This window comes from Nonomuraea zeae (assembly GCF_005889725.1).
GTDB lineage: Bacteria > Actinomycetota > Actinomycetes > Streptosporangiales > Streptosporangiaceae > Nonomuraea > Nonomuraea zeae.
The window spans coordinates 1-51,399 of sequence record NZ_VCKX01000055.1; the positions used below are offsets into that span (position 1 = coordinate 1).

The following is a 51,399-nucleotide window of genomic DNA, read 5'->3' on the forward strand; positions in this document are numbered from 1 at the left end:
CCACCCGCACCTCCGCCACCCCGCCCGGCTCCTCTATGAGGGTGGCGCGGGCGAGCTGGGGGTCGAGCGTGACGATGTCGCCGTCGCGCAGCACGGTCGCGGCGCGGGCCCGCGGATCGAGCGGCCGCCCGTTACGCCACAGCATCCCCGCGAGATCCCTCCGAAGCCCGCCACCAGACCCGCCACCAGACCCGCCGACGGACCTGCCGTGACGGCCGCCGGGACCGCCGCCATTGCCCTCGCGGGGCCCGGCTCCGGGCCGGGGGCTGAAAGTGCCGTTGCGGCCGGTGGGGTCGTCAGCGGGGCCCTGCCCCATGCCGGTGCGTTCGGGCCTGCGCGGACGGGGCACGCGGGGCGCGGGCGGCTCGTCGAAGGGCACGTCGGCGGCCGACAGACCGTAGGGCGCACGTGCCCTGGGCAGCCGGACGACCTTGGCCAACGGCCCGCGATCGCTGAGCGCCTCGCCCACCGCCGCCACTGTGGCGCCGTCGTCACCGTCGATCACGACGTCACGGCTGCCCTGCCCGCCGAGCACGGTGAGCATGATCCGCATGGTGCAGTCTCCTAGCTCGACCTCGGGCCGCCCAAGGTAGCGCCCGAAGCGAGGCTAGGCCCGTGGGATGACGGCAATGGCATGGCAAGCCGCCGCTGTGGACGACGGAGGGTTGGGGCTCCGGCTGCCTGTGGACAACCCGGCGCACGCCCCGGACCAGGCTGGAGGGATTTGGTGGCATAAATGACCACAAGATCGTAATTAGAGTGACTCATGTGAATAAAGTGGCGACTAGCCGGAAAAGGCGGGTTCCGTCAACTTGGTAGAAACAATAAGCATCGATTATTTCCAGTTGACATCCTGCCACCTGCGAAACGAGCATGGGTCCTCGCATTCCGCCACCGCCGCCCCGATCAACCGCACATAATGGCGGGAATTCCCCAATTCACAATGGGAGCCCCCCACCCATGAGGACCAGTGAAAAGCCTGCCGCCAACGCGGCGGCGGGGTTGTCCGGCCCGGCCTCGCGCAAACTCCCCGTGCCACCCCGAGAGCGCAAGCCGGCCCTCGCCGCGCTCGCGGTCCTGCTCATACTCGGCGGCGCCCTGGCCACGACCCTGCTCGTGCTGCGCAGCGGCGACCGCGTCTCCGCCATCCGCATCACCCAGCAGGTCGGCGCGGGTCAGAAGTTCACCGAGGACGTGCTGGAAGAGGTCAAGATCGCCGGCGCCGGCATCGAATACGTGAGCTGGTCCCAGCGCGGGCGGGTGCTCAGCAGCTTCGCGGCCGTCACCATCCTCCCCGGCACGCTCCTGACGAGTGAGATGGGCGTGGCGGCCAGCAAAGAACTGGGTCCGGGAAAGGCCACCGTCGGACTCTCGCTCAAGGCGGGCCAAATGCCCGCAGGCGTGGAAAAGGGGGACCGCGTACAGGTGATATTCGTACCGACCCGGTCGAGCCAGGGGCAAAGCCGCGTGCTCGCGGAGAGTGCGCTCGTGTTCGCCGTGGGCAGCGGCTCCAGAACGGGAAATTCCGGCCAGATCACGGTGATCGTGGATTCGTCGGCCTCGCCGGAAATAGTGGCCTTCGCCTCCAGCGGAGAAATCGCGGTGGCCGAGCTTCCGGGGGCACGCTGACGTGGCGCTGATCGTACTGGCCGCCGACAAGGGCGCGCCGGGCGTGACCACCGCGGCGACGGCCCTGGCCGCGGTCTGGCCGCGGCCCGTGCTGCTGGCCGAATGCGACCCGGCGGGCGGCGACCTGGCCTACCGGCTGCCCGCCCCCGGCGGGGGCGTGCTCAACCCGGGCAAGGGCCTGCTCACCCTCGGCGCCACGGCCCGGCGCGGCCTGGAGCCCGCGCAGATCCACCAGCACACGCAGAAGATCATCGGCGGGCTCGACGTGCTGGCCGGGCTCACCCACGGCGAGCAGGCCGCCGGGCTCACGTGGATGTGGGGCCCGCTGGGCAGGGCGCTGGCCGCGATCCCGAACGCGGACGTGATCGCCGACTGCGGCCGGCTCGGCGCGCACCCGCAGCTCGGTGACCTGATCGCGGAGGCCGAGCAGGTCGTGCTGCTCACCAGGGCGACCCTCGACCACGTCGCCCACCTTCGCGAACGCCTCCAGATCACCAAGGCGCACGGCGTCGTCGTGATCGCCGACCCGCGCAACTACCGCGCCTCGATCGACGATGTACGCAGGATCGTCGGCCCGAGCGTCCAGTTCGTGCACGGGCTCGCGTGCGACATCAAGGGCGCCGAGCTCCTGCGCGGCCAGTGGGGCGGACGCCTGGACCGCTCGCTCCTCATCCGTACGGCGCGAGACCTGGCGGCGAGGCTGGTGAGTCACCGATGATCGACCACTCGCTCGTCAAGCGCTTCCGCCAGGACGTCGGCGACCGCCTGGCCCACCAGCGCCGCCTCGACCAGGCCAACGGCCTGCCCGCGATGACGGGGGAGGACGAGCGCCAGTTCGCCAGGGCGCTGATCTCCCAGGTGCTGGAGGACCACGCCCGCAGCGAGATCGGCCTCGGCCGTACCCCGCCCACGGTCGAGGAGGAGGAGGCGCTCGCGGCCGGGATCCACGCCGCGCTGTTCGGCGTGGGCCGCCTCCAGCCGCTGCTCGACGACACCGAGGTCGAGAACATCGACATCAACGGCTGCGACAAGGTCTTCGTGAGCTACGCCGACGGCCAGGAGGTCATGCAGGACCCGGTCGCCGATTCCGACGACGAGCTGATCGAGCTGATCCAGATCCTGGCGGCGTACTCGGGGCTGTCGAGCCGGCCGTTCGACACCGCGAACCCCCAGCTCGACCTGCGCCTGCCCGACGGGTCCCGGCTGAGCGCCGTCATGGACGTCACGGTCAGGCCGGCCGTCTCGATCCGCCGTGCCCGCCTCGGCAAGGTCTTCATGTCCGATCTAGTGGGCAACGGCACGATAAGTCCGGACATTGGGCGGTTCTTGAGCGCGGCCGTCGCCGCCCGCAAGAATCTCATGATCGCCGGATCCACCAACGCCGGCAAGACCACCCTGCTCAGGGCCCTGGCCAACGAGATCGCGCCCAGCGAGCGCCTCATCACCGTCGAACGCGCCTTGGAGCTCGGCCTCGACCAGTTCCCCGAGCTCCACCCCAACGTGGTCGCCTTCGAGCAGCGCCTGCCCAACTCCGAGGGCCAGGGCGAGATCTCCATGGCCGAGCTGGTCAGACGCTCGCTCAGGATGAACCCCAGCCGCGTCATCGTCGGCGAGGTGCTCGGCGACGAGATCGTCACCATGCTCAACGCGATGACCCAGGGCAACGACGGCTCCCTGTCGACCATCCACGCCAACTCCAGCATGGAGGTCTTCAACCGCATCTCCACCTACGCCCTGCAGGCCAACGAGCGCCTGCCCATCGACGCCACCCACATGCTCATCGCGGGCGCCATCGACTTCGTCGTCTTCATCGAGAAGCGCAACGACTATCACGTCGGCGGCACCCTGCGCCGCTACGTCTCCAGCATCCGCGAGGTCAACGGCTGCGACGGCCGCGTCCTGTCGAGCGAGGTGTTCACGCCGGGTCCCGACGGCACGGCCGTCCCGCACGCGCCGGTCTCCTGCCTCGAAGAGCTCGCCGCCCACGGCTACAACCCGGGAGGCTGGTGACGGATGCCGCTCACCTTCGACCCGCTGGCGATGCTGGCGGGAGCCCTGGCCGGCGGCGGCCTGTTCCTGTTCTGCATGGCCCTGTACGGCCTGCGCCCCCGCCCGTCCAAGCCCAAGCGCAACCTGGTCAAGATGCTGACCACGCGCACCGCGATAGCCGCGGTGACCGCCACCATGGTGCTGATCGTGACCGGCTGGCCGGTCATGGCGGTGGGGACGGTGCTGCTCGTGTTCGCCTGGCGCGGGCTGTCGGGCGGCGCGGGCGAGGAACGCGCGGCGATGCACCGGCTCGAAGGGCTCGCGGCCTGGACGGAGTCGCTGCGCGACACGATCGCCGGCGCGGCCGGCCTCGAACAGGCCATCCCGTCCTCCATCAGGGCCGCCGCCCCCATGCTCAGACCCCACCTCCGCGCCATGATCGACCGGCTGCACACCAGGATGGCGCTGCCCGAGGCGCTCGCGCTGTTCGCCGACGAGCTCGACGACCCCTCGGCCGACCTGGTCATCGCCGCGCTGATACTCAACTCCAGGCTGCGCGGCCCCGGGCTGCGCGACGTGCTGGGCGCGCTGGCCGTCTCCGCCCGCGAGGAGCTCGACATGCGCCGCCGCGTCGAGGCGGAACGCCGCGCCACCAGGCGCAGCGTCCAGATCGTCGTGGGCACCGCGCTGGCCTTCGCCGCGATCCTCGTCGTGTTCAACCCCGACTACGTCAAGGAATACGGCTCCGTGCTCGGCCAGGCCGTCCTGGTGGTCGTGGCCGGGCTGTTCGGCGCGGGGTTCGCCTGGATGCGGCGGCTGGCCAGGTTCGACAAGCCGACGCGGCTGCTCATGGGAGGAGGCGGCGATGGTTGAGGGCGCGCTGGCCGGCGCCGTTCTGGGGCTCGGTCTGCTCGTACTGCTGAAGGCGCTCTTCCCGGCCCGCCCGGGGCTGGTGGCGCGGCTGCTCGCGCTCGACTCCGTGCGCGAGGACGCGGGCGCGCCCCGCATCCAGCTCCTGCTGCCGGAAGAGGAGGTCAGCGCGTTCCGCCGCAGTCTCGGCGTCCGCCTGGCCCGCGTGTACGGCGCCCGCGGCTGGGAGGTCAGATCCGTCAAAGCGGACCTGGCGCTCGTCGGCCGCTCGTTCGAGGCGTTCCTCGCGACCAAGGTGCTGCTGGCCGCCAGCGGCCTGCTCGCCTTCCCGCTGCTGCTGGGCTGGCTGGTGCTCATGGAGTGGGGCACCTCGCTCGCCATCCCGTTCTGGGCCGCGGTGCTCTCGGCGCTGCTGTTCTTCTTCCTGCCCGATCTGCAGGTGAAGAAGGAGGCCGCGGCCAGGCGGCGCGACTTCAGGCATGTCGTGGGCGCGTTCCTCGACCTCGTCTCCATGAACCTGGCCGGCGGACGCGGCGTGCCCGAGGCCCTGATGATGGCCGTCTCTGTGAGCGGCGAGCAGCCCAACTGGGCGATGGGCCGCATCCGCGACGCGCTGCGCGGCGCCAGGATCGTCGGCATCACCCCATGGCAGGCGCTCGGCCAGCTCGGCGAGGAGATCAACGTCGATGAGCTGCGCGACCTGTCCGCCGCGCTCGGCCTGGTGGCCGACGACGGCGCCAAAGTACGCGCCTCGCTGACGGCCAGAGCCGCCACGTTGCGCCGCCGCGAGCTGGCGGAGATCGAGGGGCGGGCGGGCGAGCGGTCACAGTCGATGCTCGTGGCCCAGCTCCTCCTCTGTGCCGGATTCGTGATCTTTCTCAGTTTCCCCGCCGCTATGAAGATGTTGGGTGCCTGATGAACCATCCCTGGATCATTTACCTCACCGCCTACCTGAGCGTGCGCGTCCACCGCGCCCGTACCGCGCCCACCAGGGGCGCCTCCGCCGTCGAATGGGTGATCATCACCGCCATCATCGCCGGCGTCGCGCTCGGCCTGGCCACCCTGATCAAGACGCTGGTCGAGCAGAAACAGGAAGAGATCACCGGAGGCTTCAACGGCGGCGGCGATGCCGGCACCGAGCCCTGATCGGCCCCGTCGGGTGCGCGGCCGGCCGAAAGAGGGCGAGCGCGGCGTGACGGTGATCGAGCTGGCCCTGCTCATGCCGGTCATCCTCGCCGTCTCGCTGCTCATCGTGCAGGTGGCGCTCTGGTTCCACGGCCGCCAGGTCGCGGAGGCGGCGGCGCAGGAGGGCGCGCGCGTGGCCAGGGCGGCCGCGTTCGACTCGGGTGGCTGGGAGGGCGAGGCCACCGCGAAGGCCACCGAGATCGTCCGCGCCATCGGCCCGCGGCTGCTCGCCGACGCGACCGCCACGACGTCCGAGAAGGAGCCGGACGAGCGCTTCGTCACCGTGACCGGCAGCGCCGTACAGGTCATCCCCCTGCTGCCGGCGCTCACGTTCACGGTCAGCGCCACCGCGGGCGGGCCCGTCGAGTGCTTCCGCCCCGACAACGGAGGGGAGGACTGCGAATGAGCGAGGCCGAGCGGGGCTCGATGGCCGTGGAGACGGTGCTGCTGGCCCCGGTCTTCCTGCTGTTCCTGATGTTCCTCGCCGGTGCGGGAGTGATCGTCGAGTCGCAGGGGCGGGTCAACGGGGCGGCCCGGGACGCCGCCCGCGCCGCGTCGGTGCAACGCTCGCTCGACGACGCCGAGGCCGCGGCCGAGACCATCGCCACGGGCGCGCTGGAGGGCCACTGCCAGTCCCCGTCGGTCTCCCTGGACCAGTCCGACTACGAGCAGGGCGGCCAGATCCACGCCGAGGTCACCTGCGAGCTGGACCTGGGCTTCCTCGGGTTCGGCGGCACGAAGCGGATGACCGGCACGGCGGTCGTGCCGATCGAGCAGTTCAGGAGAATCGAATGAGGGCCGGCGAGCGGGGGTCCATGTCGGTGTTCACCGTGCTGTTCTCCGTGGTCGTGTTCCTGCTGGCCGGGCTGCTGGTGGACGGGGGCTCGGCGATCAACGCCCGGCTGCGCGCCGCGGACGTGGCCGAGCAGGCCGCGCGGGCGGGTGCCGACCAGATCGACGTCGACCACCTCCGCGCGACGGGGCAGACCCGGCTGCTCGGCGACGATCAGGTGTGCGCCAGGGCCGACGAGATCGTCCAGGCGCAGGGCGGCGATGACGTGAGCAGGGGAGAGTGCGCCGTCGGCCAGGGCCAGGCGCAGGTGACGGTGACCGTCACGGTGCGGTGGGAGGCGTTCTTCCTGAGCGCGATCGGGTTCCCTGGCTCCGAGATGACCGGCGAGGCGAGCGCCGCGCCCGAAGCGAGATAGACCGAATCCCACCACTCGATGGATGCGGGACGCACGAGACACCACGCTGGATCGGAGAAGGGAGAGGCGATGCCGACGCGAGAGCCCGCGCGCCCGCACGGACGTCACGTGCCCGCGCGCACACCGGCCCGGCGCACGACCGGTGACGTGCTGGCCGGGCTGGCGTCGCTGGTCGTCCTGGTGGGGCTCATCGGCGGCGTGCCGTACGCGCTGCTGACGTTCGTCGGGCCGCCGCTCTCCTCCGAGCTGCTCAGGCTCGATCTGATCACCAGCAACGTCGGGCCGAGCACGATGCTGGCCCTGCTGGTGCTGCTCGTGTGGCTGGCCTGGTTCCAGCTGTTCGTGTGCGTGCTCGTCGAGGTGTACGCCGGGGTCCGCCGGGTCGGCATGCCCGCCCGCGTACCGCTCTCCGGGGGCACCCAGGCGCTGGCCAACAAGCTGGTCTCGGCGGTGTTGCTGCTGTTCACGGCGGGGGCGATGGTCGCGCCGATCGCCAAGCTGACGCCCACGCCCGCGGCGCCGCCCGTGACGGCGGTCGCGTACTCGGCGCCGATCGTCGAGCAGACGCTCGAAACGCACAAGACCAAGAAGGTGTACGTGGTGCAGCCCCCGCACGGGCGCCATCACGAGAGCCTGTGGGAGATCGCCGAGAAGTGCCTGGGAGACGGCCGCCGATATCCCGAAATTTACCGGCTTAATCAGGCGAAGGAGCAGCCGGACGGCACCCGCCTGCGCATGGCCGACCTGATCAGACCCGGCTGGGTGCTCGACATGCCGGACGACGCGCGCAACGTCCACATCGTCCCCTCCGGCCAGCCGCGCGAGCAGACCTTGCGCGAGCATCCCGGCAGGGCGCACGTTCCGCACGACTCCGCGGGCAAGGAGCACACGGCCCCCAAGAAGGCCGAGACCCAGAAGAAGGGCGAGGCGAAGCACCGCCTGCCCGAGCAGCCGCAGGAGGAGAAGCGGGCCGACCAGGAGCCCATCATCCAGGAAGCCCAGCGGGCCGACCTGTTCGACTACCTCGCGCCGGCCTCGCTGGCCGCGGCCGGGCTGCTGCTCGTGCTGGCCAGGCGGCGCCGCGAGCAGCTCTGGCGCCGGGTGTTCGGCCGCCGGATCGTCCGCCCGCGCGACGACGCCGCCCAGGCCGAGGTCGCGCTCAGGCTCGGCGGTGACGCCCCCGGCGCCCGCATCCTGGACCTCGGGCTCAGAGTGCTCGGCGCCGAGCTGGCCGCCCAGAACCGGACGCCGCCCACCGTGTACGGCGCGCACCTGTCGGCCCGCTCGCTCGACCTGTGGATCCATCCGCCGGACGACGACCCGCCCGATCCGTGGACGGCCCAGGACGGCGGCCAGGTCTGGCGGCTGCCCGCGCACGAGGGCCGCCTGCTGCCCGAGCGGCGGATCACGGAGGGGGGCGGCGATCCCCCTACCGGCCCGCGCCACGCGCAGCCGGGCGGAGCACCGTACCCGGGGCTGGTCTCCATCGGCACGGACGCGAGCGGACGGGTGCTGATCGACCTGGAGGCCGCACAGGGCCTCATCAACGTACGCGGCCCGCAGACCACCGCCGCCCTGGCCGCCATCGCCGTCGAGCTGGCCACCAACCGCTGGTCCGACCGCATGCGCATCACGCTCGTCGGGTTCGGCGAGGAGCTGACCGTGATCGCGCCCGACCGGATCAGGGCGGTGGGCAGCCTGGCCGAGGTGCTGCCCGAGCTGGAGGCGACGGCGGCCCCGCGCAGGGAGGTGCTGACCGGTCGCGTCACCGGCAGCCCGCGCTCGGCCCACTACCTGCTCTCGGCGGTGGCGCCCACGCACGAGGAGGCGCGCCGCCTGGCGCTGCTGGCCCGCAAGGACACCGCCGGATATGTCGTGACAGGCGAGATCCCGCACGCCACCTGGACCCTGGAGATCAGCGAAGACGGCCGGGCCAGGATCGCCGAGCTGGGCTTCGAGGTGGAGGCCCAGCTCCTGCCCAGACGCCACTACCGGGCGCTCATCGACCTCTTCCGCACCGCCGGGCGGCTCGACGGCGAGGCCATCCCGGAGGCAGAGCCGCTGGAGGGCCTCCACCCGCCCGCCGTCGAGATCAGGATGCTCGGCCCCATCGAGGTCGCCGGCCTTCGCCCGCTGGAGGAGGGCCGGATGGCGCTGGCCACCGAGCTGCTGGTGTATCTGGCCACGCATCCGGGCGGCGTGCATCCCGTGGTGCTCGGCGGGGTGCTGTGGCCGCGCGGCGTGCAGGACATGGTCAGGGACGCCACGATCGCCAGGGTCGCCGAATGGCTGGGGCCCGAGCACCTGCGCACGGACGAGGCGGGCCGGCTGCGGCTGGGGCCCGACGTGCGTACGGACTGGGCGCTGTTCCGCGAGCTCGTACGCCGCTCGCAGGGCGACCCGACGGCCAGGGCCGTGCTGCTGGAGAAGGCGCTCGGCCTGGTCAGGGGCCCGCTGCTGACCGGCCGCCCGCCGGGACGGTACGCCTGGCTGGCGGCCGACGACCTGGAGTACGACGTGGCCGCCGCGGTGGCCGACGTGGCGCACCAGCTCGGCGAGATCAGGCTCGCGCACGGCCAGCCGGACGCCGCCGTGGCCGCCGTACGCGCGGCGCTGCTGCTGGCGGCCGACGACGAGGGCCTCTGGCGCGACCTGCTGCGGGCCACGCACGCGACCGGGGACGACGTGCGCCTGCGCGCCGTTGTGGAGGGCCTGACCCGCAGGGCGGCCACGCATCCGTACGGCGGGGGGCTGGCGCCCGAGACCGAGGCGCTGATCGAGGAGTTGCTGCCTACCTGGCGCATCCACGTGGTGAGGGAGTCGACGGCATGAGACGAGTGGCGACAGCGCTGGGGCTGCTCCTGGTCGTGGCGGGCTGCGGCCAGGCCGAGCGGCCGTACGAGCCGAAGGGCGCGTCCACGCCGGTGCGGAGCTCGGCGGACGACCCGGCGTCGAGCCCATCGAAGAGCGCGGACCAGGCCGAACCCGTCGAGGACGAGGACCTGCCGTCCGGTCCTCAGACGATCCGGGTCGGCGAGAACCTGCGCCTGCGCATCGAGTGGCCGGCGAACCCGGACCCGTTGCTGAAGGTCATGGTCGACCAGTACGTCGGCACCCGCAAGGCGATCGCCGAGGGGGCGACCGTCTACAACCGCAACATGGAGATCGAGGCGGAGAACCAGTCGAACGGCTGGATCCGCGGGTTCGTCGAGCAAGGCCAGTCGTGGCGCGGGGTCGGACGGCTCTACAACCTGCGGGTCTTCGCCCGCAGGAGCAAGGGCGCGCAGATCAACGCGTGCATCGACGAGACGGGGATCAGGGTGATCTCCACCTCCACCGGGAAGGCCGTGGCGCGCCAACCCACCTGGCTCCGCACCCCCTACTCCAAGGCCGTGGTCGCGCATCGCGGTGAAGACGGGGTGTGGCGCATCAGAACCTACTTGGAATCCTCCGAACGGTGTAGCTGATGAAACCCCTTTTGGCACTGGCGGCGACGGGGCTCCTCCTGCTCGCCCCCACCCCTACGCGTGATCCCGGCGGTAGCGCCGGCGTGGAGAAGGAGGGCGCGACCGTCAAGGCGTTCGTGAACGGCCCGCACAGCGTCCGCGCCTTCGGCAGCGGCACCAAGGGGGGCAAGGGCGACGGTTTCCGCATGAAACGCCCCTGCTGGTACGAGCCGTTCCTGAACGCCGACGACATGTACGCGTTCCAGACCGATCCCCGCAACCAGTCGCACACCGCCGTGGCCCAGGACACGCACTTCGAGGACTTCCTGAAGCAGTTCGAGAAGCAAAGAGGGAAGAAGGGGCTCTGGTGGCTGCCGTCGTACAACAAGGGCGATCCGGCCGGGGCCGCCTGCTGGGGAGAGCTGCAGCAGTTCCTGTTCGTCCCGCCGAACACCTCGCCGCCACTGGGCATCACGCTCGAACAGCTCGCCGAGTTCGCCCGGGCCGCGATGACCGTCCCGACGCACACGATCAAGCTGAACCCCGACGCCAAGAGTTTCGTGAACCTGCCGACCTACGTCTGGCTGGAGGGCATCGGCGAGACGACCCGTTCGGTCACCGCTGAGGTTCCCGGCTTCATGAGCGTGACCGTGGTCGCCACGCTCCAGGGCGTCAAGATCGACCCCGGCACCACGAAGGAGCGGGCGGAGACGCGCGAGGAGGGCTGCGGGGCCGGCGGCAAGCCGTACGTCAAGGGCAGCGACTTCACGTGCGGGGTGCGTTACCTGCGCTCGTCCATCGACCAGCCGCGCGAGACGTACCCGCTCACCGTGTCGGCCGTCTGGCCGGTCGCAGTGCAGGACAACGTCGTGCCGGTCCAGCTCGCGCCGGTCGAGCTGGAGGCCACGAGGAACGTCCCGGTCGGCGAGATCCAGAGCAACGTCAAGCCTTAGGCGATCACCGCGGCGAGCGGGGCCAGCTCCGGCTGCTCCGCCGCCTCGGCCAGCACCTCCTTCAGCACGGCGTCGTGCACCGGGCTCGCCTGCTCCAGCAGCTCGCGCCCGGCGGGCGTGACCTCGGAGTAGATGCCCCGCCGGTCGTCCTCGCACAGGTAGCGTCTGAGCAGCCCGCGGTTCTCCAGCCTGGTCACCAGGCGCGTCGTGGCGCTCTGGCTCAGCACGACCGCGCGGGCGAGCTGCTGCATCCGCATGTGCCAGCCGTCCTGCCTGGCCAGCGCGTCGAGCACGGTGTATTCGCTCACGCTGAGCTCGTGCTCCTTCTGCAGCGCCTTCTCCAGCCGCTCCTCGATCTTGGCGTGCAGCGCCGCGAGGGTGCGCCAGCCCTGGGCGCGCGCTTCGACGGCGTCATCGGCTATGGGCATTTGGCGGCCTCCTCGACTTGCTTGTATGGTCAGTTAGTCGGCGTGTGCAAATAATGCGCACGCTCACTAACGTCGTCTGAGGAGTATTCTATGCCTCTCGCCCTGTTCGCCCTCGCGATCAGCGCCTTCGGCATCGGGACCACGGAGTTCATCATCAACGGGCTGCTGCCCGAGCTGGCCGCGGACTTCAGCGTGACGATCCCGGCCGCGGGGCTGCTCGTGTCCGGATACGCCCTGGGCGTCGCCGTCGGCGGGCCGCCGCTGACCATGTTCGGCGGGCGGTTGTCGCGCAAGACCATGCTGCTGTCGCTGATGGTGCTGTTCATCGTGGGGAACCTGCTGTCGGCCCTGGCGCCCTCGTACGGGGTGCTGATGGTCGGCCGGGTCCTGGCGGCCTTCGCGCACGGCGCGTACTTCGGGGTCGGCTCGGTGGTGGCCGCCGACCTGGTCGCGCCGCAGAAGCGGGCCAGCGCCATCGCGTTGATGTTCACCGGCCTGACGCTCGCGAACGTCCTGGGCGTCCCGCTCGGGACCTGGATCGGTCAGGCGTTCGGCTGGCGGGCCACGTTCTGGGTGGTGGTGGTCATCGGCGTGGCGGGCCTGGCCGGCGTGCTGGCCCTCGTACCGCGGCAGCCTCGCCCTGAGAGTGGCGGCATCCTGCGGGAGCTGGCGACGTTCCGCAAGGCCGGGGTCTGGCTGGCGCTGGCGATGACCGTCTTCGGCTTCGCCCCGGTCTTCGCCGTCATCACGTTCATCGCGCCCATCATGACCGGCGTGGGCGGCTTCTCGCCGGGGGCGGTGCCGGTGGTCATGGCCCTGTTCGGGGTGGGTCTCGTGGTGGGCAACCTGATCGGCGGCCGGCTCGCGGACCGTGCGGTCATGCCCAGCATCTACGGCTCGGTCGCGCTGCTCACGCTGCTGGCCGTGGTGGTGGCGCTGGTGGCGGGGAATCAGGTGGCGTTCGTGGTGGCCATCACGCTGTTCGGCGTGGCCGCCTTCGCCACCGTGCCGCCCCTGCAGACCCGCGTCCTGGACGCCGCGGCCGGCGCGCCGACGCTCGCCTCGGCGGCCAACATCGGCGCCTTCAACCTGGGGAACGCGATCGGCTCGTTCGCCGCGGGCCTCACCATCGACGCCGGGCTCGGCTACACGGCCCCCGCCTGGACCGCCGCCGTCCTGGGCCTGGCGGGCCTGGCGGTGGCCGGAGCGGCAGGCGCCCAGGCCCGCCGCCTGGTCCCGGCCTGAGCCCGGCGGCGGGGACGGCTGCCGGTACGGGTGCCGTCCCCGCCGCTCAATCGAACAACTCGTCTACGCTCTCGGCGGTGGCAGCCTTGTCGATCCAGGACATTAGGATCGACTGGTCGGTGCATCCCAGGATGCGTTCCTGTGCTTCGTGGGGGACCGCGACGCCACGCGTGTTCAGGAATCGGATGATGGCCAGGGCTTCCCCTTTGGCCTCCCCTTTGGCCTCCCCTTTGGCCTCCCCGTGGGCGATCCAGCCGCGGACCCACGGGTGCTTGATCTCATCGAGAACGGCCATCGAGACCTCCCTGAACTTGGTGACGACGGACTCCGGCAGCAATGCGAGTACCAGGTCAGAATAGCTTCGCTGCTCCTCCGACAGGTGCGCCTGCGAATCGTGCAGCACCTGGAGAACCTTCAGGCCCTGCTCTCCGGAGCCGTGCACGGCGGCGGAGAGGGCGGTGAGCTCGGGGTCGGCGATCGCCCGGGCGATGTCGGTGATCAAGGGCACTTGATCCGGGCCCAGGACGATCGGATGCAGCGTCCAGCCGGGGTGCCCCATTGCGACGGGCTCGGCGCATTTGCGGGCCTCCGACGCGCTAGGGCAGAAGACGAGCAGGAGACAGGGGCACTTCACGCGTGCCCGGAGTGTTGCCAGATAGACCGGCCAGGACCAGTGCTTGATTTCCTTGTATTCCCGTTGTACCTCCAGTATGACGGCCGAAACCGGCTTCTCGTTGACCATGAGGACCACCGAGTCCGCGCGATACTCCGTGACGTTGCGATCGTTCAGCGCGATCTGGTGTGGAACCTCGGGCGTTTTCGCCCGGGAGGAAACGACAGCGGGGGAGGGCCGCCAGGCCCGAGCGGTGCCCTGGCGGCTGGACTGTGCGAGTGGCTCAGTCCGGCCGTTTCTGGTTCTCGATGTACTCCTTGATGATCTCCAGGGGGGCGCCGCCACAGGACGCGGCGAAATAGGAGGGGGACCAGAAATGGCCGCCCCACAGATACCTGCGGATGTGAACCGGGAACTCCTTGCGCAGCAGCCGGGCCGAGACGCCCTTGAGAGAGTTGACCAGCGTCGAGAGCGCAACCTTGGGCGGATAGTGCACCAGCAGGTGAACATGGTCGTGCTCGCCGTTGAACTCCACCAGCGTGGCGCCGAAGCTGTCGCACACCTCGATCATGATCTCTTCGCAGCGGCTCAGGATCTCGTCGGTGAACACCTTGCGCCGGTACTTGGGCGTAAAGACCAAATGGGCATGCAGGCTGTAGACCACGCTGCGGCCTCGCCGAATATCGGGGTTGGGTTCCCATCGCGGTGACATTGACCAAATGATAGTGTGTTCGAGGTGAAGCTGGTGGTGCAGGTGAAACTCCTGCCGACGCCCGAGCAGGCGGCGGCGCTGGAGGCGACCCTGTACGCCGTCAACATCGCCGCCCGGCAGGTCTCCCGGCTGGCGTTCGAGCAGCGGACCTTCCGCAACTACGACCTGCGCAAGCACACCTACGAGCAGATCAAGGCCGCCCATGGGCTCGCCGCCCAGGCCGCCCAGCACGTGATCAAGAAAGTCGCCGACGCCTACACCGCCCTGCACGCCAACCTCCGCAACGGGAACCTGGGCAAGCAAGGGTCCCCGCGACGACTGCGTGCCGAGTCCAAACCCATCACCTTCCACCCTCTGGCCGCGCAGTCCTACGATGATCGCTGCCTGTCCCGGCAGATCGACGCCCAGACCGTGTCGATCTGGACCGTGCGCGGCCGGGTGAAGAATCTGGCGTTCACCGCCTCGGCCGACCAGCTGAAGACCCTGGCGGCCCACCGCAAGGGCGAATCCGATCTCATGCACCGCGATGGCATGTGGTTCCTCATCGCCACCTGCGACCTGCCAGAGGTCCCGCTCAACCACCCCGGCGGGTTCGTCGGGGTGGACCTGGGCATCGCCAACATCGCCACCACCAGCAGCACCGGCACCGGCACCGGCACCGGGACGCGACACAGCGGCAAAGGATTGAACGCGGTCCGTCACCGCCACCGGGAACTACGCCGCCGCTTGCAGGCCAAGAAGACCAAGTCCGCCAAACGGCTACTGAAGAGGCGTCGCCGGGCCGAGACGCGGTTCGCCGCCAACACCAACCATGTCATCGCCAAGCAGATCGTGACCGAGGCAGAACGCACCGGACAAGGGATCGCCCTGGAAGACCTCCAGGGCATCCGCGAGCGGGTACGGCTTCGCAAGCCCCAGCGGGTCACGCTGCATTCGTGGAGCTTCCACCAGTTGGGGAGCTTCATCGCCTACAAGGCCCGCCGGGCCGGGGTCGCCGTGATCTATGTTGATCCGTCCTACACCTCTCAGCAGTGCTCACACTGCGGGCATGTGGACAAGCGCAACCGGCCCGACCAGGAAACCTTCGCCTGTACGTCGTGCGGCTTCGCTGAGCACGCCGACGTCAACGCGGCCCGCAACATCGCCTCACGCGGTGTCACGGGCTGGGCAGTGAGTCACGCTGCCTGACGCGGACCGGACCGTCGAGGCCATCGACGGCGAGGAGCTGCAAGCTCGGTCGTTTACGTTTACGGCCGAGAAGCTGACATCGCAACTCTCCAGGCGAGCGAGCTTCCTTGAAGGCCGGGACCGTGACGCCCGTCTCGGCCAGCAGCGTTGCGACCAGAGACGGGCGGTGTTGAACCAGCTCAAGGAGGAGCTCGTGCTCCAGCGTGGGCATGTCGAAACATTACCGAACGCTGTCGAGTCATTACGTTCAGTTTTATTTTTGTCCGGCTTCGTGGTGGAGGAGCCACTCCTTGATGGGTACGCCGTAGTAGTACCCGCCATATCCCCCGCCGCTGGGCAGCACCCGGTGGCAGGGGACGAACGGCGCGATGAGGTTCTGGGCGCAGGCCGACCCCGCCGCGCGGGCGGCCGTCTTCGGCAGCCCCGCGCGTACGGCCAGCTCCGCGTACGAGACGGTCGTCCCCGCCTCGACCTCGCGCAGCGCCTGGTGCAGCCGCTTGCGCGTGGCCGTGCCGGGCTGGGCGACCGGGACGGCGTCCAGCGCGAACAGGTCCCCGGCCAGATACGCGCGGACGGCCTCCGCCGGCGCCCCGAGGTCGGACACCACGTCCAGGCCCTCCGACTGCAGGGCGGGCGTCAGGCGGACGAACATCTCCTTGGGCTCGGCGGTGAATCCGGCCGCGACGAGCACGCCCTCGCGGGTCAGCAGGGCCAGGGGCCCGACGGGAGTCGGTACGAGCTGGGCAGTGATCATGAGGCACTCCAGAGGTGCAGCGCGGCGTACGCCCGCCACGGGCGCCACCGCTCGATGTGGTCGTCGGGGATGCCCAGGGCGGCCATGCGCTTCTTGAGCACGAGGTCGCCCGTGGGCCAGGCATCGGGGTCGCGCAGCGCGCGCAGCGCGATGTAGCTGGCGGTCCACGGGCCGATGCCGGGAACTTCGAGCAGCCCGGCCACCGCCTCCGCGGGATCCTGGCCGCCGTCCAGGTCGATGTGGCCCTCCGCCAGGCGGGCGGCCAGGTCCTTGAGCGTGGCGATCCTGCGGTTCGTCAGGCCCAGGCCCGTGAGGTCGGTCTCCAGCAGATGGCCGGGGGTGGGGAAGAGACTCTCGGGTGCGGCGGCCCTGGCGACGATCCGGCCCAGTAGCGTACGGGCGCCCGCCACCGAGATCTGCTGCCCGACGACGGCGCGCACGGCCAGCTCGAAGCCGTCGAACGCGCCCGGCACCCGCAGCCCGGGCCGCGCCGCGACCAGGGGGCCGAGCGAGGTCTGGCCGAGGATCTCCGAGATCGCGTCCGGGTCGGCGTCGAGGTCGAGCAGGCGGCGGCAGCGGGCCACGACGCGGGCGAGCTGCCGCGTGTCGTCCACGGCCACGTCCAGGGCGATGTGGTCGCGTTGCGGGGTGAGGGTGATCGTCCCGCCTGGCACGCCTCTGGCGTACGACGTCCGGTCCGCCACCTCCAGTCCCGGGATCGCCCGGGAGGTGAGGAAGGCGAAAACCCCTTCGACGTCGTACGGCTCCCGCCGGTGCAGCCGCAGCCGCAGCGAAGCGGGCCCCGCCGCCACCTCCACGGCCTGCTGCGTGGCGGCCGGACGGCCCGCCGTGGCGCGCAGTTCGCTGGGCGTGAAGCCGTACGTCTCGCGCATCGTCGCGTTGAACTGCCGCACGCTCCCGAACCCGGCCGCGAACGCGACCTCCGTGACCGGCAGCCTGGTCTCCGTCAGCAGCTGCTTGGCCAGCAGCAACCTCTTGGTACGCGCCACCGCCAGCGGCCCGACGCCCAGCTCCGCCACGAACAGCCGGTGCAGGTGGCGCTCGGTGATGTGCAGCCGGGTGGCCAGCCCGGCGACGCCCTGCTCGTCGGCCGCGCCGTCGTCGATCAGCCGCAGTGCCCGGCCGATGAGGTCGCCGCGCAGGTCCCACCCGGGATCGCCGGGGGACAGCTCGGGACGGCAGCGCTTGCACGGGCGGAACCCGGCGGCCTCCGCCGACGCGGCGTGCCGGTAGAAGCGCACGTTCCGCGACGAGGGCGTGCGAGCCGGGCAGATCGGGCGGCAGTAGATACGGGTGGTCGTCACCGCCGTGTAGAAGCGCCCGTCGAACCGGGAGTCTCTGGCGGAGACGGCCCGGTAGCAGGAGTCGAAGTCGAGCTCGAGTGGCGACATGACTCCGAGATTATGCGCTCGCCCGGGGTACTGACTGGCGGAAATCGGACCCCAACGTCATCCAGCAGGTCAGCAGGTCAGAGGTGGTAACTGGCGTAAATCGGACATGGAACGCCGGCGGTGGGGGGTACGCGGGCCGGTCTGTCGTGCGGGGCAGCCGTATGCGGGCCGGTCTGTCGTGCGGGGCGGCAGGTCCTGCCGCCCCGACGGCGCCGGCCCGGGGTCCGGGCGCTACTTCGACGAGACCCCGACCCCCAGGTCGAACTCCCGGTAGACGCGCGCCCAGAAGCCGTCGCGCAGCCACACCCGGGCCTCCGGGTAGGGCCGCAGCGAGTGCCCGAGCTCCTTCTCCGCCTCGATGAGCAGCTCGGTGTCGATCACGGTCGGCAGTATCGGGCCGGGAAGCAGGTCCCTGATGTTGTCGCGGCCGCGAGTGAGTATCCACTTCTGCGCCACGTGCTCGCCGACGTCCTCCACGCGCGGGCGGCTCGGCCCGAGCTTGGCCACCTGGCCCGGCTTGGCGTGCGGCTTGACCGGCGCGCGCCCGGCGAACACCTGGGCGGGCGAGGGAGCGGCGGCGGGTGGAGTGACCGGAACGGGCTGGGGAGCACGGCTGAAAAAGGGCCTCAGGAAATCAGCAGAGATCACTTCCACGGTGTCGGACTCCCAGACCAGGCGTTCGGCCTGGTTGGTGCCGTAAGGAGGCTCGACGCCCCAAAGGTGGATGCGCACGCCGTACGCCTGCGCCGCCTCGACCGCCGGAACCATGTCCTCATCGCCCGCCAGCAGGATCGTGTCGGTCACCGCGTGGTGCCTGGCCAGCGCCTCCAGATCGCTCCTGATCTGCGCGTCCACGCCCTTCTGCTGGCCACGGGCGTTCAGGTTGCCAAGCCGCACCTTGACCCAGGGAAGCTGGGCGATGACCCGCTGGTCGACGGTCGGCACGCGGTCGCGGGCCGCGTCATACCAATAGATCCTCAGGAGTTCGCCAGAAATACGTTCCTCTGCATGTTTCTGTAGACTCTGGATGAGCTCATCGGCGGCCACCCGATATTCCTTGCGCTCCTTCGCGCCGAGCAGCACTTCACCTGCCGCAGCGTACAGATAACCGACATCCACTAGGACGGCGTACTTGGCTGCCACAGGATGCGGCATGAGGTCTGGGATGGCCATGTCGTCCTCCAGGCCGCGGTGTTAGTTGATCGGCTGACTATATACGCCTACTTTCTCTAGATAGTCCCAACTCCCGGGGAACTTGACACCCGATTCCCGGGATCTATCTAGGGTAGAGCGCTCATCCGCCATGCCGACTTCCCTGGGACGACAGGGTTACGCATACCTCTAGCCGGGTTTCGCCACGTTTGTCTTCTCGGTACGCGACGAGTCTCCGGTTCGGTGGGCGAGCTCCCCAGTGCGGCGAGTACGGCAACGATAGCGGCGATCTCCTCGGGCGTGGCGTCGCCGCGCACAATTCGCAGGTGAGCCGTCATAGCGGGATGTTCCCATGTTTCTTCGGCGGCAGCGTCGCCCGCTTGTTGCGCAGGGCCCGCAGTGCCTTGACGACTTGACTCCGAGTTTCGGCTGGCCGAATCACCGCGTCCACGTAGCCGCGCTCCGCCGCGATATACGGATTGGCCAGCGTGTCCTCGTACTCGGTGACGAGCCTGGCCCGCTCGGCCTCGGGATCGTCCGAGGCGGCCAGCTCGCGCCGGTAGAGGATGTTGACCGCGCCCTGCGCGCCCATGACCGCGATCTGCGCGGTGGGCCAGGCCAGGTTCACGTCCGCGCCGAGGTGCTTGGATCCCATGACGTCGTACGCGCCGCCGTACGCCTTGCGGGTGATGACCGTGATCAGCGGCACGGTGGCCTCGGCGTAGGCGTAGAGGAGCTTGGCGCCGCGACGGATGATTCCGTTCCATTCCTGATCGGTCCCGGGCAGGAAACCCGGTACATCTACAAAAGTCAGGATCGGAATATTAAAAGCATCACATGTTCGAATAAATCTGGCGGCCTTCTCGGATGCGTTGATATCCAGACATCCGGCGAAATGCATGGGCTGGTTGGCCACGATCCCGACCGACTGGCCGTCGACGCGGCCGTACCCGACCACGATGTTCGGCGCGAACAGGGCGTGGACCTCCAGGAACTCCCCGTCGTCCAGCACGTGCTCGATCACCCGGTGCATGTCGTACGGCTGGTTCGCCGAGTCGGGGATCAGCTCGTCGAGCTCCGTGTCCGGCTCCAGGTCGGTCGCCGAGTCGAAGATCGGCGCCTCGTCCAGGTTGTTGGAGGGCAGGAAGGACAGCAGCGCCTTGACGTACTCCAGCGCGTCGTCCTCGTCGGCGGCCTGGTAGTGGGCCACGCCCGACTTGGTGTTGTGCGTGTGGGCCCCGCCGAGCTCTTCGAACGTGACCTCCTCGCCCGTCACCGTCTTGATCACGTCCGGGCCGGTGATGAACATCTGCGACGTCTGGTCCACCATCACCACGAAGTCGGTCAGCGCGGGGGAGTAGACGTGACCGCCGGCCGCGGCGCCCATGATGAGCGAGATCTGCGGGATGACGCCGGAGGCGTGCACGTTGCGCTTGAAGATCTCCGCGTAGAGGCCGAGGGCCACCACGCCCTCCTGGATGCGCGCGCCGCCGCCCTCGTTGATGCCGATGATCGGGCAGCCGGTCTTGACCGCCATGTCGAGCACCTTGACGATCTTCTCGCCGTACACCTCGCCGAGCGAGCCGCCGAAGACGGTCACGTCCTGCGAGAACACGCACACCTGCCGGCCGTCCACCGTGCCGTAGCCGGTGATGACGCCGTCGCCGTACGGCCGCCGCTTCTCCAGCCCGAACATCGAGGACCGATGCCTGGCGAACTCGTCGAACTCGACGAACGAGTCCTCGTCGAGCAGCGCCAGCACCCGCTCCCTGGCGGTCATCTTGCCCTTGGCGTGCTGCTTCTCGACCGCAGCCGCGGAGCCCGCGTGAACGGCCTCGTCGAGGCGCCGTTCCAGGTCGGCGATCTTGCCTGCCGTGGTGTGAATATCCGGTGTGTGAATATCCGGCTTTTCCGGTATCGACTCAGCCGCTGTACTCATGCGCGCTAGGCTAACCCGTCCTCCTAAAGTGGTTCTATGACGGATGCGGTTCGCACCGAGGGCCTGTTCAAACGTTACGGCCAGCAGATCGCGGTCGCGGGGGTCGATCTCGTCGTCCCCGCAGGGAGTTTCGCCGGGCTGGTCGGCCCCAACGGCGCAGGAAAGACCACCACACTCAGCATGATCACCGGGCTGCTCAGGCCCGACGGGGGCACGGCCGAGGTCGACGGGTTCCACGTCTGGCGCGACCCCGTCGAGGTCAAGGCCCGCATCGGCGTGTTACCTGAGGGCCTGCGCCTGTTCGAGCGGCTGTCCGGCCGCGAGCTGCTGATCTACAACGGCCGGCTGCGCGGCATCCCCAAGGCGGACGTGGAGCAGCGCGCCGGCGAGCTGCTGGCCGTCATGGACCTGGCCGACGCCGCGGACAAGCTGGTCGTCGACTACTCCACCGGCATGCGCAAGAAGATCGGCCTGGCCGCGGCGCTGCTGCACAACCCCTCCGTGCTCTTTCTCGACGAGCCGTTCGAAGGCGTCGACCCGGTCAGCGCCAACACCCTCACCGAGGTGCTCCAGCGCTTCACCGCCTCCGGCTCCACCGTCATCTTCTCCAGCCACGTCATGGACCTGGTCGAGCGGCTGTGCGACTGGGTGTCGGTGATGAGCGCGGGCCACATCGTGGCGCAGGGCGCGCTGGCGGACGTACGCGGCGGGCGCAGCCTCAACCAGGCGTTCCTGGAGCTGGTCGGCGGCCCGCGCGACAACGGCGAGGCGGGCCTGACCTGGCTCGGCGCCAAGCCCGGGGAGCACCAGTGAGCACGGTCGTGCTCTTCGCGCAGCTCAAGCTGCGCCTGCTCGCGGGCAATCTGCGCGGTGACCTCCAGCGCAAGCTGGGCTTCATCTTCACCCTGCTCATGGCGACCGGCCTGGCCGCGCTCGGCTTCTTCCTGATGAGCCTGCTGCGGCTCGCGCCCGCCGACATCGCGACCTCGCTGGTGATCGTCTCCTTCACGTTCTTCCTGGTCGGCTGGATGATCGTGCCGCTGCTCGCGTTCGGGCTCGACGACACGCTGGATCCGGCGCGGCTGTCGCTGTTCCCGCTGCGCACGCGCACGATGGCGGTCGGCATGTTCACCGCGTCCGTGACCGGCGTCTGGCCGGCGGCGATGCTGATCGTCACGTCCGGCGCCCTGGTGGCGCTGGCGACGAGCCCGGGCGGCGTGCTGCTCGGGGTGCTCGCGGTGCTGCTGCAGTTCGCGCTCTGCGTGGTCACGTCGAGGCTGATCACCACGGCGCTGTCCGGCGCACTGCGCACCCGGCGCGGCCGCGACGTGCTGGCCGTGGCCGCCGTGTTCGTGGTCGTGCTCGCCCAGCTGCCCAACCTGCTGATGAACCGCGGCTTCAGCGACCCGACGGCGATGCTGCACCAGATGGCCGGGGCGCTCAGGTGGACCCCGCCCGGCATGACGGCGCACGCCATCGCGGACGGCGGCCTGGTCGGGCTGGCCGAGCTGGCGGTCGTGGCGCTGCTGGTCGTGGCGCTGGCCTGGCTGTGGATCAAGGCCCTGAACCGGGCCCTGGTCACGCCCGACGCCTCCAGCCAGGCGGCCTCCGTGCGCAGGGGGAGCGGTCTGGTCGACAGGTTCCTGCCGGACGGGCCGCTGGCGGCGGTGGTCACGAAGGAGCTGAAGTACATCAGGCGCGAGCCGAGGTTCCGCGTGGGCTGGTTCAGCGCCATCGCGGTCACGGCCGTGCTGGCGTTCTCGATGAGCGGGCAGTCGGAGGGCGGGCCGGGGCCCGGGCTGCCGATCTTCCTGACCACGATCGGGGCGCTGATGATCGCGCTCCAGTCGGGCAACGCGTTCGGGATCGACGGCCGCTCGCTGTGGATGAACGCCGTCGCCTTCGGCTCCGAGCACGGCCTGCGCACCGATCTGGCCGGACGCCACCTGGCCAACGCGGTGATCGCGCTGCCGCTGCTCGCCGCGATCGCCACCGGCGCCGGCCTGTTCGCCGGCCATCCCGAGACGATCGTGCCCGGCATACTGGCCGGCTGGGGCGCGCTCGGCATCGGGCTCGGCGTCGGCTCGATGACCAGCGTGATCGTCCCGTACTCCGTGCCTGAGCGGATGAACGCCTTCAGCGGCGCCGTCCCCGGACAGGGCGGGCAGGCGTTCGCCTCGGCCCTGGGCGCCACCCTCGGCATCGCGCTGCTGTCGCTGCCGTTCGTGGTGCCGCTCATGTTCGGGCTGTACTGGGTGTGCCTGCTGGCGCCGTTCTACGGGCTGCTGGCCGAAGTGCTCGGCCGCCGCCTGGCCGCCAAGATCGGCTACGCCCGACTCCCCGACCTGCTGGGAGCGGTCTCCAAAGCGGCGTGACCTCGATCGACGCAGTGGTCTAGTCCAATTGGTGAGACCGGGCTACGGGCTCGGGAATCGACTCGATATCGTCGAAGAATGATTGACCAGGGGCTCGAACGTCGTAGCGCCGCCGTAGAGATGCCGGACGAGTTGCGCCACGACGTGCGCCTGCTCGGCAAGCTGCTCGGGCAGGTGCTCGCCGAGCAGGGCGGTGAAGACCTGCTGGCAGACGTCGAACGGCTGCGCAAGGCCGTCATCGCAGCGCGCAGGGGTGAGATCTCGGCTGACGAGATCACCGCCATGGTCTCCGAGTGGGAGATCGAACGCCTGGTGGAGATCGCCCGCGCGTTCACATGCTATTTCCACCTGGCGAACTTGGCCGAGGAGCACTACCGCATCCGCACGCTCAGGGAGCGGGACGCAGGGGGGTGGGTCCAGCGGGAGTCGCTGGCCCAGGCCGTACACGATCTCGGGCACGACCGTGTCACCGAGCTGCTGGCGGGCCTGGAGCTGCACCCCGTGCTCACCGCGCACCCCACGGAGGCGCGCAGGAGGGCGGTGGTCACCGCCATCCAGCGGATCAGCGGCCAGCTCACCGAATACAACACGCCCGGCCGCGGCGCCTCCGAGCGCGCGGAAAGCAAGCGGCGCCTGCTGGAGGAGATCGACCTGCTGTGGCGCACCGCCCAGCTCCGCTCCACCAAGCTCGACCCGCTCGACGAGGTCCGCACGGCCATGGCCGCGTTCGACGAGACGCTGTTCCGCATGGTGCCGCAGGTCTACCGCGCGCTCGACGCGGCGCTCGACGACCGCACCGGCACCCGGCCGCCGCAGGCCAGGCCCTTCATCCGGTACGGCAGCTGGATCGGCGGCGACCGTGACGGCAACCCGAACGTCACCTCCAAGGTCACCCGCGAGACCATCCAGATCCAGTCCGAGCACGTGCTGACCGCGCTGGAGACCGCCTGCACGCGCATCGCCCGCACGCTGACCGCCTCGGCCCAGTTCGCCCCCAGCTCGGCCGCGCTGAAGTCGGCGCTGGCCGCGGCCGTGGACGCCAATCCCGAGGTGGTCTCCGAGCTGGCCACCCGCTCGCCACGCGAGCCGCACCGGCAGTGGCTGCTGTTCGTGGCCGCGCGCATCGCCGCCACCCGCCGCCGTGACCTCGACCTGGCCTACCGCTCGCCCGCCGAGCTGCTCGCCGACCTGAGCGTGGCGCAGGAGTCGCTGGCCGCCTCCTCGCCGCGGCAGGCGTACGGCGAGCTGCAGCACCTCATGTGGCAGGTGGAGACGTTCGGCTTCCACCTGGCCGAGCTGGAGGTGCGCCAGCACTCCCAAGTGCACGCGGCCGCGCTGGAGGAGCTGCGGGCCGGCGGCGAGCTGTCCGAGCGCACCGAGGAGGTCCTGGCCACGATCCGGGTGATCGCCTGGATCCAGGAGCGGTTCGGCGTGACGGCCTGCTCCCGCTACGTGGTCTCCTTCACCCGCTCGGCCGACGACATCGCGGCCGTCTACGAGCTGGCCGACTTCGCGCTCGGCGAGCGCGCGCCCGTGCTCGACGTGGTGCCGCTGTTCGAGTCGGGCCAGGACCTGGCCAACTCGCCGGACGTGCTGTCGGGCATGCTGGAGATCCCGCAGATGAGCCGGCGCCTGGCCGACACCGGCCGGCGCATGGAGATCATGCTCGGCTACTCCGACTCGGCCAAGGAGCTCGGCCCCGCCGCCGCCACGCTGCGGCTCTACGAGGCGCAGGAGGAGCTGACCGCCTGGGCCGCGAAGCACGACGTGAAGCTGCGCATGTTCCACGGCCGCGGCGGCGCGCTCGGCCGCGGCGGCGGCCCGGCCAACCGCGCGGTGCTGGCCCAGGCCCCCGGCTCGGTCGCCGGCCGGTTCAAGGTCACCGAGCAGGGCGAGGTCATCTTCGCCCGCTACGGCCACATCGCCATCGCCCGCCGCCACCTGGAGCAGGTGGCCAACGCCGTGCTGCTGGCCTCCTCGCCCACGGTCGGCTCCCGCACTGCGGCCGCCGCCGAGCGCTTCCGCGGCCTGGCCGGGCAGGTGGCCACGGCCTCCGAGCAGGCCTACCGGGCGCTGACCGAGGCGCCGGGCTTCCCCGAGTGGTTCGGTCTGGTCAGCCCGCTGGAGGAGATCGGCACGCTGCGCCTCGGCTCGCGTCCCGCGCGCCGCGGTCTGGGCGCGCCGCGCTCGCTCGACGACCTGCGGGCCATCCCGTGGGTGTTCGCCTGGGCGCAGACGCGGGTCAACCTCCCCGGCTGGTACGGCCTGGGCACCGGCCTGGCCTCGGTCGGCTCCCTGGACGAGCTGCGGGCGGCGTACGCGGAGTGGCCGCTGTTCAACGTGATGCTGGACAACGCCGAGATGTCGCTGGCCAAGACCGACCGCTCGATCGCCGAGAGCTACCTGGCTCTGGGCGGCAGGGAGGACTTCGCCCGGCAGGTGCTGGAGGAGTACGACCGGACCCGCGAGCTGGTGCTGCGGGTCACGGGCCACACCCGGCTGCTGGAGAACCGCAAGGTGCTCTCGCGGGCCGTCCAGCTCCGCGACCCGTACGTGGACGCGCTGTCGCACCTCCAGCTCAGGGCCCTGCGCTCGCTGCGCACCGGCAACCCGTCCGAGCAGGAGCGCGAGCGGCTGTCCACGCTCCTGCTGCTGTCGGTCAACGGGGTGGCAGCGGGCCTGCAGAACACCGGCTGACCGGCAGAACACCGGCAGCCCCCCGGCCGGTGAGCGTCACAGGCTGTTCAGGTCGACGGCGGCGGCCATCGCGTCCAGGCCCGCGTCGTTCGGGTGCAGGCCGTCGCCCGGCCGGCCGTCACGCACGTCGTACTCGGGCCGAAGCCGGTCCGGGTCGGCCGGGTCGGCCACGGCGTGCTCGAAGTCCACGACCGCGTCGTACTCGCCGCTCGTCCGGATCCAGGCGTTGACCGCGTCGCGCACCTGCTCGCGGTCGCCCACGTCGAAGTACGAGCCCTTGAACGGCACGATCGTCCCGCCGATGATCCGGATGCCGGCGGCATGGGCGGCCCTGATCAGCGCCCGGTGGCCGTCGATGATCTGCGCGGCGCTCACCTCGGGGTTCGGCGACGTGCACTCGCCCGGGATGAGCGAGTAGCCGATGTCGTTGATCCCCTCCATGACGATCACCGACCGCACGCCCGGCCGGTCGAGCACGTCCCGCCGGAACCGCGCGGAGGCCCGCTCGCCGAAGCAGGGGGAGCCGTTGAGCAGCCGGTTGCCGGAGATGCCGGAGTTGACCACGCCCAGCCGCCGGCCCGTGGCGGCCAGACGCTCGGCGAGCTGATCGGGATAGCGGTTGGCGGCGTCCTGGGTGGAGCCGGTGCCGTCGGTGATGGAGTCGCCGAAGGCCACCACCGAGCGGGCCGGGCCCAGGACGTCCACGCCGGTCAGGTAGTACCAGGAGGCCGTGGTGCCGGTGAAGGCCGTGCCACGCGGGTCGAAGCGGCGGTCGCCGCCGGCGCGGTAGGACGTGGCCGAGGCGATGTCGTGATAGGTCGCCGGGCCGGTCGGGGCGGCGAAGTAGAGGGTCACGGCCAGCCGGTCGAGCGCGGTGGCGGGCAGCGGGACGGGGTCGCTGACGGTCTCCGCGCCGGCCGGGATCACGGTGGCCGCCGCGTGCCCGAAGGTGACCGGCCGCAGGGTGCCCGGGCGCAGCGCGGCGCCGGCGCCGGCCCTGGCCAGGCTCGCGCCGTGCACCTTGAGCGGGGTGGCGCCGTACGCGTTGGACAGCCGGATCCGTACGGCGGCGCCGCCCGTGCTGAGCCGGACGACCTGGCGGACGGACTGGGCGGCGAAGCCGGCCTGCGACCAGTTGGGGGCGAACACGCCGGCCGCCGGCTGCTGCGGAGCCGCGCCCCACGAGCCCGACCACCGGCCGGTGCCCGCGGACGCGGGCAGGCCGGGGACCGACAGGGCGGCGGCCGTCACCGCGGCCGCCATGGCGATCAGGAGTTTTCGCATCGCTCTCTCCGCTCTTGTCGGGATACGCGCACGACGGTAGGAGCGAAAGCGGCAAAGTTCGTTCCTCGATGCTCGAAGGGGGCGTGGCCGATGTCGGCCACGCCCCCTTCGAGCGGGATTCAGCGGAGGCTGTCGAAGAAGGCGCGGATGTCGGAGGTGAGCGCCTCGGTGGCGGTGTGGGCGGTGTAGTGGCCGCGGGCCGGGGCCGCCAGCGTCTTCCAGGAGACGATGCCGGTGTGGTCGCGGTCGGCGAAGCGGCGGATCGACTTGAAGTCACCCTCGCCCATGGCCAGCGCGGTCGGCACGGTGGTGGGCTCCTTGGGCTGCTCGGCGCGGGCGTTCTCCCAGTAGAGGCGCAGCGCGGAGCCCGCGGTGCCGGTGAACCAGTAGATCGCGGCGTGGGTGAGCACGAAGTCGTCGTCGAGGTCCTCGTCCAGGAGCTGCGCCAGCCAGCCCACCAGCCCGGCGGGGGAGTCGGCGAGCGCGTGGGCGAGGGTCTGCGGCTGCTGCGACTGCAGCACGTTGAACGCGCCCTTCTCCTTCCAGAACCAGTCGAGCACGGCCAGCCCCGCCCGCTCCTCCTCGCTCAGCTCGGCGAACTCGGCCGGGTCGCCCGACGGGAAGGAGAACAGCTGCGTGACGTGCACGCCCACGACGCGATCAGGCGCGATCCTGCCGATCTCCGGCGAGATCATCGAGCCGGCGTCGTTGCCGACCGCGCCGTAGCGCTCGTAGCCGAGCCGGCTCATCAGCTCGTCCCAGGCCCGGGCGATGCGTAGGTTGTTCCAGCCCAGCTCCTTGGTCGGGCCGGAGAAGCCGTAGCCGGGCAGCGAGGGGATGACCAGGTGGAAGTGGCTCGACAGGGGCTCGATGGCGTCGAGGTATTCGGCGATCGAGCCGGGCCAGCCGTGGGTGAGGATGAGCGGCAGGGCGTCGGGGTTGTCGGAGCGTACGTGGATGAAGTGGATGTTCTGCCCGTCGATCTCGGTGGTGAACTGCGGGTACGCGTTGAGCCTGGCCTCCTGCGCCCGCCAGTCGAACCCGTCGCGCCAGCGGGTGACCAGCCGCCGGACCCGCTCGACGGCCACGCCCTGGTCGGCGCCGTCGATCTCGTCGGTGAAGCGGGTCATCGCGAGGCGGGTCTGGAGGTCGTCGAGGTCGGCCTGGGAGATCTCGACGCGGAAGGGGGTGATGCTCATGGCTGATCCTCTCGAAGAAACGTGCGGAACGGCTCGTTCTGTTCCAACTCTAACAGAACGGAATGCTTTATTCCACAGTTAGCCGAGAATTCGTTCCTGACCCGCGTACACGTTGCAGCGCTCACCACGCAGGAAGCCGACCAGCGTCATGCCGAACTCCCTGGCCAGCTCCACGGCCAGCGACGACGGCGCCGACACCGCGCACACGACCGCGATCCCGGCCGCCAGCGCCTTCTGCATGATCTCGTAGCTGGCCCGCCCGCTGACCATGAGCACGTGCTCGGCCAGCGGCAGCCGTTCGGTCAGCCCGGCCCACCCGACCAGCTTGTCCACCGCGTTGTGCCGGCCCACGTCCTCCCGCAGCGCAACGAGCATCCCGGTGGCGGAGAACAGCCCGGCGGCGTGCAGCCCGCCCGTCTTGCCGAACACCCCCTGCGCCTGGCGCAACGTGTCGGGCAGCCCGTACAGCAGGCCGGGGGTGAGCTCCAGCAGGCCCTTGGGGATGGGTACGCAGCGGTCGCGCAGCGCGTCGAGGCTGGCCGAGCCGCAGACGCCGCACGCGCTGGAGGTGAGGAAGTGGCGGTCCAGGGCGGGCAGGTCGGGGATGGGGCCGTGCAGGCGTACCGTCACCGTGTTGTAGCGGGCCTCGGGCGGGAGGTCCTCGTCGGTGCAGTACGCGATGGCCGCGATCTCCTTCGGCCCGGCCAGCCCTTCTCCGTGCAGGAACCCGGCGGCCAGCTCGAAATCGTGCCCGGGCGTGCGCATGGTGATGGCCACGGTCCTGCGCGCGCCGTCGGGCGAGGTGAGGCGGATCTCCAGCGGCTCCTCGGTGGCCAGGTCGTCGCGCCGGTCCCTGGCGGTGGCCCCGGACAGCTCCCTGATCCTGGTACGGGTCGTGGGACCCGGCCGCGCCGTCACAGCGACCGCACAGTGACGAGGGCGTTGTAGTCGGGGATCCGGGCCTGCGCGGAGCGGCGGGCCTCGTCCAGCAGGACGTTGCCCTCCGGCCAGTGGACCTGGAGGTTGCCCGGCATCAGCGGGGCCCGCAGGACTTTGCCGCGGTAGGTCCGCTCGCCCGAGCGCAGCTCGACCTCGGCCCCGTCGGGCAGGCCCAGCCGGTCGGCGTCGTACGGGCTCATCAGCACGGCCTCGCGCATCGCGCCGTTGAAGCCGTCGCGCCGCTCGTGCACCATGCTGTTGAACTGCTTGCCGCGCCTGGTCGCCACCATGAACGAGCCGTCGGGACGCTCCAGCGCGGGCGGCTCGACAGCGGAGAACCTGGCCAGGCCGTCGGGTGTCTGGAAGCGCCCGTCGGCGAACAGGTGGCGCCCGCCGTACTGGACGTTGTCCCCGAACTTGGTCAGAGCGGCGATTCCCTTGTAGAAGGGGACGGCCTGCTCGATCTCCGCACGGATCTGCGGGGTGCCGGCGAACCGGACGCTCTGGGCGAGCTCGGGCCGCGTCCTGGCGGCCAGCTCGGTGAAGATCTTCCACTCCGGCCATGCCTCGCCGACGCGCGGCCCCTCGACCTCGGGCGAGAAGATGATTCGCCGCTCGGTGGAGGTCTCGGTCACGCCGCCGACCATCTCGTAGCGGGTCTGCGCGGGCAGCAGCAGCACGTCACCGGCGCCCGGCACCAGCATCTGGGACGACAGCACGATGTCGATGTGCACCCTGAGCCTGAGCCGGGCCAGGGCCTCGCGGCAGTAGGCGGGGTCGGGCAGGACCTCCAGGAAGTTGCCGCCCGAGGAGACCAGCGCGTCGAGGTCGCCGCGGTGAGCCGCGTCGATCATGTCGGTCGCGGTCAGGCCCGGCGTGGCTGGCACGTCGAACCCCCACATGTCCGCAAATTTCGTGGCATTTTCTGGCGTGATCGGCAGCCCGCCCGGCAGCCCGGTCGCGTACGCGCCCATCTCCGCCCCGCCCTGCACGCCGCTGTGCCCCCTGATCGGCATCAGCCCGCACCTGTCGCGCCCGAGGAAGCCCCCGGCCAGCGCCAGGTTCACGATCGAGCGGACGTTGTCCTCGCCGTAGGTGTGCTGCGTGATGCCCATCGACCACACGAACACCGCCGATTTCGCCTCGCCCAGCAGCTTGGCCAGCCGGAACATGTCGTCCCGCGAGGCCCCGGACAGCGCCTCCAGCTCCGCCCAGGACTGGCCGGCCAGCGCCGCGCGCACGTCCTCGAAGCCCGTGGTGCGCTGGTCGACGAACTCCTTGTCCACCCAGTCGTTCTCGATCAGGTGCTTGAGCACGCCGTTGAGGAAGCCGATGTCGCCGCCCACGTTCACCCCGAAGAACTCGTCGGTGATCTTCGTGCCGAACACGGCGGACTCGACGTTCGAGGGCACCCAGTACTTGTCCATGCCCGGCTCGCGGTAGGCGTTGACCATGGCCACGCGGGTGCCGGCCTTCTTGGCGTGGTAGAGGTACTTCATCGCGACCGGCTGGTTGTTCGACGGGTTGGAGCCGATGAACACGATCAGGTCGGAGCCGATCCAGTCGGTGTAGGAGCAGGTCGTGGCCGCCGCGCCGATCGTCTCCTTGAGCGCGACCGTCGAGGGCGAGTGGCAGATGCGGGCGGCGTTGTCGATGTTGTTGGTGCCGAGCGCCCGCACGGCCTTCTGGGCCGCGTAGTAGTTCTCGTTGGGGATGCCGCGGCTGGTCAGATAGGCGCCGAAGCGCGCTTCGCGCAGCCCGCCGGCCGCCACGCGCAGGGCCTCGTCCCAGGAGATCCGGGTGAAGCCGGGCTCGCCCGCGCGCCGCAGCATCGGGTATGGCAGCCGGCCCAGGTCCCGGAGCTCGGCGCTGCGCTTGCCGGCCAGCCCCGAGACGTCGCTCAGGACGGAGGTGTCCAAGGCGGGCATCGTGTTCAGCGGCAGCAACCGCAACCTGATATTGCACAGATGGATCTCGTCCATCGTCCAGTCGCGCATGCCCTGCGTGCCGAGCGCGCATCCGTCGCAGGTGCCCTGGTTGAGAATCCGCCAGGCGTAGCGCCTGTTGCCCTTCACCGACCTGAACGCCTTCCACAGCTCCAGGTAGTTGTTCGGCTTCCGCAACCCGAGGCCGAACGGTCGCAAAGAGGCCCAGTTGGCCGAATTCAGACGCTTGCTCATCCTTCCATCTTGCCCCCAGGCTGAGCGGCGAACAGCCGGTCATCAGCCAAGATGGGGGGATGTCCAACTCGCGCTACTCCGACCTGGAGCGGCCGCCCCTTTCCGCGGCGGCACTCAACCGCGCCCTGGTCCATCCCGGCTCCCTGTGGACCAGGGTCACCGTCGTCGAGAGCACCGGCTCGACCAACGCCGATCTGGCCGAGGCCGCCAGGGAAGGCGCCGAGGAGGGGACGGTGCTGGTGGCCGAGGCGCAGCTCTCGGGCCGCGGCCGGCTCGGCCGCACCTGGTCGGCGCCGCCGCGCTCGGGCCTGACGTTCTCGATCCTCCTCAAACCGGACGTCCCGGTCACCGCCCTGGGCTGGCTCCCCCTCCTGTACGCCGTCGCCGCCGCCTCGGCCGTACGCCGGCTGGCGGAGGTGGACGTGCGCCTCAAATGGCCCAACGACCTGCTGATCGGCGAGCGCAAGCTGGCCGGCGTGCTGGCCGAGCGGACCGACGACGGCATCGTCATCGGCATGGGGCTGAACGTGTCGCTGAGGAAGGAGGAGCTCCCCGTCGACACCGCCACGTCGCTGGGCATCGAAGAGGCGGCCTGCCTCGACCGCGATCCGCTGCTCAGAGCCGTGCTGCGGGAGGTCGAGAGCCACTACCGCGACTGGACGGCCGTGGCGGGCGACGCGGAGGCCGCCGGGCTGCACGCCGCCTACCTGATCTCCTGCGCCACGATCGGCCGGCAGGTCAGGGTGGAGCTGCCGGGCGGCCAGGCGCTGACCGGGAGGGCGACGGGCATCGACGGCTCCGGGCACCTCCAGGTGGAGTCCGGGGGCCGGCTGCACACCCTGAGCGCCGGTGACGTGGTGCACGTCCGCAGCGCGGAATGACCCGTTCTGCCGTCGGCGTAGCAGGCGGGCGGCGATGATGGCACGATTTGCCCATGACCCTTCCCGACCATCACCTGACGCAGGGTGAGCGGCGCGTCCGATCCTTCCACCCCCACTGGAAGCGGCTCGTCGTCCCCCTCCTCGCGCTGGTCCTCATCGCCGTGGCCTCAGGTGTGGCGATCTTCTTCGTCCCGGCCGAATGGGGTGACAACGCCACCTACGTCAGGCTCGGGATCGGCGTCATCGCGCTCATCCTGCTGACGATCTGGTCGTTCGTGCCCTACCTGCAGTGGAAGAACACCGGCTACGTGCTCACCACGCACCGCTTCACGATCAGCACCGGCGTGCTCAACAAGTCGACCGACGAGATCCCGATCACGAAGGTCAACACCGTCAGCTCCGACCAGACCTTCCCCGAGCGCCTGCTCGGCTGCGGCACGCTGACCGTCGAGTCCGCCAGCGACCGGGGGGAGATCGTGCTGCGCGACATCCCGCGGATCCAGGAGGTCCGCACCGAGCTGTTCCGGCTCGTCGAGGACGCCTCCGACGGAGAGGTGGACGGTCGCTGAAGTAGCCTCCTCCCGTGGACGAACCTCAGCACGGCCGGCCGACCGCGGAGGAGATCGAGCGCCTGCTCGTCGGCCAGGTGCCCCGCTACACCAAGGCGCAGGTCGCGGCCGGGGCGGGCGTGTCGCAGGAGCTGGCCGAGCGGATCTGGCGCGCGCTCGGCTTCGCCCAGCGCGCCGCCGACGCCGTGGCGTTCACCGACGCCGACGTCAAGGCCCTGAGCAGGGTACGCAGGATGCTTGACGGCGGCCTGATGGACGAGCAGACGATCGTCCGCATGGCCCGCGCGCTCGGCCAGACCACGGCCAGGCTGGCGCAGTGGCAGGCCGACATCATGATGGGCGCCCTCCTGCCGCGCGAGCCGACGGAGGAGGACATGGCGCGGGTGCTCGACACGGCGCAGCGGCTGATACCCGACTTCGAGCACGTGCTGGGCCACGTCTGGCGGGCCCAGCTCGCCGCGGCCGGCACCCGGCTGCTGGCCATCGCCGACGTCAACGACGAGCTCGTGCCGACCCGCGTGTCGATGGCCGTGGGCTTCGCCGACCTGGTGTCGTTCACCCGGCGCGCCCGCGAGCTGGACGAGAAGGCGCTGGCGGGCCTGGTCGAGGGGTTCGAGTCGCGGGCCTCCGACGTGGTGGCCTCCCACGGCGCCCGGCTGGTCAAGACGCTGGGCGACGAGGTGCTGTTCACCGCGCCGACGCCGGCCCAGGCGGCGGCGATCGCCCTCGATCTGGTCGAGACGGGCGAGGAGCTGCGGATCGGCGTGGCCTACGGCCCGGTGGTGCCGCTCATGGGCGACGTCTTCGGCACCACCGTCAATCTGGCCGCCAGGCTCACCGCCATCGCCAGACCGGGCACGATCCTGGTGGACGCCGAGCTGGCCGAGGGGCTGGCGGGGCTCGACGGGTTCGAGCTGCACCGGATCAGACGGCGGCCCGCACGTGGCCTCGGCGTGGTCCAGCCTCATGTCTTGCGGAGATCATCCTCCTGACACAAGATGGCTGGCATGCCGTACGAAGTGCAGGGCGTCATCGCCAGAGGCAAGGGCCAGGAAGTTTCGCTCGAAACGGTCATCGTGCCGGATCCGGGGCCAGGCGAGGCGGTGGTGAACGTGCAGGCCTGCGGGGTCTGCCACACCGACCTGCACTATCGTGAGGGCGGGATCAACGACGACTTCCCCTTCCTGCTCGGGCACGAGGCCGCGGGCGTGGTCGAGGCGGTCGGCGACGGCGTGACCGGCCTGGAGCCGGGCGACTTCGTGATCCTCAACTGGCGGGCCGTGTGCGGCCAGTGCCGCGCGTGCCTGCGCGGCCGTCCCTGGTACTGCTTCAACACCCACAACGCCGCCCAGAAGATGACGCTCGCCGACGGCACCGAGCTGTCGCCCGCGCTCGGCATCGGCGCGTTCCTGGAGAAGACGCTGGTCGCCGCCGGGCAGTGCACGAAGGTCTCCGCCGAGGCGCCCGCCCAGGTCGCGGGCCTGCTCGGCTGCGGCGTCATGGCCGGCATCGGCGCCGCCATCAACACCGGGGGAGTGACGCGCGGCGACAGCGTGGCCGTCATCGGCTGCGGCGGTGTCGGCGACGCGGCCATCCTCGGCGCGCAGCTCGCCGGCGCCGCCAAGATCATCGCGGTGGACGTGGACGACCGCAAGCTCGAATGGGCCCGCGGCTTCGGCGCCACCGACACCGTCAACTCGCGCGAGAGCGACCCCGTCGAGGCGATCCGCGACCTGACCGGCGGCTTCGGCGCCGACGTGGTCATCGAGGCGGTGGGCCGGCCGGAGACGTACAAGCAGGCCTTCTACGCCCGCGACCTGGCCGGCACGGTCGTCCTGGTCGGCGTGCCGACGCCGGAGATGACCCTGGAGCTGCCGCTGCTCGACGTGTTCGGGCGCGGCGGCGCGCTCAAGTCCTCCTGGTACGGCGACTGCCTGCCCTCGCGCGACTTCCCGATGCTGATCGACCTGTTCCTGCAGCACCGGCTGCCACTGGACAAGTTCGTCTCGGAGACGATCGGGCTCGACCAGGTCGAGGAGGCGTTCGCGAAGATGCACCGCGGCGAGGTGCTGCGCTCGGTGGTGGTCTTCTGATGATCGATCGGGTGATCACCTCGGGGACGTTCTCGCTGGACGGCGGCACCTGGGAGGTCGACAACAACGTCTGGCTGGTCGGTGACGCCCGCGAGGTCGTCGTCATCGACGCCGCGCACGACGCCGCCTCGATCGCCGCGCGGGTCGGCGGGCGTACGGTCAAGAGCATCGTCTGCACCCACGCGCACAACGACCACATCAACGCCGCGCGGGGGCTGGCCGAGCTGACCGGCGCGCCGATCAGGCTGCATCCCGCCGACCAGGTCCTGTGGGCGCAGGAGTACGGCGATTCGGTGCCGTACGAGCCGTTGAGCGACGGCGAGAAGATCGCGGTCGGCGGGATCACGCTGGAGGTGCTGCACACGCCCGGCCACTCGCCCGGCGCGGTCTGCCTGCACGCGCCCGAGCTGGCGGCGCTGTTCAGCGGCGACACGCTCTTCAAGGGCGGCCCCGGGGCGACCGGCCGCTCCTACTCCTCCTTCGACACGATCATCGAGTCGATCAGGAAACGCCTGCTGACGCTGCCCGCCGAGACCGTCGTGCACACCGGCCACGGCGACTCGACCTCGATCGGCGCGGAGGCCCCCCACCTGGAGGAATGGATCGCCAGGGGGAGCTGAGCGCGGGCCTTTCTCACGAGGGGTAGACGAGTGTGGCTTACCTAACGTAGGCAAGCCTAACCATGGTGAGCTATCTTAGGTGTGCCTAACCTTATGGCGCGCCACCCTTCGTGAGAGGTCAGTCCCTGGATGTACGTGTGCATTTGTCGTGCTGTGACCGAGAATGAGGTCCACGACTGCATCGCCTCCGGGGCGACGAGCGCCAGGCAGATCCGCGACACCACAGGTGCTGGTGGGGACTGTGCCCGATGTGTACGGAAGATCTGTGCGATCCTGAAACGGTCTGACGAACTGACGACCGCATAGCCGGATAGCAGCGAGGGGCCCGTTCATGCAGGGCGACAAGCAGATCATCGAGTTGCTCAACGAGCAGTTGACCGCCGAGCTCACCGCGATCAACCAGTATTTCCTGCACGCCAAGATGCAGGAGAACTGGGGGTACACCAAGCTCGCCAAGCACACCCGTGACGAGTCGATCGACGAGATGCGCCACGCCGAGCGCCTCACCGATCGCATTCTCTTCCTGGAAGGACTGCCCAACTACCAGCGCCTGGGCACTCTGCACATCGGGCAGACCGTCGAGGAACAGCTCAAGGCTGACCTGGAGGTCGAGCTGTCGGTGGTGCAGCGGCTACGGCCGGGCATCCAGCTCATGCGGGAGAAGGGTGACATCACCTCGGCCCGCATCTTCGAGGAGATCCTCGAAGACGAGGAAGAGCACATCGACTACCTGGAGACGGAGCTCTCGCTGATCCGCAGCCTGGGCGAGCAGCTCTACCTGGCGCGCTACGCCGAGCCGCCGTCCGTGGACGACTGACCCGGGTGGTGCCGGGCGGGCCCGCCCGGCACCACCCGGCGATCGTGTACGACGTCAGCCGGTCACCCGGTAGTCCAGACCGGGGGAAGCGCGGGCAGCACGTGGATCTCGTCGCGATGACTCTGCACCAGCATTTCCGACATACCGGCCGCAGCCCCGGATTCAGCCCCGGCCGGCGCCTCCCGCGCCCGCGTGTGGCGTCGTACGCTTCGTACGCCGGCCCGTTGCCCGCGAGCGCCCCGCGGATCGTCAGCCGCCCGTCCGCGACGCCGGCCCGCTCGTCGTCGTGCGGCGAGGACGCGCGCAGCGTGAACGACACCCGGCCCGGCCAGTCGGCGGAGAGTTGCCGCACCTCGGAGAGCGCCACCAGCCATGGCCCGGCCCAGTTGCCGAAGTCGTAGCCCTGCTTTGAGCCGGGACCGCGCCCGGTTGGCAGCACCAAAGGGTGAGGTCATCGGGTGTATCGGCCCCCACGAGGGACAGCGTTCACCAGCTGGGTAACTCGTGGGGTTATAGATCCGATGTGTGCCGCCGACGGGGTTGTGCTCTCGGTAAAAGATCTGCGCATCTCCCAAATGCGGGAGGCGGGAGGCTGGAGCCATCAGTTCGTGTGGCGAATCATGGCCGGAAAACCTGGTGATTTAGTCCGGAATAATCGATATTTAACTGTGTTTGCCCAGGTCAATGGATGAGTCAACGACGAGTCAAACCGCGCGCTGTGCCCGGGAAACGATCGCCTAAGGTCCTACGATCGCTTTATGACCTGCGTACTACTCGCCGAGGATGACACCTCGATTTCCGAGCCACTCGCGCGTGCGCTACGCCGCGAGGGCTATCAGGTAGAGGTGAGCCCCGACGGCCCTCAGGCCCTGGAAAGGGCTCTGTCGGGCGGCATCGACCTCATCGTTCTCGACCTTGGCCTGCCGGAGATGGACGGCCTAGAGGTCGCCCGCCGCATCCGGGCCGAGGGCCACGGCACCCCGGTGCTGATACTCACCGCCCGCGTCGATGAGGTCGACACGGTCGTCGGCCTCGACGCCGGCGCCGACGACTATGTGACCAAGCCGTTCCGGCTGGCCGAACTGCTCGCCCGCGTACGCGCGCTGCTGCGCCGCGGCACCTCGGAGACCCCGGTCGTCCAGGGCGTGCGCATCGACGCCGACTCCCGCCGCGCCTGGATGGGAGAGAAGGAGCTGCACCTGACGACCAAGGAGTTCGACCTGCTACGGGTCCTGGTCCGCGACGCGGGCAAAGTGGTCACCCGCGAGCAGATCATGCGCGAGGTCTGGGACACGAACTGGTGGGGTTCGACCAAGACGCTCGACATGCACATCTCCTGGCTACGCCGCAAGCTCGGTGACGACGCGGCCAAGCCCCGCTACATCACCACTGTCCGGGGGGTCGGCTTCAGGTTCGAGCGCGAGTAGGAGATGCGCCGCCGACTGCTCTCCTCCACCCTGGTCGTCGCGGTCATCGCGGTCCTGCTGCTGGGGGTCCCCCTGGGCGTCGTCGTCAGCCGCCTGATCGTCGACGAGGCGGCTCAGGAGCTCGGAGCGGAAGCCAAGCGTCTCGTGGGAGAGGTGGAGTACGCCCGCGTCCAGGAGACGCCGCTCGACCCTCAGCAGCTGGAGCAGAAGTACCCGGGCAGGTACATACAGATCTGGGAACGCGGAACCCCTCTGAGGGTGACCGTCGTCGGAACCCCCCCGGCGTCGGGTCACCTGATGACCGAGGACGCCCAGACCAACACCGGCGTCTACGTCCGGATAAGTCGTGACCGCGACCAGGTCGAGCGAGACGTACGCGCCCGCCTGCTGCTCATCGTGGCGCTGGCCGTGGCCGCCCTGGCGGTGGCCGTGAGCCTGGCCGTGGTGCAGTCACGCCGGCTGACGCTGCCGCTGCAGGACCTGGCGAAGATCGCCGACCGGCTGGGCTCGGGCGACGCGCGGCCGAGCAAGCACCGTTACGGGATCCCCGAGCTCGATCGGGTGGCCCAGGTGCTCGACCGCAGCGCCACCCGGATCTCCGACCTGCTCACCCGCGAGCGCGAGTTCGCTACCGACGCCTCCCACCAGCTCCGCACCCCCTTGACCGGCCTGACGATGCGTCTGGAGGAGATCGTCGCCTCCTCGCACGAGCCGGAGGTCATCCGCGAGGAGGGCGAGGCGGCGATCGTGCAGGCCGAGCGGCTCACCGCGGTGATCGACGAGCTGCTGGCCGCGGCCCGCCGCCAGCGGCACGCCCAGGCCGAGCCGGTCGCCATCGACGAGGTCCTCATCCAGCAGATCACCGAGTGGGAGCCGGTCTTCCGCGACGCGGGCCGGACCCTGCAGCTCGACGGCGCCCGTGGGCTGAAGGCGCTGGCCACCACCGGGGGCTTCGGCCAGGTCATCGCCTCGCTGCTGGAGAACTCCCTGCGCCACGGCGGTGGCACCGTGACCGTCAACACCACCAGCGGCGACAACTACATAGTGATCGAGGTCTCGGACGAGGGCCCGGGCATCGCCGACGAGATCGCACCCAAGATCTTCGAGCGGAACGTCAGCGGCGGCGGAGGCACCGGGCTCGGGCTGACCCTCGCCCGCGCGCTGGCCGCGGCCGACGGCGGCAGGCTGGAGCTGGTACGCCGGCGCCCCGTGACGTTCGCCATCTTCCTGCGTCCCGCGGAGGACGAGGACAGGAAGAACCGGGTGGTCAGCGGTCCTGCGTGACCCCGGGGTCGGGCAGCTCCACCGGAATGGGCTCGGTGGCCTCCAGGAACACCCACTTCTTGTACGACCAGTAGCGGAAGAGGGTGCCGAGCCCCACACCGAGGAAGTTGGCGATGTTGAGGCTGAGGCCGTCGTGCAGGTGGAGCGTGTATTTGGCGAAGCCGATCACCAGCAGCCCGAACAGCAGGGCGACGCCGTTCAGCAGGAAGAACAGGAAGTATTCGCGCCTCAGGCCGCTCTGCTCGCGATGGCGGAAGGTCCAGTAGCGGTTGCCCACGTAGGCGAAGGTCGCCGAGATCGTGGTCGCCAGGACTTTCGACGTCATCGGCCCCCACTCCAGCCCCAGCAGGAAGAGGTTGTAGATGCCGGTGTCGAGGACGAAGGCGATGGCGCCGATGCTGCCGAACTTGGCCAGCTCGTGGAGAAGGGAGGCGAACCGCTCGTAGAGGCGCTTGACAAAGTTCACGTCTCTGCTCGGTCCTCTCCGTAGTCGAGCTTGCCCAACCAGCGTACCGGGCGCAGTGTGGCGTGGGTGTCTGACAGATGAACATACCGCGCAAAGAACATCTTTAGAAATATCGCCCGATGCCCGGCATTCCGGGTGAGTGGGGATTACGCTGCGTTGCAGGTCGCGCCCGGACCGCTGGGCGGCCGTGCCTGCACGGCGACCCGGAACGGCCGCCCAGCCCTCCGCGCGCCACCCTCGAAGGGAGCGCGCGGCCTCCACGCCGGGCCTCCGGAACGGGCGCGTGTCCTCCGCGCGATGCCGAACTGCCTGGCCACGTCAGGAAAAGTCGGTCCGTCCCGGTAAGCTCACCTGGCGTGAGTTCTTACAGCCCCATCGGACCGGTCGTCGGCATCGTAGGCGCGGGCCAGCTGGCCAGGATGTCGCAGCCGCCCGCCATCGCGCTCGGCGTCGAGCTGCGGGTGCTGGCCAACACCCCTGAAGAGAGCGCCGCGCGAGTGATCGTCGACACGCGCATCGGAGACTACCGCGACCTTGGCGACCTCCGCGATTTCGCCAAGGGGTGCGACGCGATCACGTTCGACCACGAGCACGTGCCGACCGAGCACATCCAGGCGCTGGCCGCCAACGGCTACGTCGTGCACCCCGGCGCGGACGCGCTGGTGCACGCCCAGGACAAAGCGATCATGCGCGAGCGGCTGACCGCGATCGGCGTGCCGTGCCCGGCCTGGTCGCGCCTGTCCTCGGTCGACGACGCCACGCGTTTCGGCGACGAGCACGGCTGGCCGATGGTGCTGAAGGCGGTGCGCGGCGGCTACGACGGCCGCGGCGTGTGGGTGTGCCGGTCGGCCGTGGACGTCACGGAGGCCTTCGACACCGGCGTCGAGCTGATGGCCGAGGCGTTCGTGCCGTTCGAGCGGGAGCTGGCGGTGCTGGTGGCCCGCTCGCCGCACGGGCAGGGCGTCAGCTACCCGGTGGTCGAGACCGTGCAGCAGGACGGCATCTGCGTCGAGGTGCTCGCGCCCGCCCCCGGGCTTGACCCGGAGGCCGCCGCCGAGGCCCAGCGCATCGCGCTGCAGATCGCCCACGAGCTCGGGGTGACCGGGCTGCTGGCGGTGGAGATGTTCGAGACGGCGGCCGGGTTCGTGGTCAACGAGCTGGCCATGCGCCCGCACAACAGCGGCCACTGGACGATCGAGGGCTCGACGACCTCGCAGTTCGAGCAGCATCTGCGGGCGGTGCTCGACCTGCCGCTCGGCTCGCCCGCGACGACCGCTCCCGTCGTCGTCATGGCCAACCTGCTCGGGGGCGACGACCCCGACCTGTTCAAGCGCTACGAGCACGTGCTGGCCCACGACCCGGGCATCAAGCTGCACTTCTACGGCAAGGAGGTGCGTCCGGGCCGCAAGATCGGCCACGTGACGGCCCTCGGCACCGACCTGGAGACCGTGCGGGCCCGCGCCCGCCACGCCGCCGTCTATCTCACCACCGGGGAGTACGCATGACCGAGGCTGCCGCCCGCGTGGGCATCGTGATGGGCAGCGACTCCGACTGGCCGGTGATGAAGCTCGCCGCGGAGGCGCTCGCGGAGTTCGGCGTGGCCTTCGAGGCCGACGTCGTGTCCGCCCACCGGATGCCGGTCGAGATGATCGACTACGGCCGTCAGGCCGCCTCCAGGGGCCTCCAGGTGATCATCGCCGGCGCGGGCGGCGCGGCCCACCTGCCCGGCATGCTGGCCTCGGTCACGCCGCTGCCGGTGATCGGGGTGCCGGTGCCCCTGAAATACCTCGACGGGATGGACTCCCTGCTGTCGATCGTCCAGATGCCGGCCGGGGTGCCGGTGGCCACGGTGGCGGTGGGAGGGGCCCGTAACGCGGGGCTGCTGGCCGTACGCATCCTCGCGGCCGCCGACGCGGAGCTGCGGGAGCGGATGGAGGAGTTCCAGGTGCGGTTGAAGGAGCAGGCGTACGCCAAGGGCGAGAAGCTGCGCGCGGAGGCCGCCGGTCTCTGAGCTCCCACAAGCGTTCCCTGCCTTGGCGGTGCGCCGGTGAGGCGTCGAAGAGGGGCGATTCCGGTTGCGCCCTGAGGCCTTCTTCCCGGGAGGTTCCGGGGGCTAGGGTGCCGGGATGGACGACGTGATCAGGGGCCATGCCGCCCGCGTACGCGCCGCTGATCCGCTGGTCGCGGGCCAGGACGAGCTCAGAGAGCCGGGCGCCGCGCTGATCGAGACCCGCGCCGCGGCCGGCCTGGCCACCGAGGACCGGATCGATCCCGGCAGCATGCGAGCCTCCTGGTCCCCGCTGATCGTGCACCGGCTCCAGGCCAGGGTGAGCGGCGCCGACCCGGAGGGCGCGCTCGGCGGGCTGCTCGACCGCTGGACGGCGGGCCTGCGTCTCGACGAGCCCGGGCAGGCGCTCGCGGTGACCTGGCCGAGCCGGGACACCGCGCCGGTCCGTGCGCTGGCGGTGCGCGGCTTCGCGCCCATCGCCGTGGCGGGCGTCCGCCGTCTGCGGGAGCGCACGGTGAGCGCACCGGCCGTCCGCCGGGCCGGCGAGGGCGATCTGGTGGCCGTGGCGCGGATGTACGAGCGGCTGGTGGCGTACGACGCGCAGTTTGGCTGGGTGGCCGTGCGGCCGTCGACCTCGGCGCGCATCAAGGAGTTCCTGACCACGGAGGTGCTGTCCCTGGAGTGGTGCTGGATCGCGGAGGCAGGCGGGGAGCCGGTGGGTTGCGTCATCGTCCAGCCGCCCGCCCGGTCGGCGTGGATGGCCAGGGCCGTGAACGTGGGGCCGGTGGCGTACCTGAGCGCCATGTACGTGGAGCCGCACATGCGCGGGCAGGGCGTGGCGGCCGCGCTCACGTCGGTGGCGCACGGGCACGCGGCGGCGCAGGGCGCGACCTGGATGACGCTGCACCACGCCCTTCCGAACCCGCTCTCCACCCCGTTCTGGGCCCGCCAGGGCTACCGCCCGCTGCTCACCCAGTGGGTCCGCCACGTGCGGTGAGCGCGGATCGGCTTGGTGCGGCGGAGAGCTTGTGAGCTATGAGGGATGGCAGCGGGCTGGGGGCGTACGGGCGGCAGGGAGCTTGGAGACTAAGGGGCTACGGGCTTATAGGGGCTTGGGGGCGACAGGCTTATGAGCCATGAGCTGACAGGTTGGAACTTGGCGGGCTATGGGCGGCCGAGCGCCCGGTAATGCCAGCCGGCCGACCGCCACATCTCCGCGTTGAGCGCGTTGCGACCGTCCACGATGCGCCGGGTGGCGACCACGTCCCCCAGCTCCTCCGGATCGAGCTGCACGAACTCCTGCCACTCCGTGAGCAGCAGCACCACGTGCGCCCCGCGAACCGCTTCGACAACCGACGTGCCGTAGTTCAGCTCGGGGTGAGCCTTACGAGCGTTGTCGAGCGCGATCGGGTCGTACACGGTGACCTGTCCGCCTTGATGGCCGATGGTCACGGCGACGTCGAGGGCGGGGGAGTCGCGAATGTCGTCCGAGTTCGGCTTGAACGCCGCGCCCAGCACGCCCACGGTGCAGCCGTGGAACGAGCCGCCGGCCAGCTCCCTGGCGAGGTCCACCATGCGGGCGCGACGGCGCTTGTTGATGGCGTCCACCTCGCGCAGGAACGTCAGCGCCTGGTCGGCCCCCAGCTCGCCGGCCCGCGCCATGAAGGCCCTGATGTCCTTCGGCAGGCAGCCGCCGCCGAATCCGAGCCCGGCGTTCAGGTAGCGGCCGCCGATCCTGCTGTCGTACGACAGCGCCTCGGACAGCTGCTTGACGTCGGCGTGGGCGGTCTCGCAGACCTCGGCCATGGCGTTGATGAAGGAGATCTTGGTGGCCAGGAAGGCGTTGGCCGCCGTCTTGACCAGCTCGGACGTGGCGAAATCCGTCACCACGAACGGAACGTCGCCCAGCGGCTCGTACAGCTCACGCAGCACCTTCTCCGCACGCTCGGTGCGAACGCCCAGCACGATGCGATCGGGGTGCAACGTGTCCTCGACGGCGAAGCCCTCGCGCAGAAACTCGGGGTTCCAGGCCAGCTCGGCCTCGCCGCCGGCCGGGGCCAGCCGGGCGAGCTTGTCGGAGAGCCGCTCTGCCGTGCCGACGGGCACGGTGGACTTGCCCACCACCAGGCATGCGCGATCGAGGAGCGGTGCCAGGGATTCGATGGCGTTGTCGATGTATGTGACGTCTGCGGCATACTCGCCGCGTTTCTGCGGAGTGCCCACACAGACGAAGTGCACGTCCCCGAAGGCGGCGACCTCTTCGTAGGAGGTCGTGAAGCGGAGGCGGCCGGACTGCAGGCCGCGGCGGAGCACGGGCTCAAGGCCGGGTTCGTGGATGGGAAGCTCGCCGCTGTTCAGCCGGTGGATCTTGTCAGCGTCGATATCGAGGCCCAGGACGTCGAATCCGAGATCGGCCATACACGCCGCGTGCGTTATGCCCAGGTATCCGGTCCCGATCACCGTGAGGCGATATGGCACGAGTGAGCTCCTTTCGATCGCGCAGGCATGCTACCGGCCTCCGCTACCTCCTACGTGCCACCTGCACCTATTCGCAAACCGTACTGACTGGTAACAAGATGGTCGGACGTCCTAGTATTCGTCGTATGAGCTTCCCTCTTTATGCGCCCGCCGAAGAGCACGACATGCTCAGGGAGAGTGTCCGCGCCCTGGCCGACGAGAAGATCGCCCCGTATGCCGCGGCGGCCGACGAGAACGAGGAGTTCTCCTGGGACGTCTACAAGGCGCTCGTCTCGGCCGACCTGCACGCCGTACACGTGCCTGAGCAGTACGGGGGCGCGGGGGCGGACGCGCTGGCCACGGTGATCGTCATCGAGGAGGTGGCCCGCGCCTGCGCGTCCTCCTCCCTGATCCCCGCGGTCAACAAGCTGGGCACCGTCCCACTCCTGCTCTCGGCCTCGGAGGAGCTGAAGTCCCGCTACCTGCGGCCGGTGGCTCGTGGGGAGGGGATGTTCTCGTACGCGCTGTCGGAGCCGGAGGCCGGCTCGGACGCGGCGGCGATGAAGACGAAAGCGGTAGCGGACGGCGACTTCTACGTACTCAACGGCACCAAGATGTGGATCACCAACGCCGGGGTGTCGGAGTATTACACGCTGATGGCCGTCACGGACCCGTCGGCCGGGCCGCGCGGCATCTCCGCCTTCGTCGTGGAAAAGGCGGACGAGGGCGTCTCGTTCGGCCCCAAGGAGCGCAAGCTCGGCATCAAGGGCTCACCGACCCGCCAGGTGATCCTGGACAACGTACGGATCCCGGCCGATCGGATGATCGGCGCCCCGGGGACCGGCTTCAAGACCGCCCTGGCCACCCTCGACCACACCCGCATCACCATCGCCGCCCAGGCCCTGGGCATCGCGCAGGGGGCGCTCGACTACGCGATCGGCTACGTCAAGGAACGCAAGCAGTTCGGCCGCCCGATCGCCGACTTCCAGGGCCTGCAGTTCATGGTCGCCGACATGGCCATGAAGCTGGAGGCCGCCAGACAGCTCACGTACCACGCGGCGGCGAAGTCGGAGCGCGCGATGCATGGGGAGCCGCAGAAGGACCTGACGTTCCTGTCGAGCGCCGCCAAGTGCGCCGCCTCGGACGCCGCCATGGAGATCACCACGGACGCGGTCCAACTGCTGGGCGGGTACGGCTACACGAAGGACTTCCCGGTGGAGCGCATGATGCGAGACGCCAAGATCACCCAAATCTACGAGGGCACCAACCAGATCCAGCGCATGGTGATGGCCAGGCAGCTTCTCAAGTAGTCGGGTAGGTGGGCCGTGCTCACCCACCCGCTGCCCGTTTGGGTGGTTGCCTGGTGGGATCCCGCCCCGAGCGGTCCTCGCTCCGCTCGGGCGTTCTTCCTGGGGCGGGCCTTCGGCCCGCACAAAGGGCTTCGCCCGGGGCGCTTCGCGCATAGAGAGCTCAGGCGCTCTCATTCAGGCGCCTTCGGCGCACCCCGCGCCTTCGGCGCCACCGGGCCCACGGCGCCATTGGGCCTACGGTGCCATCGGGCCCGGCCGTTGCCTGGTTACCGGGTCGGCTGGCGGAAGCCCATCGCGATGCCTCGTCAGTTCAGCAAGATGCGGAACTGACAAGGGTGGAACGGCCGATCAGGCGGGGATCGATGACACGTTCGGCACGCTGCTCAACCCCGCCGGCAACCTGATGCTCCACGAGTACGCCTACGCCCCAAGCTCCGGGAACAGTCCTGAGTAGCAAGCACCCCACCCCTCCATGGTGGATTCGCGGGCGGGGCGCTGGTGGGCCTGTGATGGCCGCAGAGCGATCAGTGTTCCGTGTTTGTCGTGTTCGCAGCGAAGTGGTCATGACATCGGCGTTCGCCTACTCCGCCACCGTGATCATCAAGTACTGATCGAGGGCTGAGACGAGCCGGTCGGCCAGGGCAGGGGTAGTGGCCGTCGCCCAGTGCCGGGCGAGGCCGAGGAACTCGGTGAGGTGCTGTTGGGCTGTGGCGAGCAGGCTGGTGAGTTCACTGCGAGTGATCTCGATGGGGGAGGACGGAGGGGTCGCGTCAACGTCTTGCCGGAGCTGGATGATGTGACCCGCATGCGTGAGGTGTGGCATGGGGTCGTGGCCGAGCCAAATTTCCTGCCCGCGAGCCACGCTCCACCAGTCCCGCCAGTTCTCCAAGCCGCAGCAGCAACCGGGCGAGACGCTGACGCCTGTGGTGGTGTCGCGGAAGCGTAGCCCGCCCGGCGCGATCAGACGTCCTGCTTCGGCGAGACGCTGCTCCAAGTGGGCCTCGGTCAGGTCGGCGGCGTGGGTGACGGGGATGCTGTTGTAGCTGAAGATGATGGCCATGGCCGTCCCTACTTCGGCGGGGGACAGCCGACCGGAGAGAGCCAGAAGGCGGTCGCTCGACGGCTCTGCGATCGGCCAGGCCGTGAACTCCACCGCGTCGTAGGTTTCCAGGACGACGTCAACGATGACCATGGCCGTCAGTATCCAGCCATACGGGGGCGTGCGGTGGCTGTCTGACGGTGGTGTCTTGGAGGGGGACTTATGAGGCTTCATGGAGCCAGAACTCCATGAGTCCGATCCTCGGGTGATCCAGTGGTCTTTGTCCTTGGTCACGTCCGTGCTGGACGGTTGTTGACCGTGCTGCGGCTCTGTTGCGGGTCCGGCCGGAGGCGCCTGCGTACATGGCGTAGTCGTCGGCAAGTTCGATGGCATCCGGCAGCGGCCCACCGCCGTCAATTCTCCCGGGCCGTGAACAGGCGTCCACATGCCCACCCATTGGACGCTCCGTCGCATTGACGTACACCGAGGCAGGGACGCTCTTCTGTCGTGTACACCAGGAATTCTTCCACTGAAGGAGATATCAAGATGATGGCATACCGCTGGCGATGAAATTTCCGGATCGGATGGCCTCAATGGATATGAAGGTGAATTGCGGAGGCCGATTTCATATTTGTGACAGCATCACCCGGCATCGAAAAGCAGTCGAAAGGCTCCTGCTGGAAGAGCGACGAGATCGTGGGCATGACTCGGATCCTCTGGCGTCCCAAGGCGCAGGGTCGTACGTCGCGTACCCCTCCACGGCGCAACGGCCGACCCTGCGCTGACAATCCCCTGACGCATCCACCTTCGTATGTGCCGGTCGCCGAACACGAACAAGCCCCCGACTTCCATGGGCCGGAGGCTTCTGTACCTACCGCCGAGCCGAAGAGAGAACCGGCCCTGTTCGTCGGCATCGGGCACCCGGACGGGACGTTGAGCCGACTACGCTGGTTGAGCGCTCAGCAGCTCTTGGTCTTCTGGTAGGGCTCCCGGTCCTGGGTCGTCACGATGGACTCATAGATCTTCTTCCCCTTGGAGATCTTGCGGCAGTCCGAGTCGCGGGCCCACGACCACGCCACCTTGACGTTCACGGCGTTCTTGCAGTTGTTAGTAAGCCTTACGGTGGTCTTGACCATCACCTCGTTGAGGCTGTTCCGCTTGCCCGTGTACTCGCGGTACACGTAGCGGTCGACGCAGGACGGGGCGTTACCGGCGGCCCGGGCGGTGCCGGCAGCCTGGGCAATGCCGAAAGTGCTGGCAGTGGCGGCCTGGGCCGGGACGGCGAATCCGGCCACCAGGGCCGCGCCCGCGAAAGTCATACTCAGAAAACGCATATGAGGTCTCCAATTTCTGTGGTGCCGAGATGAGTGACGTTGTGACGTTGTGCTTCGGACGACCATGAGAATGGTCTCGCCGTTGAAACGGGTATCGAGTTACTCCGAGGGTCGCTTCCATTGCTGTTCTAGCGGATGGCGGTATGCCGCGGGTATGTTGCGCTTCGTACGTCCTGCTCGCGCTTCGCGCATCGGCGGAAACACCGGGGCAAACGCCCGGGCAGGAAGGCGCGACAGGGAAGACGGGGTGACAGCACGTGTCACGGGGACGCGTGCAATGTGGGCGTTGGAATCCGGGGCACGGGCGGCGGTACGGCTGAGCCGTGTCCGGTGGAGTCAACCCTGGTGGGGCGGCGCGTCAGGCTCGGCAGCGAGACCAACGCCCGCGGTGCGCATGCGGGTAGCGGTGATGGTCCGGCGGCTCGGGGTCGTGCGACGCCGTCTCGCGTAGCCTGATCGTCTTCCGTGCATCACGCGGTTGAGCAATGGCGCTGGCTCGCTTGAATGTCCCTACGGCCACTTCTCCTCGACGCCAGAGCCAGCCGGCCCCCTCGAACCCCTGAGCTCTGCTTCCTGCCGAGCTCGATCTGATCTCGCCGTCCTCGGCTTCCTCAGCTGATCTGGCCCCGCGTGCCTGGCTCGTCGCGGCTCCAGATCTGAGTGCATCGCGGGAGGTCTTCGATGCCGCCGCCTTCCGGGATCATGCCCCAGAGGAAGGGGATCAGATACTGGGGCGGCTCTCCCAAGAAGTCCGTCAGCTCGCCCTCGGAGACGGTGAGGGTGAATGTCGAGCCCGGCTTCCGCGAATCCCATCCCTGCTCGACGGCCCGTCGGATGCATCTGCCGGCGAGGACGGGACGGATCACGATCGTTCGCTTTCCGTCCCAGTTGTCCGGTCGGGCGCAGGGGAGGGAGACGACGAGGACACTTCCCGGCTGCTCGGCTCGCTCGACGGCGAAGGTGAGAGGGGTCCAGCCCTTGTCCCGGCTGTAGGTGGGTCTGCGGCTGACCCGCCAGCGGTAGACGGTGTCGTCGACGGTGATGAGTCGCGAGCCCTTTTTCGGCATTGCCACGGTTGCTGCCTCCAAGGCTCTGCTGCTGGTGCCGCGGGACGCCCGTCAGCGTAGCCGCTGGTCTTCACTCCTCATCGGTGCAAGCGGGCGCTCGTCGCGTATCGACCGGATTGGGCAGTTTGGTCACCCTTCACGATCAGTTCACTCATCTGTCAGACATCCGCATTTGATCGGTATAGCGTCAGATTTCGGTCTGTTCCTTAACCGAAGACAGGTACTGCAGCATGCGCAACATCTTGACGCTAGCCCTCGCCGCCACCACGACATTCGGCCTGCTCTCCGCCCCCGCGACGGCCGCCCCCTCCGACCGCCCGCAGCCGTTCCCCACCGAGATCAACGGGGGCGCCTGGGCCGAGGGGCACGTCCAGGGCATCGCCATTGACCAGCGCAAGGGGTACATGTACTTCTCCTTCACCAACGTCCTCGTCAAGACCGACCTCAAGGGCAATCCGGTCGGGTCGGTGTCCGGCTTCACGGGCCATCTCGGCGACATGGACTTCAACACCAAGGACGGCCGGCTGTACGGCTCCCTGGAGTACAAGGAGCAGGAGTCCTTCTACATCGCCATCTTTGACGTCGACCGCATCACCAGCATGAACATGGACGCCCAGACCACCGACGTGGTCAAGACGGTGTACCTCAAGGAGGTCGTGGCCGACTACGCCGCGGACATGAACGGCGACGGCAAGTTCGACGGCAACATCGCCGACACCGCCGACCACCGGTACGGCTGCAGCGGCATCGACGGCGTGTCCTTCGGCCCCGAGTTCGGCAAGAAGCACGGCAAGCAGAAGCTGACCGTGGCGTACGGCATCTACTCCAACCTCACCCGGACCGACAACGACTACCAGGTCCTCCTTCAGTACGACATCGAGCAGTGGAAGAAGTACGAGAAGCCGCTGACCGAGAGCGCCCCGCACACCAGCGGCCCGGAGCGGGTGGACGGGAAGTACTTCGCCTACACCGGCAACACCACCTACGGCGTGCAGAACCTCCAGTACGACGACCACACCGGCAACTGGATGATGGCCGTCTACAAGGGCAAGAAGCCGCAGTTCCCCAACTACTCCTTCTTCATGGTCGAAGCCGGCACGCGGCCCAAGACGGGTGAGCTCGTCGGCCAGCCCGCGCCCGAGCAGGGCAAGCTGCTCACCCTGGCACCCGGTGGCCTCCAGCACGAGGCCACGGGCGTCAGGGGCTGGGAGTTCACCGGCGAGTACGGCCTGATCTCACTCGGCGGCGGCCGCTACTACGTCTCCAAGGCCGGGACGATCACCGAGAACGGCGTCACCAAGCACACCGGCGCCGCGCAGCTCTACCGCTGGACCGGCCAGGTGCCGACCCCGTTCGAGAAGATCGGCTGAGAGCGCGCGACCGGCACCGGCCGCCCAGGACCCTGCGCCCTGGGCGGCCGGTGCGGGACAGGCGGCTGGGCCCAGGGGCGGAGGGCGGCGGCAGAGGCGGGCGGCCACCCGGCGGCGGCAGAGGCAGGCAGCCACTCGGCAGGCAGCCACTCGGCGGGCCGGCCCGCGCCGCTGAGCCCTCGTCCGATTTCCGGAGCGATCACCCGGCGACCCTCCATCGCCGATGCCGAGCCGGGGGATGAACCACCGCCCGGAGCGGTCCGCCCTGCCAGCGGACGGTCAGTAAGGGCTGTTAGGGTCGTTCCTCATCTCTTGAACGAGTAAAGAAACCTGCATGGGAGGGTCATGCGGACCATGAGGAAGATCGCCGTCGTTGCGTCCGTGGTGGCCGGAGCGGCAGCTCCGATGGCGGCCGTGGCCCCGTCGGCCAGCGCTCAGACGGCTCCGGCCTGGGTCGCCTACCACAACCTCAGCGCCTCCGACAGCGTGGCGCGGGTGAAGCAGCTCAAGGCTCAGGGGTTCCGGCCGATCACGGTGAACGTCTCCGACGGCGAGCGGTACGCCGCCGTCTGGGTCAAGGACGGCTCGGCGGCCGAGTGGGGCATCTGGCAGGGCATGTCGCCCGCCGAGTTCCAGCAGCGGTTCGACGCGGCGCTGAAGGAGGGGGCACAGCCGATCTCCGTCTCCGCCACCGGCTCGGGCAGCTCGGTCGTGTTCACCGCCATCTTCCAGAAGAAGGGCGGGCGCTTCGTCACCAAGTCGAACCTCACGTCCGCCCAGTTCGGCGCCCTCAACAAGGAGGCCGCGTCCAAGGGTCTCGCGCTGGCCTCCATCGACGCGTACGGCGATCCCGGTGACGTCCGCTACGTGGCCACGTGGACGGCGAACACCGGCGGGGCCTGGTACTACTCCTACGGCAAGTCCCGCGAGGCGCACGAGGACTACTTCTACGCCAAGAAGAAGCAGGGCTTCCGGCCGGTGGGGGTGGCCGTGGCGCCTGACGGCACGTACTCGGCCATCTGGCGCAAGGACGGGGTCAACTCCTGGGCCCACTACATCGACATGTCCAGCTCCGGCTACCAGAAGCGATTCGACGACCTCAAGGGCAAGGGCCTGGCCCCCGTCCAGGTGAACGCCGAGAACGGCAGGTACGCCGCGATCTGGCAGTAGGCCGGCAGCAGGGCAGCAGGGCAGCAGGGCAACGGCGTAACCGGGGGCGGTCGCCACCGCCGCGCCCACCCCCGGCCGCGGGGCCCCCGC

50 protein-coding genes and 1 pseudogene are annotated in these 51,399 nt (G+C 69.8%); 32 read left to right on the plus strand and 19 right to left on the minus strand.

The window, feature by feature from the left end; translation table 11 throughout:
* Window positions 1–553, minus strand: a pseudogene (locus ETD85_RS19380) (hypothetical protein); the annotation flags it as partial.
* Between the two features lie 407 nt (window positions 554–960).
* Here ETD85_RS19380 and ETD85_RS19385 point away from each other — a divergent pair.
* The 12 genes from ETD85_RS19385 (at window position 961) to ETD85_RS19440 (ending at window position 11,280) form a co-directional block, all read left to right on the plus strand.
* Window positions 961–1,629, plus strand: a complete 669-nt coding sequence (locus ETD85_RS19385; protein WP_138691146.1) for a hypothetical protein — start codon at window positions 961–963, stop codon at window positions 1,627–1,629.
* Window position 1,630: 1 nt separating this feature from the next.
* Window positions 1,631–2,347 carry a hypothetical protein gene (locus tag ETD85_RS19390; RefSeq protein WP_138691147.1) on the plus strand — a complete coding sequence of 239 codons (717 nt, stop codon included), beginning with the start codon at window positions 1,631–1,633 and terminating at the stop codon, window positions 2,345–2,347.
* Window positions 2,344–3,639, plus strand: coding sequence for a TadA family conjugal transfer-associated ATPase (locus ETD85_RS19395; RefSeq protein ID WP_138691148.1), 1,296 nt, complete (start codon window positions 2,344–2,346; stop codon window positions 3,637–3,639). The genes ETD85_RS19390 and ETD85_RS19395 overlap by 4 nt, the downstream gene beginning before the upstream one ends.
* A 3-nt stretch (window positions 3,640–3,642) precedes the next feature.
* Window positions 3,643–4,491, plus strand: coding sequence for a type II secretion system F family protein (locus ETD85_RS19400; protein ID WP_138691149.1), 849 nt, complete (start codon window positions 3,643–3,645; stop codon window positions 4,489–4,491).
* Window positions 4,484–5,404, plus strand: coding sequence for a type II secretion system F family protein (locus ETD85_RS19405; protein ID WP_138691150.1), 921 nt, complete (start codon window positions 4,484–4,486; stop codon window positions 5,402–5,404). The genes ETD85_RS19400 and ETD85_RS19405 overlap by 8 nt, the downstream gene beginning before the upstream one ends.
* The gene (locus ETD85_RS19410) at window positions 5,404–5,634 is read left to right on the plus strand and encodes a hypothetical protein (RefSeq protein ID WP_138691151.1); all 231 of its coding nucleotides are present in this window, start codon (window positions 5,404–5,406) and stop codon (window positions 5,632–5,634) included. Before ETD85_RS19405 ends, ETD85_RS19410 begins: the two co-directional genes overlap by 1 nt.
* 46 nt (window positions 5,635–5,680) lie before the next feature.
* Window positions 5,681–6,079 (plus strand): TadE family protein, encoded by a 399-nt coding sequence (locus ETD85_RS19415; protein ID WP_240779246.1) that lies wholly within the window; start codon window positions 5,681–5,683, stop codon window positions 6,077–6,079.
* Window positions 6,076–6,468 carry a TadE family protein gene (locus ETD85_RS19420; RefSeq protein ID WP_138691153.1) on the plus strand — a complete coding sequence of 131 codons (393 nt, stop codon included), beginning with the start codon at window positions 6,076–6,078 and terminating at the stop codon, window positions 6,466–6,468. Before ETD85_RS19415 ends, ETD85_RS19420 begins: the two co-directional genes overlap by 4 nt.
* Entirely contained in the window at window positions 6,465–6,881 is a 417-nt protein-coding gene (locus tag ETD85_RS19425; RefSeq protein ID WP_240779247.1) for a TadE/TadG family type IV pilus assembly protein, read from the plus strand. Before ETD85_RS19420 ends, ETD85_RS19425 begins: the two co-directional genes overlap by 4 nt.
* Before the next feature lie 69 nt (window positions 6,882–6,950).
* Window positions 6,951–9,713, plus strand: a complete 2,763-nt coding sequence (locus ETD85_RS19430) for an AfsR/SARP family transcriptional regulator (RefSeq protein ID WP_240779248.1) — start codon at window positions 6,951–6,953, stop codon at window positions 9,711–9,713.
* Entirely contained in the window at window positions 9,710–10,348 is a 639-nt protein-coding gene (locus tag ETD85_RS19435; RefSeq protein ID WP_138691154.1) for a hypothetical protein, read from the plus strand. The genes ETD85_RS19430 and ETD85_RS19435 overlap by 4 nt, the downstream gene beginning before the upstream one ends.
* Window positions 10,348–11,280 (plus strand): hypothetical protein, encoded by a 933-nt coding sequence (locus ETD85_RS19440; protein WP_138691155.1) that lies wholly within the window; start codon window positions 10,348–10,350, stop codon window positions 11,278–11,280. Before ETD85_RS19435 ends, ETD85_RS19440 begins: the two co-directional genes overlap by 1 nt.
* Here the strand turns inward: ETD85_RS19440 and ETD85_RS19445 are convergent.
* Window positions 11,277–11,708 (minus strand): MarR family winged helix-turn-helix transcriptional regulator, encoded by a 432-nt coding sequence (locus ETD85_RS19445; protein ID WP_138691156.1) that lies wholly within the window; start codon window positions 11,706–11,708, stop codon window positions 11,277–11,279. The two genes, ETD85_RS19440 and ETD85_RS19445, sit on opposite strands and share 4 nt — an antisense overlap.
* A 90-nt stretch (window positions 11,709–11,798) precedes the next feature.
* Between ETD85_RS19445 and ETD85_RS19450 the strand changes: the two genes are divergently transcribed.
* Window positions 11,799–12,953, plus strand: coding sequence for an MFS transporter (locus ETD85_RS19450; RefSeq protein ID WP_138691157.1), 1,155 nt, complete (start codon window positions 11,799–11,801; stop codon window positions 12,951–12,953).
* A gap of 46 nt (window positions 12,954–12,999) precedes the next feature.
* Here ETD85_RS19450 and ETD85_RS19455 read toward each other — a convergent pair whose 3' ends face one another.
* Entirely contained in the window at window positions 13,000–13,695 is a 696-nt protein-coding gene (locus tag ETD85_RS19455; protein ID WP_138691158.1) for a hypothetical protein, read from the minus strand.
* 154 nt (window positions 13,696–13,849) lie between these two features.
* Complete coding sequence (gene tnpA / locus ETD85_RS19460; protein ID WP_138691159.1) at window positions 13,850–14,278, minus strand: IS200/IS605 family transposase; 429 nt, start codon at window positions 14,276–14,278, stop codon at window positions 13,850–13,852.
* A 24-nt stretch (window positions 14,279–14,302) separates the two neighbouring features.
* Here tnpA and ETD85_RS19465 point away from each other — a divergent pair, with 24 nt between their 5' ends.
* Window positions 14,303–15,466 (plus strand): RNA-guided endonuclease InsQ/TnpB family protein, encoded by a 1,164-nt coding sequence (locus ETD85_RS19465; RefSeq protein WP_240779249.1) that lies wholly within the window; start codon window positions 14,303–14,305, stop codon window positions 15,464–15,466.
* On the opposite strand, the gene ETD85_RS19470 is transcribed toward ETD85_RS19465, so the two are convergent.
* The 6 genes from ETD85_RS19470 to ETD85_RS19495 all read right to left on the minus strand — a co-directional run bounded on the left by ETD85_RS19470 (window position 15,435) and on the right by ETD85_RS19495 (window position 20,723).
* Entirely contained in the window at window positions 15,435–15,677 is a 243-nt protein-coding gene (locus ETD85_RS19470) for a hypothetical protein (protein ID WP_138691161.1), read from the minus strand. The two genes, ETD85_RS19465 and ETD85_RS19470, sit on opposite strands and share 32 nt — an antisense overlap.
* A 42-nt stretch (window positions 15,678–15,719) precedes the next feature.
* Window positions 15,720–16,220 carry a methylated-DNA--[protein]-cysteine S-methyltransferase gene (locus ETD85_RS19475; protein WP_138691162.1) on the minus strand — a complete coding sequence of 167 codons (501 nt, stop codon included), beginning with the start codon at window positions 16,218–16,220 and terminating at the stop codon, window positions 15,720–15,722.
* Entirely contained in the window at window positions 16,217–17,632 is a 1,416-nt protein-coding gene (locus tag ETD85_RS19480; RefSeq protein WP_138691163.1) for an AlkA N-terminal domain-containing protein, read from the minus strand. The genes ETD85_RS19475 and ETD85_RS19480 overlap by 4 nt, the downstream gene beginning before the upstream one ends.
* Before the next feature lie 231 nt (window positions 17,633–17,863).
* On the minus strand, window positions 17,864–18,805 hold the full coding sequence (locus tag ETD85_RS19485) for an NYN domain-containing protein (protein ID WP_125632505.1): 942 nt from the start codon (window positions 18,803–18,805) through the stop codon (window positions 17,864–17,866).
* A 107-nt stretch (window positions 18,806–18,912) separates the two neighbouring features.
* Window positions 18,913–19,122, minus strand: coding sequence for an acyl-CoA carboxylase subunit epsilon (locus tag ETD85_RS19490; protein ID WP_138691164.1), 210 nt, complete (start codon window positions 19,120–19,122; stop codon window positions 18,913–18,915).
* Window positions 19,119–20,723, minus strand: coding sequence for an acyl-CoA carboxylase subunit beta (locus ETD85_RS19495; RefSeq protein ID WP_138691165.1), 1,605 nt, complete (start codon window positions 20,721–20,723; stop codon window positions 19,119–19,121). Before ETD85_RS19495 ends, ETD85_RS19490 begins: the two co-directional genes overlap by 4 nt.
* 36 nt (window positions 20,724–20,759) lie before the next feature.
* On the opposite strand from ETD85_RS19495, the gene ETD85_RS19500 reads away from it, so the two are divergent.
* The 3 genes from ETD85_RS19500 (at window position 20,760) to ETD85_RS19510 (ending at window position 25,795) form a co-directional block, all read left to right on the plus strand.
* Window positions 20,760–21,536: an ABC transporter ATP-binding protein gene (locus tag ETD85_RS19500; RefSeq protein ID WP_138691166.1), complete on the plus strand. Its 777-nt coding sequence runs from the start codon at window positions 20,760–20,762 to the stop codon at window positions 21,534–21,536.
* On the plus strand, window positions 21,533–23,098 hold the full coding sequence (locus ETD85_RS19505) for a hypothetical protein (RefSeq protein WP_138691167.1): 1,566 nt from the start codon (window positions 21,533–21,535) through the stop codon (window positions 23,096–23,098). The genes ETD85_RS19500 and ETD85_RS19505 overlap by 4 nt, the downstream gene beginning before the upstream one ends.
* 78 nt (window positions 23,099–23,176) lie before the next feature.
* The gene (locus ETD85_RS19510) at window positions 23,177–25,795 is read left to right on the plus strand and encodes a phosphoenolpyruvate carboxylase (protein WP_138691168.1); all 2,619 of its coding nucleotides are present in this window, start codon (window positions 23,177–23,179) and stop codon (window positions 25,793–25,795) included.
* Window positions 25,796–25,831: 36 nt separating this feature from the next.
* Here ETD85_RS19510 and ETD85_RS19515 read toward each other — a convergent pair whose 3' ends face one another.
* The 4 genes from ETD85_RS19515 to ETD85_RS19530 all read right to left on the minus strand — a co-directional run bounded on the left by ETD85_RS19515 (window position 25,832) and on the right by ETD85_RS19530 (window position 31,397).
* On the minus strand, window positions 25,832–27,079 hold the full coding sequence (locus ETD85_RS19515; protein WP_138691169.1) for an SGNH/GDSL hydrolase family protein: 1,248 nt from the start codon (window positions 27,077–27,079) through the stop codon (window positions 25,832–25,834).
* A 119-nt stretch (window positions 27,080–27,198) separates the two neighbouring features.
* Window positions 27,199–28,278: an epoxide hydrolase family protein gene (locus ETD85_RS19520; RefSeq protein WP_138691170.1), complete on the minus strand. Its 1,080-nt coding sequence runs from the start codon at window positions 28,276–28,278 to the stop codon at window positions 27,199–27,201.
* Window positions 28,279–28,356: 78 nt separating this feature from the next.
* Window positions 28,357–29,196, minus strand: a complete 840-nt coding sequence (fdhD, locus tag ETD85_RS19525) for a formate dehydrogenase accessory sulfurtransferase FdhD (RefSeq protein WP_138691171.1) — start codon at window positions 29,194–29,196, stop codon at window positions 28,357–28,359.
* Window positions 29,193–31,397 (minus strand): FdhF/YdeP family oxidoreductase, encoded by a 2,205-nt coding sequence (locus ETD85_RS19530; protein ID WP_138691172.1) that lies wholly within the window; start codon window positions 31,395–31,397, stop codon window positions 29,193–29,195. The genes fdhD and ETD85_RS19530 overlap by 4 nt, the downstream gene beginning before the upstream one ends.
* A gap of 59 nt (window positions 31,398–31,456) precedes the next feature.
* On the opposite strand from ETD85_RS19530, the gene ETD85_RS19535 reads away from it, so the two are divergent.
* From ETD85_RS19535 to ETD85_RS19575, 9 genes are all read left to right on the plus strand, one after another.
* Window positions 31,457–32,278, plus strand: a complete 822-nt coding sequence (locus ETD85_RS19535; RefSeq protein ID WP_138691173.1) for a biotin--[acetyl-CoA-carboxylase] ligase — start codon at window positions 31,457–31,459, stop codon at window positions 32,276–32,278.
* Between the two features lie 53 nt (window positions 32,279–32,331).
* Window positions 32,332–32,847 carry a PH domain-containing protein gene (locus ETD85_RS19540; protein ID WP_138691174.1) on the plus strand — a complete coding sequence of 172 codons (516 nt, stop codon included), beginning with the start codon at window positions 32,332–32,334 and terminating at the stop codon, window positions 32,845–32,847.
* Between the two features lie 14 nt (window positions 32,848–32,861).
* Window positions 32,862–33,839: an adenylate/guanylate cyclase domain-containing protein gene (locus ETD85_RS19545; protein WP_138691175.1), complete on the plus strand. Its 978-nt coding sequence runs from the start codon at window positions 32,862–32,864 to the stop codon at window positions 33,837–33,839.
* 15 nt (window positions 33,840–33,854) lie between these two features.
* On the plus strand, window positions 33,855–34,940 hold the full coding sequence (locus tag ETD85_RS19550; protein ID WP_138691176.1) for an S-(hydroxymethyl)mycothiol dehydrogenase: 1,086 nt from the start codon (window positions 33,855–33,857) through the stop codon (window positions 34,938–34,940).
* On the plus strand, window positions 34,940–35,560 hold the full coding sequence (locus tag ETD85_RS19555; protein ID WP_138691177.1) for an MBL fold metallo-hydrolase: 621 nt from the start codon (window positions 34,940–34,942) through the stop codon (window positions 35,558–35,560). The genes ETD85_RS19550 and ETD85_RS19555 overlap by 1 nt, the downstream gene beginning before the upstream one ends.
* 129 nt (window positions 35,561–35,689) lie before the next feature.
* On the plus strand, window positions 35,690–35,866 hold the full coding sequence (locus ETD85_RS19560) for a (2Fe-2S)-binding protein (protein ID WP_138691178.1): 177 nt from the start codon (window positions 35,690–35,692) through the stop codon (window positions 35,864–35,866).
* 25 nt (window positions 35,867–35,891) lie between these two features.
* The gene (gene bfr, locus ETD85_RS19565; protein ID WP_138691179.1) at window positions 35,892–36,377 is read left to right on the plus strand and encodes a bacterioferritin; all 486 of its coding nucleotides are present in this window, start codon (window positions 35,892–35,894) and stop codon (window positions 36,375–36,377) included.
* Window positions 36,378–37,135: 758 nt separating this feature from the next.
* On the plus strand, window positions 37,136–37,804 hold the full coding sequence (locus tag ETD85_RS19570) for a response regulator transcription factor (protein WP_043620820.1): 669 nt from the start codon (window positions 37,136–37,138) through the stop codon (window positions 37,802–37,804).
* Between the two features lie 3 nt (window positions 37,805–37,807).
* The gene (locus ETD85_RS19575) at window positions 37,808–39,088 is read left to right on the plus strand and encodes an ATP-binding protein (protein ID WP_138691180.1); all 1,281 of its coding nucleotides are present in this window, start codon (window positions 37,808–37,810) and stop codon (window positions 39,086–39,088) included.
* Here ETD85_RS19575 and ETD85_RS19580 read toward each other — a convergent pair.
* Window positions 39,072–39,554 (minus strand): GtrA family protein, encoded by a 483-nt coding sequence (locus ETD85_RS19580; RefSeq protein ID WP_138691181.1) that lies wholly within the window; start codon window positions 39,552–39,554, stop codon window positions 39,072–39,074. The genes ETD85_RS19575 and ETD85_RS19580 overlap by 17 nt on opposite strands.
* A gap of 356 nt (window positions 39,555–39,910) precedes the next feature.
* On the opposite strand from ETD85_RS19580, the gene ETD85_RS19585 reads away from it, so the two are divergent.
* The 3 genes from ETD85_RS19585 (at window position 39,911) to ETD85_RS19595 (ending at window position 42,559) form a co-directional block, all read left to right on the plus strand.
* Window positions 39,911–41,059, plus strand: a complete 1,149-nt coding sequence (locus ETD85_RS19585; RefSeq protein ID WP_138691182.1) for a 5-(carboxyamino)imidazole ribonucleotide synthase — start codon at window positions 39,911–39,913, stop codon at window positions 41,057–41,059.
* Window positions 41,056–41,565 (plus strand): 5-(carboxyamino)imidazole ribonucleotide mutase, encoded by a 510-nt coding sequence (purE, locus tag ETD85_RS19590; RefSeq protein WP_138691183.1) that lies wholly within the window; start codon window positions 41,056–41,058, stop codon window positions 41,563–41,565. The genes ETD85_RS19585 and purE overlap by 4 nt, the downstream gene beginning before the upstream one ends.
* Before the next feature lie 115 nt (window positions 41,566–41,680).
* Entirely contained in the window at window positions 41,681–42,559 is an 879-nt protein-coding gene (locus ETD85_RS19595) for a GNAT family N-acetyltransferase (protein WP_138691184.1), read from the plus strand.
* 167 nt (window positions 42,560–42,726) lie between these two features.
* Here ETD85_RS19595 and ETD85_RS19600 read toward each other — a convergent pair whose 3' ends face one another.
* Window positions 42,727–44,040 (minus strand): UDP-glucose dehydrogenase family protein, encoded by a 1,314-nt coding sequence (locus tag ETD85_RS19600; RefSeq protein ID WP_138691185.1) that lies wholly within the window; start codon window positions 44,038–44,040, stop codon window positions 42,727–42,729.
* 125 nt (window positions 44,041–44,165) lie between these two features.
* Here ETD85_RS19600 and ETD85_RS19605 point away from each other — a divergent pair, with 125 nt between their 5' ends.
* Complete coding sequence (locus ETD85_RS19605; RefSeq protein WP_138691186.1) at window positions 44,166–45,329, plus strand: acyl-CoA dehydrogenase family protein; 1,164 nt, start codon at window positions 44,166–44,168, stop codon at window positions 45,327–45,329.
* A 580-nt stretch (window positions 45,330–45,909) separates the two neighbouring features.
* Here ETD85_RS19605 and ETD85_RS19610 read toward each other — a convergent pair.
* The 3 genes from ETD85_RS19610 to ETD85_RS64690 form a co-directional block, all read right to left on the minus strand.
* Window positions 45,910–46,521 carry a hypothetical protein gene (locus tag ETD85_RS19610; RefSeq protein ID WP_138691187.1) on the minus strand — a complete coding sequence of 204 codons (612 nt, stop codon included), beginning with the start codon at window positions 46,519–46,521 and terminating at the stop codon, window positions 45,910–45,912.
* An 806-nt stretch (window positions 46,522–47,327) separates the two neighbouring features.
* Window positions 47,328–47,702 carry a hypothetical protein gene (locus ETD85_RS19615; protein WP_138691188.1) on the minus strand — a complete coding sequence of 125 codons (375 nt, stop codon included), beginning with the start codon at window positions 47,700–47,702 and terminating at the stop codon, window positions 47,328–47,330.
* Between the two features lie 611 nt (window positions 47,703–48,313).
* Window positions 48,314–48,790 (minus strand): hypothetical protein, encoded by a 477-nt coding sequence (locus ETD85_RS64690; RefSeq protein ID WP_206058410.1) that lies wholly within the window; start codon window positions 48,788–48,790, stop codon window positions 48,314–48,316.
* Window positions 48,791–48,999: 209 nt separating this feature from the next.
* On the opposite strand from ETD85_RS64690, the gene ETD85_RS19625 reads away from it, so the two are divergent.
* Both ETD85_RS19625 and ETD85_RS19630 read left to right on the plus strand, forming a co-directional pair.
* Window positions 49,000–50,139 carry a hypothetical protein gene (locus tag ETD85_RS19625; protein ID WP_170246749.1) on the plus strand — a complete coding sequence of 380 codons (1,140 nt, stop codon included), beginning with the start codon at window positions 49,000–49,002 and terminating at the stop codon, window positions 50,137–50,139.
* A 354-nt stretch (window positions 50,140–50,493) separates the two neighbouring features.
* Window positions 50,494–51,309 carry a hypothetical protein gene (locus tag ETD85_RS19630; RefSeq protein ID WP_138691189.1) on the plus strand — a complete coding sequence of 272 codons (816 nt, stop codon included), beginning with the start codon at window positions 50,494–50,496 and terminating at the stop codon, window positions 51,307–51,309.
* Window positions 51,310–51,399: the final 90 nt, after the last annotated feature.

Bases quoted from the DNA above. Each gene is read 5' to 3' on its own strand.
- ETD85_RS19385 (WP_138691146.1), top strand. From the start codon at position 961: ATGAGGACCAGTGAAAAGCCTGCCGCCAACGCGGCGGCGGGGTTGTCC.
- ETD85_RS19395 (WP_138691148.1), top strand. From the start codon at position 2,344: ATGATCGACCACTCGCTCGTCAAGCGCTTCCGCCAGGACGTCGGCGAC.
- ETD85_RS19400 (WP_138691149.1), top strand. From the start codon at position 3,643: ATGCCGCTCACCTTCGACCCGCTGGCGATGCTGGCGGGAGCCCTGGCC.
- ETD85_RS19405 (WP_138691150.1), top strand. From the start codon at position 4,484: ATGGTTGAGGGCGCGCTGGCCGGCGCCGTTCTGGGGCTCGGTCTGCTC.
- ETD85_RS19410 (WP_138691151.1), top strand. From the start codon at position 5,404: ATGAACCATCCCTGGATCATTTACCTCACCGCCTACCTGAGCGTGCGC.
- ETD85_RS19420 (WP_138691153.1), top strand. From the start codon at position 6,076: ATGAGCGAGGCCGAGCGGGGCTCGATGGCCGTGGAGACGGTGCTGCTG.
- ETD85_RS19425 (WP_240779247.1), top strand. From the start codon at position 6,465: ATGAGGGCCGGCGAGCGGGGGTCCATGTCGGTGTTCACCGTGCTGTTC.
- ETD85_RS19430 (WP_240779248.1), top strand. From the start codon at position 6,951: ATGCCGACGCGAGAGCCCGCGCGCCCGCACGGACGTCACGTGCCCGCG.
- ETD85_RS19435 (WP_138691154.1), top strand. From the start codon at position 9,710: ATGAGACGAGTGGCGACAGCGCTGGGGCTGCTCCTGGTCGTGGCGGGC.
- ETD85_RS19440 (WP_138691155.1), top strand. From the start codon at position 10,348: ATGAAACCCCTTTTGGCACTGGCGGCGACGGGGCTCCTCCTGCTCGCC.
- ETD85_RS19445 (WP_138691156.1), bottom strand. From the start codon at position 11,708: ATGCCCATAGCCGATGACGCCGTCGAAGCGCGCGCCCAGGGCTGGCGC.
- ETD85_RS19450 (WP_138691157.1), top strand. From the start codon at position 11,799: ATGCCTCTCGCCCTGTTCGCCCTCGCGATCAGCGCCTTCGGCATCGGG.
- ETD85_RS19455 (WP_138691158.1), bottom strand. From the start codon at position 13,695: ATGGTCAACGAGAAGCCGGTTTCGGCCGTCATACTGGAGGTACAACGG.
- tnpA (WP_138691159.1), bottom strand. From the start codon at position 14,278: ATGTCACCGCGATGGGAACCCAACCCCGATATTCGGCGAGGCCGCAGC.
- ETD85_RS19470 (WP_138691161.1), bottom strand. From the start codon at position 15,677: ATGCCCACGCTGGAGCACGAGCTCCTCCTTGAGCTGGTTCAACACCGC.
- ETD85_RS19475 (WP_138691162.1), bottom strand. From the start codon at position 16,220: ATGATCACTGCCCAGCTCGTACCGACTCCCGTCGGGCCCCTGGCCCTG.
- ETD85_RS19480 (WP_138691163.1), bottom strand. From the start codon at position 17,632: ATGTCGCCACTCGAGCTCGACTTCGACTCCTGCTACCGGGCCGTCTCC.
- ETD85_RS19485 (WP_125632505.1), bottom strand. From the start codon at position 18,805: ATGGCCATCCCAGACCTCATGCCGCATCCTGTGGCAGCCAAGTACGCC.
- ETD85_RS19490 (WP_138691164.1), bottom strand. From the start codon at position 19,122: ATGACGGCTCACCTGCGAATTGTGCGCGGCGACGCCACGCCCGAGGAG.
- ETD85_RS19495 (WP_138691165.1), bottom strand. From the start codon at position 20,723: ATGAGTACAGCGGCTGAGTCGATACCGGAAAAGCCGGATATTCACACA.
- ETD85_RS19500 (WP_138691166.1), top strand. From the start codon at position 20,760: ATGACGGATGCGGTTCGCACCGAGGGCCTGTTCAAACGTTACGGCCAG.
- ETD85_RS19510 (WP_138691168.1), top strand. From the start codon at position 23,177: ATGATTGACCAGGGGCTCGAACGTCGTAGCGCCGCCGTAGAGATGCCG.
- ETD85_RS19515 (WP_138691169.1), bottom strand. From the start codon at position 27,079: ATGCGAAAACTCCTGATCGCCATGGCGGCCGCGGTGACGGCCGCCGCC.
- ETD85_RS19520 (WP_138691170.1), bottom strand. From the start codon at position 28,278: ATGAGCATCACCCCCTTCCGCGTCGAGATCTCCCAGGCCGACCTCGAC.
- ETD85_RS19530 (WP_138691172.1), bottom strand. From the start codon at position 31,397: ATGAGCAAGCGTCTGAATTCGGCCAACTGGGCCTCTTTGCGACCGTTC.
- ETD85_RS19535 (WP_138691173.1), top strand. From the start codon at position 31,457: ATGTCCAACTCGCGCTACTCCGACCTGGAGCGGCCGCCCCTTTCCGCG.
- ETD85_RS19540 (WP_138691174.1), top strand. From the start codon at position 32,332: ATGACCCTTCCCGACCATCACCTGACGCAGGGTGAGCGGCGCGTCCGA.
- ETD85_RS19550 (WP_138691176.1), top strand. From the start codon at position 33,855: ATGCCGTACGAAGTGCAGGGCGTCATCGCCAGAGGCAAGGGCCAGGAA.
- ETD85_RS19555 (WP_138691177.1), top strand. From the start codon at position 34,940: ATGATCGATCGGGTGATCACCTCGGGGACGTTCTCGCTGGACGGCGGC.
- ETD85_RS19560 (WP_138691178.1), top strand. From the start codon at position 35,690: ATGTACGTGTGCATTTGTCGTGCTGTGACCGAGAATGAGGTCCACGAC.
- bfr (WP_138691179.1), top strand. From the start codon at position 35,892: ATGCAGGGCGACAAGCAGATCATCGAGTTGCTCAACGAGCAGTTGACC.
- ETD85_RS19570 (WP_043620820.1), top strand. From the start codon at position 37,136: ATGACCTGCGTACTACTCGCCGAGGATGACACCTCGATTTCCGAGCCA.
- ETD85_RS19575 (WP_138691180.1), top strand. From the start codon at position 37,808: ATGCGCCGCCGACTGCTCTCCTCCACCCTGGTCGTCGCGGTCATCGCG.
- purE (WP_138691183.1), top strand. From the start codon at position 41,056: ATGACCGAGGCTGCCGCCCGCGTGGGCATCGTGATGGGCAGCGACTCC.
- ETD85_RS19595 (WP_138691184.1), top strand. From the start codon at position 41,681: ATGGACGACGTGATCAGGGGCCATGCCGCCCGCGTACGCGCCGCTGAT.
- ETD85_RS19605 (WP_138691186.1), top strand. From the start codon at position 44,166: ATGAGCTTCCCTCTTTATGCGCCCGCCGAAGAGCACGACATGCTCAGG.
- ETD85_RS19610 (WP_138691187.1), bottom strand. From the start codon at position 46,521: ATGGTCATCGTTGACGTCGTCCTGGAAACCTACGACGCGGTGGAGTTC.
- ETD85_RS19615 (WP_138691188.1), bottom strand. From the start codon at position 47,702: ATGCGTTTTCTGAGTATGACTTTCGCGGGCGCGGCCCTGGTGGCCGGA.
- ETD85_RS19625 (WP_170246749.1), top strand. From the start codon at position 49,000: ATGCGCAACATCTTGACGCTAGCCCTCGCCGCCACCACGACATTCGGC.
- ETD85_RS19630 (WP_138691189.1), top strand. From the start codon at position 50,494: ATGAGGAAGATCGCCGTCGTTGCGTCCGTGGTGGCCGGAGCGGCAGCT.